Below are 57053 nucleotides of genomic sequence, written 5' to 3'. Positions count from 1 at the left end.
AAACCCTGATCGAACCAGCCGCGAAACCGGATCGGCTGGCCGATCTCGCCCGCATCGATGATCTGCTTTGCCAGCATGGCGGCGGGGGTCTTGATGTTGTTGAACGCCACCATCGTCTTGACGCCCTTGGCCTCTGCCGCGGCCGTCATCTCCTCGGCTTCGGCCAGCGTGACCGAAAGCGGCTTTTCGCAATAGACGTGCTTACCCGCTTCGATAGCGGCCATTGCCATCTCATGGTGCATCATGTTGGGCGAGGTGATGTCGACCACATCGATATTGGGATCATTGACCAGCTTGCGCCAATCGCCCGTCGCATGTTCGAACCCGAAGCGACGTGCGGCATCGGTGGCCAGTTCCTCGCTGGCATCGGCCAGCATATAGAGATGCGGCTGCGCGGGTAGGTCGCGATAGAGCAGCTTCACGCGGTTGAACGCATCGGCGTGGGCTTGCCCCATGAAGCCCGAGCCGATCAGGCCGATATTGAGGGTCTTGGTCATTGGTGGCTCCCGAAAAGCGATGTGATCATGTCAAAGGCGCGCTTGGTTGCGGCTTTGGGTTCGGCCTCTGGTCGGGCAGGGTCCTGTTCGGCCTCGACTACGAGCCAGCCCCGATAACCGCTGTCGCGCACCCAGTTCGCGAGGGGGGCAAAGTCGATATCACCATCGCCCGGCACGGTAAACATGCCGCTGCGCACCCCCTCGTTGAAGCTGATATCGTTGGCGCGCACTCGCGCCATTCGATCCGCGCGCATGTCCTTGAGGTGGATATGCGTCACCAGATCGCCGAAACGTTCGAAGAGCGTCATATAATCGAAGCCCCCCGCCGCCGCGTGACCGGTATCGACCAGCAGGCCACAGCGCGCACGCTCGATTAGGTGACTAACCTCGTCGAGCGTTTCCGCGACCATCATCAGGTGATGGTGATAGGCCAGGCTCAGCCCGTATTCCCCCCGAAGCGCGCGGTCGAATTCTGCCAGGCGATCGGCATAAGCAGCCATTTGCTCGGCATCAAGCGTGAGCCGCTTCGTCATAGGCACATCCAGCGGCGCGTCGGGATACATCGTGCCGCAGGGACCGTAGACCATCGTCTCGGCGCCCAGTGCAGACAGCAGCGCTGCGTGACCAGACACGGCGCTCAGCTCTTCGTCGACGGAGCGCTCGGTCAGAAATCCCGAGTGCCAGCCGGAGGCCAGGGCGAGACCGTAATCGTTAAGCAGCGGTCCGAGAACGTCCGGCTCGCGCGGGAATTTCCGGCCAAGCTCAATGCCTTGATAGCCATTTGCGACCGCCTCGGAGAGGCAGGTTTCCAGCGAGATATCCGCGCCGAGGTCTTCGAGCACGTCATTCGCCCAGCTCAGCGGAGAGACCGCCAGCTTCACGCCGTGCGGCAAATTCGTGATCGTCATCAAATTGCTCCCGGCTGCCAGTTCGGGGAAAGGTCGACGGGCTGACCAGTCTTGATCGAGACGATTGCCGCCTCGGCCAGTCGTTGCGCCTCGAGCCCGTCTCGGATCGTGGCCAGAGGTGCCTTACCATCGCGGATCATCGCCACGAAATCGACCATCTCGTCAGCGTAAGCGCGTGCGAAGCGTTCGATGAAATAATCCTGTGGCGGCGCTTTCATTTCGCCGGCGCTCGTCGCAATGCGGATATCGGTTTGCGGCCCATTGTCGATGAACAGGCTCTCATGGGCGCAATGCGCCTCGAGGCGCTGGTCGTAGCCCATTGGCCCGCGCCGTGAGTTCGACATCTGGATCATCCTGCCCGATTGCGTGATGAGGGTGATCGCGAGCGTGTCGATATCACCCGCCGCACCGATCTCGGGGTCGACCTTGCAGGCGCCGAGCGCGAAGACCCGCGCGATTTCCTCGCCGGTCATGTAGCGTGCCTGATCGAGGTCATGGATCGCGCTGTCGCGCACGAAGCCGCCCGACGTTTTTATATAGGATACAGGAGGCGGAGAGGGATCGCGGCTTTGCATCACAAGCTGCTCGAGCGAGCCCGAGGCCCCATCGGCGATCCGATTTCGCACTGCCCTAAAATTCGGATCATAGCGACGTTGGAAGCCCATCATCACATTCACTCCGGCAGCTTCGGCCTCTGCGGCGACCCTCTGAACGGTCGCGAAATCGAGGCTGATGGGCTTCTCGCAAAAGACCTCTTTCCCGGCTGCGACGGCAGCCAGCAGAAGATCTGCATGGCTGTCGGTCGAACTCGCGATGACGATGCCTGCCACTTGCGGGTCGGCGAAAACTTCCTCGGGGCTCGCGATCCGCGCGCCGGTCGTTTCAGCAAGCATGGCGCGGGCCGGGCTGTCGACCGGATCGACGAGATGGCTCAGCGCGACGCCGTCCATTCGGGCAAGGTTGCGAGCGTGGACTTGGCCAATGCGGCCGGTCCCGAAAACTGCGATCTGCATATGTGAACTCCTCCTGCCGGGGCTCCAACCCGGATTACGCAAGATTGCGCTGGCAAGGGGGCTCGGAAAACGACAAATTTGATGAAAATTCATCAAGCACGGAGAGATGCGCATGACACGCAAGGTGACTGCCGCGGAGGTCGCGCGTGCTGCGGGAGTGTCGCCTGCAACAGTGGACCGGGTTCTCAACTCACGCGGCGGGGTCTCTGCCGACAAGGAGCTCGCGGTGCTCACTGCTGCGCGGCGTCTTGGGATCGACCGCGCACTCAATAAGCGCGCTGCGCGGACTTTGCGCATCGCGGTATTGGTGCAGCCACGGACCAACCCTTTTCACGAGCTCGTTCAGAGGCAGTTCGAAGACGCGAGCCGAACTTATGCGCGTTTCAACATGCAATTTCGCATCCATCACGCAGATCCGGGCGATATGGCGCAGGTTGCAAAGAAAATCCGAAGTCTCGCGACGGATCACGATGCAATCGTCCTGCTCAGTCCCGAGGATCCGCGCTTGGGTGAGGCATTGGAGGCTTTCCACCGAACAGCAAAGCCGGTCATCGCGATGGCTACCGAGTTGAGTAGTATTGGACCACATCAGTATGTCGGGCCCGACAACCAGCAATCGGGCCGGGTCGCGGGGGACCTCATGGCTCGGCTGTTAGGGTCTGCGGGCGGCGACGTGCTAGTCGTCGCTGGTTTGTTGAGCATGACCGGGCAGCGCCAACGCGTCCATGGTTTCGCCGAGGTGCTGGCGGAACGATATCCGGAAGTTCGAATTGCAACGGTGCTTGAGAGCCGCGAGCAGGGCGAGAACGCTGGCGATCTTGTCTATGCTGCACTAAAGCGGAATCCGAGGCTGCGTGGAATCTACAACGCTTCGGCCGGGGCGCCAGCCGTAGTGAGGGCGCGCGCCGCTTTGAACCGGATGGATACGATCTTCATCACACACGAATTGACCGACACCTATCGCGATCTCCTACAAAAAGGTGCGATTGATGCAATTCTGGATCAAGATCCCAAACAGGAGGTGCGCATAGTCGTAGAATTGCTCGCAAGTCGGTTTGGACGGGCGGAGTTTCCACCGACGCTCGTCACTCCTGTGCGCATCCACATGATCGAGAACGGGTGAACCGCAGGTCAAGAAAGTTCCCGCTTCAGCAGAACCTGAAGGCGAGTCTTGACCTTATGAAATCCACCCTGACCTCGCGCCGCCCTAAACATTTAGCAGACAACCTTCGATACGCTTCGATGTTACCGATAAGTTATTATTAGCTTTGGAAATTTATTCCCTACTTTTATTCTCTACCATAGTAGGTATCCACTCAACTAAGGCTTGTGATATCGTGTGTGCGACAAATTACAACTTGTCGCACACGCCCCAATGTGCGACAAACTGAAACTTGTCGCACATGAGGTCGCAATGGACATCATCTCGCATAGCCAAACCGCGCAGACGGCCTATCAGGACCTGCTGCGCCTGCATCTCGACGAGCGCGCCGCCGAAGTGACCGGCGCGATCGAGGAGCGTCATCGCGGCGACCGGACCTATCTTTACGAGCGGCTGCGGATCGGAACCGAGACGCGCAGCCGCTATCTCGGCGAGGACAGTCCGGAGCTGCGTGACCGGCTGGCGCGGGCGGCAGCCCTGAAATCCGATGCGCAGGCGCGCCGGCAGCGGATGACGCGGCTGACCCGGATCCTGCGCGCCGAGGGCTACATCGCCACCGACCGCGAAACCGGCTCGCTGTTTCTCGCCTTCGCGCGGGCAGGGATGTTCCGGCTTGGCGGCACGCTGATCGGCACCGCGGCTTTCGCGCTCTATCAGGGCGAGCTGGGGGTGCGGATGGATACCGAGACGCTGGCCCAGACCGGCGATATCGACCTCGCAAGCTTCCAACGCCTTTCGGTCGCGCTGCAGGACAAGGTCGAAGAAGACCCGGGGGACATCCTCTCGGCGCTAAAATTCGACCCTGTTCCGGGGCTTCAGGACCGGCAGGTCTGGAAATGGCGGCAGAGCCGGTCGGAGGTCATGGTTGAGTTCCTGACGCCCGCCTTCGGCGACGAAACGGTGAAACCGCTGCCCGCGCTCGGCGTCTCGGCGCAGGCGCTGAACTATCTCAACTACCTGATCGCAGAGCCGATCCCGGCGGTGGCGCTCTACCGCTCGGGCGTGCTGGTGCAAATCCCGCGCCCCGAGCGCTTCGCGATCCACAAGCTGATCGTGGCCGACCGCCGCCGCGAGGGCCCGGACCGGGGCAAATCCGCGAAGGACCGCGCGCAGGCCGCCTTCCTGATCGAGGTGCTGGCCCAAGACCGTCCCGACGAGCTGGCCGAAGCCTGGGAGGACGCCCAATCCCGCGGCCCACGCTGGCGCACCCGGCTGGAGGCGACGCTTGCCCGCATGCCCGAGACAGCGGCGCGGCTCGCGGACCTTGGGTAGGGCAGGGGGGCGATCCCCCTAGCGCTACGTTGATCCAGCGGATCAATCGACTGGCGCTTAAACCGAGGAAACTCTCCGCAACGAGCGCGCCTCTCTCGCCTGCTTGCGAATGAAAGCTTCCGTCTTGATCGGGGCCACCTACATGGAAGCAGCGCGAGCGTTCACGCCAAGCGGATCGGCTCCGCCTGCGCAGTTTTCCCCGCAATGCCAGAGGTGCGGTCAACTCCACTCATTGCACCTCGGCAACAGTCCGGCCTCATTCGCACCCCGGCAACTTTGGCTATTCTCATGCACTAAGCTGTTGGTCTAAGAAAAACTTATCGCGCTCGTGGGGTAAAGGCGCGCAAAAAGGAACCGATTTAAGGTGGCGCTATTTTCGCGCGAAGTTGGGGTGAAGGACTTTGAGAAGTGGATTGATCGGGCTGGTAGCCCAAGCTGCAATCTTCGCAGCAAGCGCGGCGCCCGCTGCGCAGGTATATTCGGGCGATCTGGTTGTTTTGGGAAATGCTTGCGTCGGACTCGATTGTGCGCCGAGTGCTCCCTCTGAAGCGCTCGTTCTCAGTGAAAACAACACACGTATCGCGTTCGGCTCGACGGACGGCATGCGGATGACCGCGAACCAATCGTCAAACGGTAGCTTGTCTGGCTTCTTCTTCGATGCATCGCAGAGCGGGACTTATTCAGACGGTCCGGTGGAAGTCACGGGGTATGCGCTCAACGGGACTGTGGAAGCCGATGGGCGTCTCAAGATAGCTGCGGCAGATTTCGCGACGCTTGCACCGCGATCCGCGTATGCTCCCGCCGGCACGGATACCACCTTGACGTCGGATTCGAACCCGCTTGACGGAAACGCCTATATCTACCTGCCTGCCGGGAGCTATACTGGCAACGGCTCGACCGGCCCCTATTTCATCAATATGGGCCCGGTCGTCGCGCAGGACGAAAGCGGCAACCCGATCACCACCTCGGGCACGTACACCACTCACGCACCGTTCGTCGGGTTTCTGGCTGGCGACGGCGGTGTCACCTTGGGTGGAGCCAGCACCGCGACTGCAGGGCAGGTTTCTGTCGGATCGTCGGGCGCGACGCGGCGGATTTCCAACGTCGCCGACGGGATCGAAGCGAGCGACGCAATCACTGTCGGGCAGCTGTCGCGTCTCGGCGGTGATGCAACGGCGCAGTCGCAACGCATTGACCGACTTGAGAACGATCTCACGACGATGAGCGCGATGAGTGTTGCCGTTTCTGCATTGACGGCCAATCCGCGCGGCACGGGTGCGCCCGCACTCGCGATCGGTCTCGGACATTATGACGGTGTCAGTGCCGTCGCCGCCGGGGTGGTTTTTCAGGTGGCAAGCCACGTAACTTACAGGGTCGGGTTCGCTGACACGACCCATTCTGATGCGCAAATTACTGTCGGAGGCGCCTTTACATGGTAAAATATTCAATTCCCGCGGCCGTAATGGTGCTGCTTGCGACCGGGGCTGTGTCGCAAGCGGCCGAGGTCGTTTCGCAAGACCTCGTCGTGATGGGCAGTGCCTGTGTCGGCTCGGGCTGCACCACGTCGACCGACTTCGGTTACAACACCATCATCGTCAGCGGCGACAGCCCGACGATCCTGTTCAACGATACGAGTTCTTCGTCCGCTTTCCCGACGACGGACTGGTCCGTCGGAACCAACGCGGGCGTTTTCGCGATCACGAATGTCGACACGGGGCAAAACGTGATGCAGGTAAGCTCCACCGGGAACGGGGTTGCTCTGGGCGCGGGCTCGACGCTGGTCGAAGGCGCGATTTCGGTCGGATCCGAGACGAACAAGCGGCGGATCACGAACGTGGCCGACGGCGTCGCTGCGAGCGACGTGGCAACCTACGGCCAGCTGCTGGCGGCGATGGATGCAGCGGGCCCGGCAAACAATGCGCTGATCCAGAAAAACGACCAGCGCATCGACAAGTTGAGCGATGAGGTGTCCCAGGTCGGCGCGATGTCTTCGGCGTTTTCGGCGCTCAGCATGAACCCGCGCGGCGAGGGCGACAATTTTCTTTCGATCGGCCTCGGCAACTACGCCGGAACGTCGGCTCTGGCGGTAGGTTCCTACCACTTCCTCGATGGCAATCGCATCTTTTTGAACACAGGCGTTGCGCGCGCGCTGGACAACGGAGCCCACACCGCAGTGCGGCTGGGGGTCACCTTTGGCGGGTAAGGCGGTTCTGCTCAGTTCGCTTCTTCTCGCTGGCGCTGCATCGGCGGGAGAAAGCTTCGGCAGCTGGGACGTGACCTGTTCGGACGACAAGATTTGTCTGGCCGAACAGGTCAATCAGGACAAGACCGGCGAAACGGTGATGCGCACGGATATCGCGCCGGTCGAGGGCGGTCTCGTCTTGCAGGTGAAAGTGCCCGCCAAGGTTCGTCTGACGGAGGGCCCATGGCTCACGGTCGACGGCGTCTATATCTCGGACTTGAAATTCGAGAACTGCGCAAACGGATGCCTCGCACGCGTCGCTCTTCCGTCTGCGCGAGCCGCGGCACTCACCCAGGGAACGCAGGCGATGATTACCGTGACGGGCCTGGATGGCCGGCGCATCGGGATTCCGCTTTTGCCGACTGGCCTCTCAGACGCAATCACTTCGATCAAGAGCAAGAAGTAGCAAGTTGCGGCTGGTTGACCTCCAACGCTTTCGGCGTCAATGGCAAGTGCAAGTTCTTCGCGCTGCTCTCGCGTCCGCGGCGTTACTTTTACATAATATTTATTACAGGTTTTTACAGTGTGGCCGGGGCACATTCTAATCTGGGTTGCGACAAATCCCCTATCTTGCTGAAAAGCAAGGAGAAGGAAGATGGCCCACACAGAGCTGTATCTGCGCGAACGGCGCGCGATCGAAGACATGCTGAATGCGAAGATGCCGATTGCGGAGATCGCGGATCGTTTGAGTCGAGGCGCCTCGACGATCTAACGGGACATTAAACGGAGCCGGCACAGCGATAGCGAACTGCCGCAGCTGGACGGCTATCATGCCGTGGCTGCGCAGGACAAATACGAACGGCGTCGCGCCGTTCATCGCAAGCTCGTCATCCACCCCGAGTTGAAGGCCGCCGTCGAGGACGAAGCCTATCTGCACTGGAGAGTTGTAATCTCCGAGAAAGGCAATCAGACATCGATATCGTCCACGGTGTTCGTGATGGTCAGTCGCCGCCGGGGCCGCTTGCCGGGGGCGGCAATCAACACCTCGTGGCGGTGTTCGGAAATGTCGATGCCTACCAGAACACGGGCATCCGCAGTATGTTGCACCTTAGTCATAGCCGATCTCCTCAGTGGTGTGGTTTCCAAAACCACCATATAGACCCAAGCCCGGTTGTGGCCGCCCGCTGCGCGATGGAAGGGTTCCACACGCGGCCATAACCTTCAAAAACAGCCTGCTTCCTGACGCGCTATGGCAGCGAGTTCATCTCCCGCGACTTCGATCTCTGGTGCTATGCAAAGCAGGTTACCTTGGACTTTTTACGGCCCGGCAAGCCAACCGACAATGCATTCATCGAAGCGTTCAATGGCCGGTTCCGGACCGAGTGCTTGAACCAGCTTTGGTTCCTCACCCTTGTGGATGCGGCCGAAAAGTTGGAGGCTTCGCGTAGATACTACAATGAGGAACGGCCACACGGCGCGATCGGGAACAAGGCCCCGATCACGCTGACGAAATCGGGGACGTCACCAGCCCGTCACCCTGAGCAAAGCCGGGAAACTCTGCGTAAGGGCAGTAGAGTTCTGGGGTGCGGATCAACACCAACCGGGCTGCGGTCGCAGTTGGATGAAAGACCCGTGGCAGGTCATTAGCGGTGCATCAGGCCGATGAGTTCCGTCGTGACAACCACAGGCTGCTCGATCGGCGTGAGATGCCCGCTGCCCGGCAGCACGCGCAGCCACGAACGCGGGATCGCCGCGGCCATGTCCATATGCACCGCGGGCGGCGTCAGAACATCCTCGCGCCCGCACAGCACCAGCGTCGGACAGGCGATGTTTCCCAGATCCGCGCGGCCATCCGGTCGATCGATCAGGCTCTGACGGATGAGCACCTCGGGACCAAGCCGGGCGGTCATCCCGCGCACCCGCTCGACCATCGCCGCATTCGTCAGATTCTCCGCCGACAGATAGTTCTGCAACAGCTTCTCGCCAAAGCCGTGAAAGCTGCCCGGGCTGCGCGCAAGGGCGACGAGGCGCTGACGTTCGGCGGCGCGCGCCGCATCGTCGGGCAGCATCGTCGTATCGAGCAGCGCGAGACGCGTGACCCGATCCGGCGCGATCCGCATGATCTCCTGGGCGACGATGCCGCCAAGCGAGAACCCCGCGAGTGCGAAATGATCTTCGGCAATCGTCAGCACATCGCGCGCAAGCTCCGCCAGCGTCGTGCCGCGGGTGATATCTGCAACCACGGGCCGCGACACCTGCTCGAGCTCGGGCAGCTGATCGCGCCAGAGCTCCGCGTCGTTGAGCAGACCCGGGATCAGGATCAGTTGCTGTCGCGACATGATTACTCCGCGAAGGCGAGGATCGCCCGGGCCCGGATGCGAACCGGCTCGTCGACCATGGCGCCATCGACCGACACCGCGCCGTCGCCCGAGGCGAGCACCCGGCGCGCCCAGTCTCGCTCGGCCTCCGAGGGGGCAAAGGCGCGCTTCACCGCGTCGAGCTGCTTGGGGTGGATGCAGAGCTTGCCGGTCATGCCGAGCGCCCGGGCATGGGCCGCATCGTCGAAGCTGACCTGCGGATCATCGAGCTGCACCGTCACCCCGTCGATCGGCGCGGCGACCCCCGCAAGGCGCGCGGCAAGAACCAGCTCCGATCGCACCGGCAACAGCACGTCGCGCAGATGTGCGCAGCCCAGATCGGCACAATAGTCGATCGACCCGAAGGCGAGCCGTTCGACCCCCTCGGCCGCCGCAATCGCCCGCGCTTCGGCCAGGCCCCGCGCACTCTCGATCAGCGCGATCACCGGGTTGCCGGTGGTCCGCGCAACGGCGGTGCAACCGCTGGCGGTCTCGGCCTTGGGCAGGATCACACCGGCCACGGGCAACCCCGCGACCGCCGCCACATCCGCATCATGCCAAGGCGTTCCCGCCGCGTTGATGCGCACCAGCACCGGAAGATCGGTGAAGTCGGCCGCAAGCGCCGCCCGGGCTGCGTCCTTGGCGTCCGCGGCCACCGCATCCTCGAGATCGAGGATGACCGCATCGGTGCCCGCCGCGGCGGCCTTGGCGAACCGCTCGGGGCGGTTCGCCGGGACGAAGAGCGGGGCGCGAATGCTCGCGAGGCTCACCATGTCGCGCGAGCCTCCATCGCGACGGGCCCGTCGACATAAGAGGTCCAGAGCCGCAGACCCTCGCCATCCTCTTCGGCATTCAGCGTGAAGTCGGCGATATCGAACAGCGGCGACAGCGAGCGGAAATCGAAGCGCGCCGGCAGCCGTCCACCGATCGTCTCGGCGAACTGCACGAGCATGGTGGCCTGGATCGGGCCGTGAACGATCAGGCCCGGATAGCCCTCGACATTGGTCACATAGGGCGCGTCGTAGTGGATGCGGTGCCCGTTGAAGGTCAGAGCGGAATAGCGGAACAGCAACACGGCGGAGGGATCGATCTGCACGTGATGCGCGCCACGCGGTGCGGCCGGCGCCTTGGACGCAGGCGAGGCCCCGGCCTCGACCTGACGATAGACGATGTCCTGACGTTCGCCCAGAATTTCGCGCCCGTCACTCGAGATCGCATGATCGACGGTGACAAAGCACAACATGCCGCTGCGGCCTTCCTTGATGGTTACGTCGCGGATCGTAGAGCGGCGGGTGACCGTCTCACCGATCCGCATATCGTCGACGAAGCTCAGCGACCCGCCCGCCCACATGCGCCGCGGCAGCGGCACCGGCGGCAGGAACCCCCCGCGCGCTGGATGCCCGTCGGGACCGAGCGACGCGGTCGGCCACGCTGGCGGTGCGAGGCACCAATGCAGCATCGAGGGTGCGGCCGCGCCCTGCCCCGTGTCCCCGTCTTGATCGAAGGTCGCGTTGAAGCGCTGCACGAGTGCTGCGGTGACATACTCGCTCGCGACCTCTTCCCCGCCGATCCATTGACGCAGATGTTCGATGTCGAGGGTCATTTCTCATCCTTTCCGGGAAGGGCGGGAACCGCACCATACTGGCGCGTTTCATCAGCGAAGATCGGGGCCGGAGCGGGATAGGACACCGGACCGTTCGGCGTGTCGACCGTGATGCGGCGCAGATGCGGGTGATCCGAAAGGCCCTGCATGTCGTTGACCGAAGCAAAGGCCACATCTGCCGCCTCGATCGAGGCAATCGCCGCGTCACGCGCCTTGCTCCCGAAGGTTGCCGTGACGATCGCATCGAGCGCGTCGCGGTTCGCCACCCGCTGAACGTTGGTCGCAAAGCGCGGATCGGTGCCGAGCGTCTCGTCGCCCAGGAAGATCTTCGCCATGTTGCGCCATTCGCGGTCGCTCTGCACGGCGATCAGGATCTGCGCGCCATCCTGACAGGCGAAGACGCCGTAAGGCGCGATCGAGGGATGCGCCAGACCGATCCGCTTGGGCGACTTGCCGCCCTCGTGGTTGAGCAGAGGCACCGTCAGCCAGTCGGCCATCACGTCGAACATCGAGACCGAGATCGTGGCTCCCTTGCCGGTGATGCCGCGCCGGATCAGCGCCTCGAGGATCGCCGAATAGGCCGTGGCACCCGTCGCGATATCGACCATCGAGATCCCGACGCGAGCGGCGCTTTCCGGCCCGCCGGTGATCGACGACAGACCCGATTCCGCCTGAATCAGCAGATCATAGGCCTTGCGATTGGCCATCGGCCCGCCCTCGCCATAGCCGGTGATCGAGCAGGTGATCAGCCGCGGGAACTCGCGCTCGCGCCGCTCGCGATCGAAGCCGAGCCGCGCGAGGCCGCCGGGCTTGATGTTCTGCACGAGCACATCCGCATCCTTGAGCATCTCAGCGAAGCGCGCCTTGTCCTCGGGCTTGGTCAGATCGGCGACCACGGTTTCCTTGCCACGGTTGAGCCAGACGAAATAGCTCGACTGGCCCTTGATCACCGCATCATAGCCCCGCGCGAAATCGCCCTCGTCCCGTTCGATCTTGATCACCCGCGCGCCCGCATCGGCCAGACGCGACGTGGCGAACGGCGCGGCCACCGCCTGTTCGAGGGCGACGACGGTAAGTCCTTCGAGAGGCAACATCAGAAGCTCCGCGGCAGGCCGAGCACGTGCTCGGCGACATAGGACAGGATCAAGTTGGTCGAGATCGGAGCGACCTGATAGAGCCGCGTCTCGCGGAACTTGCGCTCGACGTCGTATTCGCAGGCGAAGCCGAAGCCGCCGTGGAATTGAAGGCAGGCGTTCGCCGCCTCCCACGAGGCCTTGGCGGCGAGGTATTTCGCCATGTTCGCCTGTGCGCCGCAATCCTTGTGTTCGTCATAAAGGCGGCAGGCCTCGAAGCGCATCAGGTTGGCGGCCTCGAGCTCGATGTAGGACTCGGCGATCGGGAACTGCACGCCCTGGTTCTGACCGATCGGACGGCCGAAGACCTTGCGCTCGGTCACATACTGGCTGACCTTCTCGGTGAACCAGTAGCCGTCACCGATGCATTCCGCCGCGATCAGCGTGCGTTCGGCATTCAGGCCGGTCAGGATGTATTTGAACCCCTTACCCTCTTCGCCGATCAGGTTTTCCTCGGGGATTTCCAGATCGTCGAAGAACAGCTCGTTGGTCTCGTGGTTGACCATGTTCAGGATCGGGCGGACGTCCATCCCCTTCTTCATCGCCTCGTTGATATCGACGAGGAAGATCGAGAGCCCTTCGGATTTCTTCTTCACCTCGCTGAGCGGCATGGTGCGCGCGAGCAGGATCATCAGGTCCGAATGCTGCACCCGGCTGATCCAGACCTTCTGGCCGTTGACGACATAGCGGCCGTCCTTCTTGATGGCCGTGGTCTTGAGCTGGGTGGTATCGGTGCCGGTCGTCGGCTCGGTCACGCCCATGGATTGCAGCCGCAGCTCGCCGCTCGCGATCTTGGGCAGGTATTTCTGCCGCTGCTCTTCCGACCCGTGCCGCACCAGCGTGTTCATGTTGTACATCTGGCCGTGGCAGGCGCCTGAGTTACCGCCCGAGCGGTTGATCTCTTCCATGATGATCGACGCCTCGGTAAGGCCGAGCCCCGAGCCGCCGTATTCCTCGGGGATTAGCGCCGCCATCCAGCCCGCCTTGGTCAGCGCATCGACGAATTCCTCGGGATAGCCCCGGGCCTCATCGACCTTGCGGTGATACTCGGAAGGAAATTCCGCGCAGAGCGCGCGCACCGCATCGCGGATTTCCGTAAAGGCGTAGGTGTCGGTGGTTGAAGACGCCATGTCAGATCCCGTTTCTTGAGCTGACTGGAAAGTCGGGCCTTGCGTTCCATAAGTCAAATATGTGTTTATTCTATCAAGTATACGAAAATCATATGGAAGATGATGGACCTGCGGCAGTTGCGCTATTTCCTTGAGATCGTCGAACAGGGCTCGATCTCGCGGGCGGCCGAGCGGTTGCGCGTCGCGCAACCCGCGCTGTCGATCCACTTGCGCAACCTGGAAACCGACCTCGACGCGACGCTCCTGCTGCGCGGGCGCTTCGGGGTTCAGCCGACCGAGGCGGGGCAGCTGCTCGTGCGCCACGCCCGCTTCATCCTCAACGAGGTGACGAAAGCCGAGGACGAGATCCGCTATCTCGGCAAGGAACCGACTGGCGAGGTGCGCGTGGGCTTCAGCGGAACGATCAGCAATATCCTCGCGGTGCCCCTGATCGAGGCGGCGCGTGATCGCTTTCCCGGCATCCGACTGACGATCTCGGAAGCGATGAGCGGCTTCGTCGCGGAATGGCTGGGGAACGGAGAAGTCGATCTGGCCATTCTCTATTCGCACGCCTCCGAAGGGGCGCTGGAGGCCGAGAAGCTGCTGGACGAAGAGCTGATGGCCTTCGCCGCGCCGCGACGTCTGAAGGGCGACTCGCTCTCGATCGGCGAACTCGCCAAGAGGCCGCTGATCCTACCGAGCCGGGCACATGGGCTGCGCCAGATGCTCGATGCGGCGGCGATGCAGGCGGGTCAGATCATCAAGCCGTCCGTCGAGGTGGATTCCTACACCAACATCAAGGCGCTGGTCATGCGCGGCCAAGGTCTTTCGATCCTGCCGCTGCACGCGATCGCAAGCGAGAAACGCACGGGACAGGTTTCCGTAGTGCGGATCGCGCCCGAGCTGATGCGATCTGCCTATCTGGTGCATCGCGCGAACGCGCCTCTCTCGCGGACGACGCAGCTCGTGCGCGACCTGCTGCGCGAGGTGACGGTCGACCTGGTGCAACAGGGCCGTTGGGTCGGAGCAAGGCTCGCGCCCGATATCATCGGAAAGGTCTGAAATCGACCGCCGGGTCCGGGGGGGCGGCAAGGACGTTATGCTAAATATGCACCGACACAGTTCATCGTATCGCCTTAGGTTTCATCGGTTCTGATGAGAGTTTCGGAGCGACGGGGATTTGGGGTGAATAGACCCGCGTTTCTTAGACGCCTTCGTGCCTCACTTTCTGCTGCCGCGACGCGTCTTCCGCGGACAGGATTTCGATCTGGGGTGTGTCTGTCCGCTCCACCGCGGAGAGCGGCGACGGAACCGCCCCTCTAACAGCTCGAGGGATATGTCGTCGCTCCGACACATCCGGTCGGGCATTCCGACATCACCCGGCCAACTGTTCTGGATTTACGGTCACGGGAGACGTAACCACTGAGTATGCGCTCTTGATGTCGCCTATAGTTAATGCGGGCAAGCTGTTCGAGGCTCGCGAAATCGGAGTCGCGCGCGGCGCCATCCGCGTCTTCCCGAGGTTTCAAACAAATCACTTCTGCACGACATCGACCGGTCCATGTCCGATCGATGCAAAGTCTCGTCACCCTTCCCGCCCCGTCCTCGATAGAAGATCTCTCTGCGGAAGCTTATGTTGATCTCCTCCACCCGCGTCACTGCCACGGCCGACCTTCGGTCCTCTGGTTCGACGGCGAAGAATCGCAGTGCCTGTGCCTCACTGCCAGCGACCTAAAGTTCGGCGTGTCCAGCCTTCTGGACGGTCGGGCATATCTCTCGATGAACCGATTTTGGAAACGGGGGAACCTCGACCAGCTCAAGACTCTGAACGCGCTCTACGTAGATCTCGACTGGCACAAGATGGCTGAATGGCGCGAGCAGAGCCCGGACGAAGTCGAAGCGGCGATCCTGCGCCACGTCTGCGCCTCCAACCTACCCGCGCCATCGGTTGTGCTGCAGAGTGGACGCGGCTCTGCCCTGATCTGGCTCATCGACGAAATGCCACCCCAAGCTTTGCCTCGCTGGCAATCGACGATGCGCGCACTCGGGGATGTGTTCGCAAGGTTCGGTGTCGATCGCTCGAGCCAAGAAGCGGCGCGCATCTTTCGGCTCCCGGGCAGTATCAATGAGAAGTCGGGACGGCGGGTGCGCGTCTCCGGCGGAAGCGCAGGAAGGCACGACTTCGATGCCCTCTCCGACGAGATCTTCCAAGCTGCAGGCCTGCTTACCCGCGTTGAGCTGCAAGTGCTTCTTGCAGAAAAACGCGCGAAGCGACGCTCGAACGTAAATCCACGCGAGATGCCTTTCGGCCTCCCCCCGGCGGCACGCTTTCGTCAGATCCGCGATGATCTTGAAGCTATCCGGATGTCGCACGGCGGGCGGCTCCCGGAAGGCCTGCGGAACACCTGGCTGCATCTCTACGCGACTTCGCTGACGCATGATCCACGAGAGACGCAGATCGCCCAGAAAATCGAAGCGATGGCTCAGCTCGCGACACCTGATCTGCCAGCGCAAGAAGTCGCGGCGATAATTCGCAGCGCGGAAAAGCAGGCCGCACGAGAGCGTGGAGCGACCCCACTCAAAGATGGCCGCTATCACTATTCTGGAGGGACAATCGCAGAACGTCTCGGAATTTCAGGGGAGGACGCACGCGCCCTCGCCCTGCGCCAGATCATGCCTGCTCAAGAACGAAAGCGCCGCAAGGCAGAGGCTGAACGGAAACGGCGGGCGCAGAATGGGGCGCAAACGCGAGCGGAATATCTCGCACAGAACAGCGCCTCACGCCGCGAGATCTGGAAAGAGTACGGCCTGAGCCGAACCACCTATTACAAGCGCAAGAAGGACGGGACGCTTCCACCTCTTCTCGTTTCGCAAGGTCCGGACAGGTCCGTGCCCGCGACAGGGGGAACCATAGGGCAGGACAACAGCTGGAATTCCGCAGCAGCTCATACCGACCCCAGCCCCGAACCCACACCCCCTACCCCGCCACTCCACGAAAATTCTGAACGCGAAAATTTGGATTTGAACGGCGATTTCCCTCTCTCCTTTCCAACGAAAGGAAAATGCCGATGCCGAAACGCTCCAAGACCTCTGACGTCGACCACGCCTCAACCCTCCTCAGTGCCGCCGACCTGCTTCGCCGCTGGCAAGCAGGGAGCGATGCGACGCTCTGGCGCGCCGAAAAAGACGGCCTTCTGATCCCGGTCCGCGAGGGCCGGCGCAGGGGCTATTCGTGGGAGACGATCTGGGCCTTCGAGGGCGGGCAGCCGCCAAGGGTAATGGAAGCAGCTTATCGAAAACGATTGCTGACTCCTGAACAGGCGGCAATGCGCGTGCCCTACCGACCGTCGACGCTCATCACCAAGGCGCGAGAGGGCACCCTGCCCTGCCGCAGGATCGGCACACGCGTCCGTTTCGTCGCCGATGAGATCGATCGCTGGCTGTGCTCATGGCTGTGATCGCCGCCACTGCGCCTGAACGGGAGAACCGCCATTTGAACGGGTTTTCTACCCCTTTGAACCAAACACCCCCCGAACTTCATGGGCCAAATCTGCGTGAGCGTCTCATTCATCTTGGTCCGAATGAACGCGCCACTCAGCAGACGAAATCTTACCAGCAAGGATGAAATAATGACTCTCAACGATATCTACCTCGCCCTGCCCAATCTCTATTCCGAGTCCTCCGCAAGGGCTTACGGCGCAGCGTTTCGCCGCGTCGAGAAGATGACCGGCCGGACCCTCAAACAGATCCCTGCGGATGACGTCGCCTGGACCGAGATTGCCCGCCATATCGTCTGGGCCGGGGAGTTTCGGGCCGCGACGCCGAAGGCGGCGGAGCGCGCGTTTCATACCTGGTCGGGAAAAATCAGCGCCGCGATCCGGAAAGCGCAGGAGGCGACTGCAGAGGCGTCTGTCGCTCCCGATGCGCGCCTCGCATGGGACCAGTTGATCAATTACGCCAAGCGAGTGCAGAACCGTCCGGGGCCCGATGGGAAAAAACTGCTGCCCGGAATGGCAGATGTATCGCTCGCAAATCTGCGGGCGCGCCTCGGGCATGTTTTTCCCGCAGAACTCGATAACGGTGCGGCCGCCGAAGCGCTCTCGTGTATTCCCGCAGACAAGACCGCGTCCTTCCGTCGCTCGATCAAGCTCCTCGACAAGATGATCTCCCAAAGGGACCGGCATTACGAGATCGCCGCCCTGCTCCCGACATCGCCGGTGGGGTCCCTTCCGGGACTGCGGGACGCTCCGCTCGACTGGACGGCACTCCCCGCATCTCTGGTCGCTTCCTGCGAAACGGCGATCGAGCGGGCTATCAATGGGGAGCGGCCGCAGCGCGATCGTTTCGGGGGCAAACTCGGCGAAGACCCGCTGCCGCGACGGAGCAAGAACAAGCGCAAGATCCGCAACCCTGAGCTTAGACGCAAAAACCACCGCCAGGCTCTGTCCTGGCTGATCCGGCACACATGGTCGGACCGCACCCCACCCCCTGACGTTACTCAGCTTGAAGACCTTCTGACCTCCAAGCATGTCAAAATGGCGACCGCAAAATACGCGGAGAGAACGAAGCAAAGCAAAACCCTCAAGACGGCCAAGGAGACGTCTTCGACGCACTCATGGCTCGCGACCCTCGATACGCTCGCGAAGCGTAATGACCTCGGTGACGACGTGCTCGATGCGATCGCTGATTTGCGGTTCTCCGACACCGTCCACAGTGACTACGCAAACGAGATGGCGGCAGAACGTGCGGCATTCCTAATGCTCTTGGATCACAACCCCGAAGTGGTTCGAGCCATTTTAACCGGTCCGCGCGTTCTGGCGCGCGAGGCACGGCGCGGGCTTGATGGGTGGGACAAACTGGGGGCACACGCCCAGACCGAGGCGCTTCATTTGGCGATGGCCTCGGCAGCGATGGCTCTTCAGCTCTCGCGCCCCCTGCGGACGCGCAACATCCACGAGCTGACAATAAGCGGGCAAGGAGCCGAGCTTTGCCTCCCGCGTCGCAAGGGGTCCTTGGCGATGATCGACATTGCCCGGACGCGTGTGAAAAACAATCGCGACATTTTCCACGAGGTGCCGGCGGTTCAGTGGAAGACGCTCGCGCTCTGGATCGAGGAAGGGCGCGAAAAGTGGTGCGCGGCTCATGGGATAGATCCCGAGCTCAATCCTTACCTCTTCCCGGGTATCAAGAGCGGTGAGGCGATCTCGCGGGGCACATTCAACAAGTTTTGGAATCGGGGCATGTCGCGCATTGGCGTGATCGGCCTCAATCCGCACCTGATGCGGCATGTCGGCGCGACGCTCTATATTGCACAGAACCCCGGCGCCTACGGCGTCGTCGCTGACCTGCTGGGCGACAAGCTCGACACGGTGCAGGCATTTTACGCGCGCGGAGCCGGACGCGAAGCGGCCCGTCTCTTTGCCGAAGTGATCCAGCGCCTCGACCCGACACTCAACCTTTCCTGAGGAGGCCTCATGGCTCATCAAACTTTCTCGCGCGCCGAGCGGGTCGCACGTCTGCTTGCGCGAATGCAGAACGTGCCCCAGCCTGTCGCCCGCGCGGTTGCGGAGGCAGTTGTTGAAGGCACGCTCAAGGGGCGCGGCGCACCCGCCGCGCTCGAGCGTTTCTATGGCGCCCTCGCGGCGGCGGGTCGAACCCCCGAAACAGCAAATCGCGAAGACTTCGAGGCTGCAGCAAGCAGCCGGACGAGCTACCGGACCCTGATCTCGGCCCTTACGCGGTTTGATCGCTCCGTGCCGCTTGCCCCGGCCCGAGACGTAACGAAAAACTGGGATCGCTGGTTGAACTCGACCTACGGCAGCAAACCGAAAAAGCCTCGAGTCTCTACCCGGATCGCGGCGCTGCCCGAGCAATGGCCTGCGCTTTGGCGCGAGGCCCTCCCTCTTCTCGACCGGGTCGTTCGCCGCGGTGAGACTGTCTACAAGCCGCTTCGGGAGAAGTCGCGCGCGTCCGTCGTCGCCGCCATCGGAACCTGCGAGACCGCCCGGACCTGGGCTGCCGCGCACGGCATCGCGCTCGGTGAGACCTTCTGTCCCAATCTCGCCGAGGTGTTCCTCCGTTATCTGCTCGTCGAACGCGGGGTCTCGGCACGCTCCGCCGCAGACTACTTCGAGCGTGTGGAAGGTTTCGCCTATCGCGGCCGGCTCTTCGACCGGGCCGCCGCAGAAGCGTTTGCGGATATCCGCGGCCAGTTGCGGGCAGAAGCGGAGGATCAGCCGGAAGGCAAACGCGCAAAGGTCCAACGTTTTCTGAAGGCGTTCGACCTCGCCGATATCCTGCATGCGGCCGCGCGACTTTCCGAGGCAGCAACGTCTTGTCGAGGGGACAGTGCTCAGGCCGAACGGCTCAGGCGCAAGTCCGTGGTCTTCGCGCTTCTGGTCAACGGGTCGGACCGACAGGGAGACCTGTCACGGTTTCGGATTGGTCGCGAGATCCAACGGCTGCCCGATGGCACCTGGGAAGTCGAGTTTCGCCAAGCGAAGACGCGGCGCCGGAAGGAACTGGGTGCTCTCTGGCCCTTCACGGGCCGCCTTCTCGATGCGCATGTGCTGGCCGATCGTCCGTCGTGGCAGCTCAAGGACCGCATGGCGGAATTGGATGGGATGAACCTGCTCAGTCTTGGGGAGGACGGGTATGGCACCTACCACCCGAGCGCTCTTCTCCAAGAGGAAATCGGAATTTCCGGGCACCTGATCCGGACGCTGGTTACGAACCTGATCCGCACGGAAGAACCGGATGCGGCATGGGCAGCGCAGGCGCTCCTCGGCCACTCAAACCGCTACTCGCAGCGCGCTTATCTCACGGATTTCCGCGTCACGGCATCCGTGCGCGAATGGCAGTCCGCGATGGCGGACCTTGAGAAGAAGGTCGCGTGCTCAACGATATGCGACGAAGCGCTTTAGAGCGCTTCGTCGGCAATTTCGGAAAAGCTAGCCGTCCTTCTCTGCACTTCGAAAACCGCGCGAAGGGAATGTCTTTGGCGCTCTGCGGCGCCTTGACGTCGGAGCGAGACGTCGGGTCGAGGCGTGCCCGACTTTTTCAGAAAAATCGGCTTTGGAATTTCCAGGCCGAGACGATGTCCCTGTCAGGCCGGGCAATGAGGCTTGCCGCACGCAGCTATTCGTTGAATGCCATTCATCAAATGAATCAACGAATGATTACATGAAGACCGAGGTTACATGACTGAAAAAAGCACTGCAGGGCGCAAACCGAACTACACCGATGACGACATCGCCGATGCGATCGCCGATCTGCGTTTCAATGGTCAGGACTTGAACGGGAAAAACGTTTGTGACTGGCTCAAGGTGGCGGGCATCGCGAAGGCCCCGAGCGCGGAAGCTGTCAAAAAGGTCATTCAGCGGGTTCTCGAACGCGAAAAGGAAGCAGAGAAAAGACGGCTGCTCGCCGCTTTGCCTTCCGGGATGGTCGAGGAACTCCAGCCCGGTATGGAGGAGTTGACTTCACATGTTCATATGCTCCTCGCCCGAGCACATCGGGACATGCAAAAGACCACCGAAAGCTCGCTCAATGCGGCGAACGCCTCCATGGAATATCGCGACAAGCGCATCGCCGCGTTGGAGGATGACCTCGAGGGATCGATCAAGAAGACGGAGCAGCTGACCGAGCAGCTCGCGAAAGCGCAGAAACGCATCGATAGCTTGGTCGCGGAGCGCGACAAGCTCAAGAACAAGGTGACGAAGCTTACAGCCGCGAAGGCAACGCTCGAAGATGTCGTGAAAACGTTCAAAGACCCCTAAAGTCCGGCGGGCTTCCCTGCGTAAACTTGCCCCACCGGCGGTCATTTTGCTGCAATCACCCGACTCCGGGGAGAGGGCTTCAGCCTTTGATTTCGTCGATCAATGCAACATTCTCCTTGAACAACGATCTCGAATATGAAACTGAATTCTATTCACCATTTGTTCTGGTTCTCACACAACCAACCAGCTGACATTGTGCGGAAATGACCAACGAACCTGACGCGCCCCTGAGCTATATCCCTCGTGACGCCAAGGCGAACGGTGCTTACTACACGCCGAACGCAGTGGTGCGTTCCTTGGTGTCTTGGGCGGTGCGAGATGAGACCGACGTGATGCTCGATCCATCCTGCGGAGACGGCCGGTTTCTCATGGGACACGTCAATTCTGTCGGCGTTGAACAAGACCCCCGGTCAGCAGCTGTAGCCAAGATGAAGGCACCCGGTGCGTTGATTCATGAGGGTGATTTTTTCCGATGGGCATCGCATACCGAAGCGCGCTTCGAGTGTGCAGCGGGAAATCCACCATTCATTCGTTATCAGCGGTTCAAAGGGGAGGTCCGCAAAGCTGCGATCGCGCTGTGCGCCCAACAGGGTGCCAGTTTTACTGGGCTCGCGTCTTCCTGGGCTCCGTTTCTGGTTGCCGCAGGCAGTTTGGTTAAGCAGGGCGGCAGAATGGCCTTTGTGGTGCCAGCCGAAATTGGGCACGCCCCCTATGCCGCTCCCCTAATTGAATGGCTATGCGCTCGCTTTCGGCATGTCCAAGTAATCGCGGTGCGCGAAAAACTGTTTCCAGACCTCTCGGAAGATTGCTGGCTGCTCTACGCCGAAGGAGCAGGGGAACAGACCACTCAGATAACGCTGACCGTCATGGAGCAGTTCAGCGCTTGCAATGCACCACCACCCGCGACCGTGCAGGTTCCCCTAGCGGAGTGGAGGACGACTTGGAATCGTCGTCTCCGTCCGTTCCTGATCTCTGCTGAAGCTCGCGCACTCTACAGTGACCTTACTGCGGCCCCAACGACACGCCGACTTGGCGACATGGGAACGGTGGGGATCGGATATGTAAGCGGCGCAAATGACTTTTTTCACCTGCGCCCTTCTGAGGCGAAATCCTGGGGAATTCCGAACTCGCTGCTCCAACCAGTCATTCGCAATGGCCGCATGCTTCCCGCCGACGTGTTAACGCGCGCATCGTTTCGCCAGCTTCTTGCCGAGGATGCGCCGGTTCAGTTGCTGCGTCTAAAACGGGGGCAGAATGTCCCGGCAGCTGTCAGGAGATATTTAGATAGTTCTGAAGGCGAGATAGCCAGGACCGCTTATAAATGTCGAGTGCGGGAGCCTTGGTATGCAGTTCCGGACGTGAAGATACCGAATTTCTTCCTCAGCTACATGTCAGGTCGCTCAGTAAATCTCGTGCGCAACGACGCGAAGGCGAGTTGTCCAAATACACTACATTGCTTGACGCTAAAGGATCAGAAAGACACCGCGACTGTCGAAGCGGTGCGGGCGACGCCGTTTTTCCAACTCTCATGCGAGCTTGAAGGCCATCCGCTTGGCGGCGGCATGCTGAAACTCGAGCCTCGCGAAGCTGCCCGCATTGCCATTCCGGATCCCAGGCGCCTTGCGGAAATCGGCGAAGCCGCCGCGCGAGACGTTATCGAAAACTTGCAGCGCTGGCGGCACTATTCACCCGAACCTCTTAACTAAAAGAACCTGTAATGGCAGCAAGTAAATCCCTGAAAGCGCAGGCGTGGCCGCTTTTCGATCACATCGTGGCTAAGGCTGTAACTAAGGACGATTACTATCGTCCTTGGGTGCGACTTCCAGACGGAAAACGCCGCTTCGCTCCAGACTACGAGGTGTTAAAAACCTTGCTCGGCGTGCCGCTATACTTAAATGCTCCAACTCAGTCCGGGATCCCGGCGCTCGCCTTGGATGTCTGGCTCAGCTACGAACTTCGCCGTGCAGGCTTTGCGTCCGACCATGTCTGGCCCCGACCGACGCACCCGCGCATCCTGCCACTTTCGGTCGCGAAACTGCTAGACACCCTTCCGACGCAGGAACGCTCTAAACTCGAAAGCCGTCTTGCAAAGAAAGGCGCCATACCCGGCGTTACCTCCGCTAGCGCCTCTATCCTTGGCAAGAATTACCTAAAACAAGTCGACGTTATCATGACGGATTGGGCCACTGGCCCGGAACTTCTGGTTTCCACAAAGCGGATGGATTCGTCATTCGGAAAGAATGCCCCAAACAGGATCGAGGAATCCTACGGTGACGCCAAAAACCTTCGGCTTCGGCACCCAATAGCCGCTCTCGGCTTTCTGTTCGGCTTGCGCTCTACGATCCTAACTCAGGAACCGGACACGGCCGCGTGGCTGTTCGACCAAATTTCCAAGCTCGGCAGGGAGGACGACGCCTACCATTCGACCTGCGTTATATTGATCGACTACGCCGACGATGTCGCCTCCAACGACAATCGTCCTGAGGCTGACGATCAGATCGAAATGCCCGGGCCATCCGAGAAAGATGACGTGCTCCCCGCACCCGAAGGCTCCATAGGGGCAGCAGAAGTTGCCCGTCTTCCACGTGTGGAAATTCTGTCGGACCAAGTTCCCGAAGGACTCGATGCCGCAAGCTTCCTCACAAAACTTGTGACGCATGTGCTGAGCAACACCCCCGTGAACATGCACACTGTAGCAAGACAAATTCTCGCAACCGTCTGAAGCACTCACTCCAGTGAATACTAATCTCTGATAGTGCAAAGTTTAGTGCACCAGCTCTGAACGCACAGTCTCGCGCTAAGGCGTTGGGCCCCTTCCGGGGACAGTGCCGGGCCCGAGCTTCGATGAGAATATCGACAGGTCTGCAGCCGCTTGCTGACCATACTTTTCCCAAAGGGCGGCAAGCGGCCTGACGGCGCCGCAGCATGGCAGCTGCGGCAAGACCAACATAGCGGCCGCTTAAACAAAATGCAGCTAATAGGCCTGTAGTGACCTGCCACGGGATTTTTCCTCCACCATCGATTAGAGTCCGACCCAACTTTGATCTGATCCCCGGAAACTGGACCGTTTGAAGCTGGAGTTTTCCGCTACGCTTCCTTGGCTGGAAGAGGAGTGGAGTCGCATGAAGGCGAGCAAATTTTCGGACGCGCAGAAAGCGTTCATTTTGAAGCAAGGCGAGGAAGGCACGCCGGTCGCGGAGATCTGTCGGAAGGCAGGGATCAGCCAGGCGACCTACTTCAGTTGGAAGAAGAAATACGCGGGCCTTCTGCCTGACGAGATGCGACGACTGAAGCAGCTCGAGGATGAGAACGCCAGGTTGAAGAAGATCGTCGCGGACCTGACGCTGGATCGGGAGATGTTGCAAGACGTCATCCGCCGAAAGCTCTGAAGCCTGATCGCAAGCGCGAACTGGTTCGCGGGATGTGTAGCGATTGGGCGGTCTCGATCCGAAAGGCCTGTGGGGCTATGGGGTTCGACCGTTCGACGTTCCACTACAAGTCTCGCCGCGCCGATCAGGCTGCTGTCGCCAAGCGGATCCGGGAGATCTGTGAAACGCGCGTGCGGTATGGCTACCGGCGCGTTCACGTCCTGCTCGAACGTGAGGGCTGGAACATCAACATCAAGAAAGTCTATCGGATTTACAGGGAGTTGGGATTGCAACTCAGGAACAAGACGCCGAAGCGCCGTGTGAAGGCCAAGCTGCGTGACGACCGCGCCGAGGCGGTCGGCCCGAACGACGTCTGGGCAATGGACTTTGTTCACGATCAGCTTGCGACAGGCAAGAAGCTGAGGGTTCTGACAGTCATCGACACCTTCTCACGCTACGTGCCAGTGCTCGATGTCCGGTTCAGCTACCGCGGCGAGGATGTGGTCGCAACGCTGGACCGGGTGTGCCGACAGACAGGCTATCCGAAGACTATCCGAGTCGATCAGGGCACCGAGTTCGTGTCTCGCGACATGGACCTCTGGGCCTATCAGCGTGGCGTGACCCTCGACTTCTCGCGCCCCGGCAAGCCGACCGACAATGCATTCATCGAAGCGTTCAACGGCCGGTTCCGGACCGAGTGCTTGAACCAGCATTGGTTCCTCACCCTTGCGGATGCGACCGAAAAGTTGGAGGCTTGGCGTAGATACTACAATGAGGAACGGCCACACGGCGCGATCGGGAACAAGGCTCCGATCACGCTGACGAAATCAGGGGGCGTCACCAGCCCGCCACCCTGAGCAAAGCCGGGAAACTCTGCCTAAGGGCGGTAGAGCTCTGGGGTGCGGATCAACACCAACCGGGCTCCGGTCGCGGCTGGATGAAAGTTCAGTGGCAGGTCAGTGATACTGCAGCATTGATTGCCTTTGGTTTTGTATCAGGAAGCCGAAGAAGCAGAGCGTTGTCTCGCGCCTCCGGTGTGGAGCCTTGCGAACCCGATGGACTCGCAAGGCTTCGTCATCAAGCGCGCGTCACGGCCGCAGCCCGCACGAGTTCGGCGATTTCCTCGCGGCGATTGGCGATAATACCCGCCAGCAAGTGCTCTCCCACGATAGGCAGGCCCATTTCGTCCTGGATGCGTTCGGCGTGCACAGAGACATTTTCGCCAGTGATGGTGATCTCCGCGACGACCTGCACGCGCGTAGCGGCAAGCTCAAACACGAGCTCCGCTTCGAGGAAGAGCAGATCCTCGGTATGAGCGTAGAGTTCGAAATTCCGCACCGAGAGAGTTGCAGTCTTCAGTTCAGAGACCTTGGTTTTGCTTTGCATGATATTTTGTCCTGTTTTGATAAAGTGAGAGGTGCGCACGGCCGGCGTCCTAGCGGGCCGCGCGAGGCGGGGCGAGGTTTCCGGAGTGGTTTGACTCGAATTTTGCGGGGGAACATCGGGCGACGCTTTCTCGCTGATGGACCGCAGCTTGGGCTCCGAGCGCTGCGCTTCGCACCGCGCTTGGCAACTTGCCTTATTCTCGACACCCTTCGGGCGATCCTCGCGAAACGCGTTCTTGGTGTCGCGGTCACTGCCATCGAGCAAACTGCTCGCAGTCTGCCCTTTCGCGGCGAGCAGCGCCTCATAGAGGGCGACAACATCACTCTTCGCGACCGAGTAATGCGCGACGGAATCTTCGCGCACCTCGCTGAAATCCAGCTGCGCGAAGCGGTCGCGCAGACGTTCCGCACTGACGCCCTCGGCTGCTTTCACAAAGAGATGCGAGTTCGGTGCGCGATGCGCGAGGTCATCAAAAATCCGGCCCGCGACGCCGCCCACGCGACGGATGGCGAACTCTGCCTCGGCGGCATCGCAGAAGACGAAATCCGGATGGTTGATACGAACCGGAGCCTCGACACGCGCATGGTCGCGGCGCTCCCAGATCTGAAACACCGTGCGAACGGAGGCGGGTTTGCCTTCGTAGAAGAAAGCCCCGCTCGGCAGCAGAACTTCATCCACGAGATGAAACATCGCGTCGAGCCTACGCCGAACCGAAGATTTCCGCACAGAGCGCGGCAGGATCATCGCGATAACCTGCGCGTGCTCCGCCGCCCGGTTGAAAAAAGCGATCGCTTTGTCCGCGTTGCACCCGAAGGGCGGATTGCCGACGACCACGTGACGCTGAAACCCGCTCGGCGGCGTCCAGTCGAGATAGTCTGCGTAGGTGATGCCATCCGCGGCGGGAACGAGGTCGAGCCCGATACTGGCCTTCGGCATCAGATCGAGAAACGCACCGGAGCCCGCAGACGGCTCGATCCAGAGATCGCCGGCTTGCACCGGATAGAGGTCCACGAGCCGGCCGTAACAGGCTTTGGCAATCTCGGGCCGCGTGAAGAACTGATCGAGCGCGGAAGAGACGCAGGTCGATTGAGCGGGGACGTGAATAGTCATGAGGACTTCTCCTGGTTGATGTGAAGGGGAAGTCGGGCGGTCCCGGGAAAACAAAAATCGAAAGATGAAAAAAATTCGAAAAAATTTTCATCGACGCCTTTCATCGATCAAATCGGCCCCCGGAACGAGGAACGTGGGGCGAAGACTGGCGATGAGAAACGGATGTGCAGAATGGCGGCGCATTGGCTTGAACGCGCCCTGCGCGGGGGCACCTAGCCAAGGTTCTGGCGGGCCAAAACCGGCCGTGCTGATCGGCCCGCCTCCGCGCCGTGCCGTATGGGACCATGACTGCGGCGACCCACGAACAGGCAGCAAAGTCAGAGAGTAATAGAGAGGCAGCCTGCGATTGGCTTTTCTGTCGCGCGCTCGATGTGACGCGCGACAGAAAAGCCAATCCCGGCCTCCGAATTTCGTGCGTCATTCCGACTCTAAGGACTGACACATGCTTGAGACCCCTTCGACACACCCCGCCAAACCGCCGCGCCCGAAACCTTGGTCCGACACGATTAAGGCCGGTGACATCATCTCCTATCGCTTCCCGCTACGAGAGGGGGTGACAGAGGAGCGCCCAAAGCCGCGCCCGTGCCTCGTGCTTGCGGTCTCCCATCACAACGGTCAGCGCTGGCTCTGCATCGCCTACGGAACGTCAAGCCGCAAAAAAGCGCGCAACCCGCTCGGGATCGAGCTGTCGCTCACCGCCGCGATGGCCTGCGGCCTCGACCGTGCGACCGGTTTTCTTGGCGCGCGCACGCGCGTGATCCGAACCAACGACCCCGCGCTCTGCGTTTGCCCGGACCTGCGCACCCCGGTGCTTGGCGCTTTGACTGGACGTCCGTTCGAGCGGATGCTCGTGGTGCAAAAACGTCTGCTCGCCCAGCATACGGCCGCTGAAAAATGCCCCGTTTGAGGAACAAACACCTCTAAGCCCCTGCCCCGTCGATGGCGCTCTCGAAGCGAAGCGCCATCACGGCTCCAGCGGCTCACTTCAGAAAATCAAAACAGACCTTGGGCCATCTCCGAGGTCTCGCGCTTCACCCCACCTCACCTCAATCGAAATGGCTCCTTGGAGAGCCGTTCTTGAAGCCCCCGGAAAATCCGTCGGGCACGACAGAAGGATCTGTCCCATGCACCATCACCACATTCCCGTTGCACGCATCTTGATGTCCGAGTTCCTCACCGAAAATCGTGAAGCGCTTCGCGACGCCGCCACGCGCCTCGGCGGTCCCCAGGCCGCGCATCGCGTGGCCGCTCTTACGCGCGATCTGGCGCAGCCTACCCCGATTTCCCGGACGCTGTGGCGGCAGCTCCAGTGGGTCTCGGACCTGCTTACGCTCGAGCTCGTGGACGATTTCGACAGCTTCGAGGCGGGATACTTCGCCGACCTCGACCCCGACGACCCCGTTGTCGAAGAAATCTGCCTCCTCACTGACCAATATACCGACCGCCTCGCGGATCTGCAGGCGGAAGAGCGCGCCGACACATCCCAACGTCAGCAAGCGGCCTGACCGCCCTTCGCGCCGCCCCCACCAGTTGGCGGCGCGACCTTGAACGATCTGCGCTCCAGCAGATCGAAACAGGAGTCTCTCATGACCATTACACAAATCCAGCCCAACATCGAAATCACCGCCCGTGCGGCGATCGAGGCGGCGCGCGCCCTCCAGACTGCTCTTGAAGAGAGTCCCCTCGACCTACAGCAGGACGCACCGCGCATCCGCGCCCTGCTTGAGGCGCTTCGCACAGGCGAGCTTTATCACGATGGCGATGAGGCCACTCTGGACCTGCTGCAAACCCGGGTGCTCGACACGCTTGCGAGCCGCGTTCCGGGCTACCGCGAGATCGCGCTGAACTCCGACACCGACGACTACGCCTTCCTCGACCCGGAGCTCGAGGCGATCCGGCGACTCTGGGAGCAGCTGCGCCGCGTCCGCAATCTTCGTCAAACGGCGCTCGATCAGCTGGCCGCAGAGCGTCAGGTGAATGCGCTTCGGCGTAGGTCGCTTGCCACCAATACCTAAAGGAAAGAGCGCCAGGCCGGGAGTTTCCGGCCTGGCGCTTCTTTGTCGTCCAGGAAATTTCAAATTTCTGCAGATTTTTCCTTCCGCATCCTCCGACCAGGCCCACCTCACATCCGGATGCGGCGAAAAGAGTTCGCTACGCGCGCCGCACCTTTCGTCCCACCCAAGGTGGCGTCACCTGCCGCCACCAAAAAAAAAGAGGTCAAACCATTCTCAAAATCTTCTCGAAAACGATTTTCGGCGATATCTCTTCCCTCAGCGCAGGGTATTTCCCGAGCGCCATCACCACCCGAACCACACCGCGCGGCGCGTTGTTTAACGCACCGAACCTACAGCGAGAAACTCATGAGCTAATAGCCCCCTGCCCGAGCGCCCAAGACCGCCTTCGTCGTAACTTCACGAATCGACCTTCGAACATCACAAACTCCTTCAGACAAAAGCTGGAGAGCGTGTTTCGCTTGACTTCCAAATCACTGATTTACCACGTCATCGTCCTGTTTTAGCCAGCCCCTGGCTGCAGATAATAGGGAGGTCAAACCAGATATTTTTTTGTGGCCAATCGAAAACGCAACCGGTAGCCAATGCAAATATCAACAGAACCGCAACCTCTTCGTCCCGACATTGATCCTCCCAAACTGAAAGGTAAACTAAAAATGAACTAGCCTCACAAACCGTCTTTGATCGCCGGAAAACCAGACTCGCGTTCGAAGAAACGACCGTTTTAGTCTTGTGCCGGTATGGTTTCAAATGAAAGATCTTCTCACTTCAACGTAATATCTTCGTTTTGGAGACAGAGCTTCTTATAGCCATATCCTAACGCACGGCGCCTCCCCCTTTCCCCTAGCCTTACAATATTGGCAGATATTCAAAAATCTGCCGCTGAGTTTCGCAATCTGCGCGGAGCCAGATCAATACAGCTTGTCCAAATCTACCCCCAGCGAGAAAATTCTCGAAATCAACACCCAATATTATCTGGAGAAACACCATGGGTCTTACCGTTCACGCTTTTAGCAACCTTCGCCGCGTCGACGCCTTCGCCTACGGCGATAAGGCGATCGAAATGGGCACCGGCAAATCAATCGATGCTTTTGTTCCCGCGATCGACCCTGATTTCGCACATTATGCTTTGGATCTCGAACACGACAAATTCTACAAATTCGAAAAACATTACCACTTCGAAGCCGGCTCCTATTGCTACAACAACGACTTTTTGAGGGAGCTTGCAAAGCTGGCGATCGCGAAGAAGGAATTCGAATACGGCATCAACGACGAGAAGTCGGATGCCAGCTCTCAATATTTTGAATCGTGCCACATTCGGCCTCTGTGGCCATTTTCTCAACTCATCGAGCTCGCGGCCTGCAGCGGCACGTTGGGGGTGAGCACGGCCAAGAAGCTCGCGAGGGATTTTGAAACGCACGCGAAGCTCGCGCAAGAGCATCCCAATGAGACTTTCCGTCGCGACTATTCAAACTGGCAAACCGCCCTTGAAGTCGCGTCGGACAGGGGCGGCATCGCATTCAGGTTGATCATCGCAAAACAGGTTCCGGGGAAACGCACTCCGTTTCCTCGGTAGCATCACTCTGACGTCATCCGAATTTACGAGAACCTAACGCGCTATCGCAAAGCCTGCTGAAAATTCAATCGGCAGGCAACACCTCCGCCCACGCCCCGCGAGGGTCGGACGCGTTCCCGCATGGGCGCTCGCAAGTCGCCCCAGTCTTCAACTCTGAGACCGACAGGTCCCGCGCAAGTCGGATCATCGGCGCTCCTTCCTCTTCCCCCTCCGCACCAACACTGAAAAGGAACTTACGCATGTCTTCATTTGAAGCTTTCGACGACACCGACCTTCTCGCGGTTTTTGATCTCTTGAAACTTTTCGACGCCCCGATTTTGCGGGTCCTGTCCCGGACATGCAGCGGGGGGATCACCTTCCGCTTTTCCGACCGCGCGGGCTCCTATCTCGACCTCAGGGTTCGCGCCCCTTCCAGGAAGGCCAAGCACCCGAAGCTCAGCCCACTGGTCATCAAGGCCTACTGTGCCAACGCCGACGTCTATCTGCAGCTGAGCTTCCGTGAAAAAGCGGATAGCGAGAAGGTCGCAGCTTTGATGGGCCTCGTCGATGAGCATCGCCCTGCCCTTGAGGAGGAGTTGCGGCTCTCGGCCCAATGCAAGGCTCCGATGCAGAGGTCTCGTCCGGCGCCTTCACCGGTCGCGAATAGCTACGCCTGATCGGCTCCCGCGCGGCTGCCTGAAACGCGTTTTGCGACGACGTTAGCGCGGGGCTCTCCATCGGCAATCGAAGCGTTCATGATGGCAGGGTCGCACTGAGGTCCTGTGGTTCACCCTATCGAGCCGGACCCCGGCCGCACCGGCGTGAAGACAAATTCGCGATACTGCAGGCGCGCAAGCACCGCGTCTGCTCCTCTCTCCAAAAGCCCCTCGTAAGAGAGGTCAAACCAAGTCCAAAGCGTGGCCAAAACGGGATCGTGCGGCTAGCCATCTCCGGAACACGTTTAGCGCGGCTGCCCCTCCCACACGCAACCGCCGCAAAAAAGGAAACTGATCATGAGTTCACATTACGGCAATAAATGCTTGCTCATCACCGAAGCCGACCTCGATCTGGGTGAGGCCGTCAGTGTGGCGGACCTTGAAATCCACCTTTACGACTATGTCGAGATGCAGTTCGGCGAGTCTGATCACCCAGCCCTGGAAATCATCGGTGCGTGTTCGCAGCGCGAGAACCAGACCTTGTGCGCGGATCACAGCGACGCCACGCCCAAGTGGCTCCACAAAGAGCTGAACTGGGACCAAACTCTGGTAAGGATTACCGCCGAACGTCTTTCGCTGGACGAAGCCACTGCCAGTAAAATCTGCAGCGATCCCGAATCCGCCGGACCGATCCTGAAAAAAATGATGTTCGACGACCTGCGCGACGAAAACTATGGCGCACTTAGCAGGCGCGCCGACGCCCTGTCGTCGCTGAATTCCGGGACGGCGCCAGGGTTTCTTGGGTGGAATAGCTTTGTCAAAGAAGAAGTCGATCAGGCAATCGACCTCCGCGAAACCCGCGACCCCGGCGACCACGGCCTGCTCGTCGAGATCGCCTACCACTGGCGCTAGGCCTAAGCTTAAACGCTGCAAGAGACGCGCCCACTAGCGCCGATTAGGTCTCCCCGTCCCCAATATTCGAACTTGAACCGAACCCCTTCTGACCTGCGGTCACGCCCACGAAACTGGCCGAAAAAAATCTTCTGTTTCGATTTCCGTCCGCTCCCGCGCGATCCCATATCCCTTCTGAGGCGCACGGAGACACTGTCGCCAATCGGACCAGCTCTTCAAAGGAACACCATGTGCTCCCCTTTGCCACGCCCGATCCGTCGATCCCGTCTCAAACACCTTGGGACTCCGATTAACCGCGCCTCGGCTTCCAGAAACTCGCTTCGATATCGAGCGCAATGCATTCCCCGGAAGTTCCACATCCGCGGAAACGCCACCACCCACATCAACCCTACCAAACGAATGGAAAAACTGCACATGACAAAGACCATCATCAACGGCAAAATCTTCGACACCGCGACCGCTACCGAGATCGGCTGTATCGGCTCGACCGGGGGACTATCGGTCTCCGATTTCTGGTTCTGGGAGGCAACGCTCTACCGCAGCCCGAAAGGGAACTACTTCATGGAGGGCGAAGGCGGAGCGCGATCGCCCTTTGCCCAGCCGTATAACACAAATGGTTGGATCGGTTCGGCTGGGATCGTCGCACTCTCGCCCGAAGACGCTCTGGCCTACGCGGAGAAGTCGCTTTCCAGCGACACCCTTCTCGAGCACTTCGCGGATCACCTGACCGAAGGCTGAAGCGACGCCCCAACGCGATCAACCGCTTCGCGACGGAGACCAAGCGCCAGCTCGACGCTCTCGGCCGTCGCCTTGCCGAAACGCGCTATCTGGGGGGCGACGACTACACCATCGCCGATACCGCGGTCTTCCGGTGGTATGGCGGGCTCGTGAAGGATGGCTCTATGACGCGGCCGAGTTCCTCTCGGTGCACGAATACAAGAACGTGCTGCGTTGGGCCGATACGGTTCTCGAACGGCCCGAAGAATTTAAGAGTCCGGGCCGCGGAAAATCCCGCTCAACCCGTCTCCGGTCAACGGAGGCCATCGCCAGCCTGAATGAGTTTCTCCTGCATGTGCAGGAATGACCCGAACTCAGCGACTATCCTCGTCGTAAGGCATGGCGCGTCCCCCGCATGTGCGGGGAAAAGGCACACCCGGACCGCAAGGTTCGGGTGTCCGTGCTTTGGCGCAACCAACCCGGCGTCTTCACAAAGTCCGGAAACTCCGACGTCGGCGGTCCAAAAACGTAGGCAGAGCAGGTCAGACCAATCCCGTGAATTGCGCTCTCAAGCTTAGGGCTCCCTTATCGAAACGTCGCGACACGAATGTTGTTGGTGCTGCCGACCTTGCCAAAAGGTGACCCCGACAGGACAACCATCGTATCTCCGGTCGCCGGGGACAAAAGGCGTGCGCATTCGTCCTTCGCGGTGGCGACCATCGAGTTGTAGTCGCTGATCGAAGGTTCCTGCATAGACCGCATGCCCCAAACCAGCGCCATCCGGCGCGATACGCGCTCATCGCGGGTCATGAGGATCAGCGGCAATTTGGGGCGCCGGGCGGCAATGCGGACGCCGGTTGCGCCGCTTACGGAATACGCCAAGATGCATTTTGACTGAAGCGAACAAGCTAGTGTTGCCTCTGTATCGGCGATCATGTCCGCGGGGGTGGGAGCTGGCTCGCGGCTGGCGGCAATAGATTTGGCGTAGAATGAGTGCGCCTCTGTGCTTCGGATGACGCGATCCATCACCTCAACAGCCTCGGCAGGAAACGCTGGCTCATTCCGGGTTCTGGGACACAACTGCAACGGCTGCCGAGAAATGTCTCGGTAGCCGTTTGATTTTATGAACATATTTTTACACGCCGTTTACACGAGCAGCGGGAGAATTGTCCCGACGCAACAGTAAGCAGAAAAATCGTTTTGGGATTTCGTTGGCAGGAAAAATGGCCAACATCTCGTTCGGTCCTGGAGGCCTTCTTGACAGATCAATACCGAAAGATCGGAGGCCGAATGGTCAAGAAGCTTCAACAGCTGAACCTACCGGAAGTCTATCCTGCCGTGTTGGCAGATTTCAACCTCAATACATGCGGCGACCCAGACTGCGGCAACTTCGGTGTTGCACCGGACTTCACGATCCCGGTGTTCAAAGGAAAAAACGCTGCACAGCGCCAGCAGGCGGCCGCGGCGAGCATTCCGGCCCTGACGACCGGGCTCGGCTCCTACACCATGTCGAGCGACGATCATCATCCCCGTATTTCGGAGGTCTTCGAATACGACGGTGATCCGGTCGGTTGGGACGACGGCCGATCCATGGAGTGCGGTCATCAGCGCGGAAACGGCGTCTGCGACATCAGCTTCACGATCCTGTCGAACGAGCACTTCCTGGAAGAGTATTATCGACTGCTCTTCGCAGGCGGCAGCCTCATGGGTCCGGTATGCGGCGCATGCGGCGCGCGGTATCTCGCGAACCCCGACGAGTTCATCTTCAACGGCACCCACGGGAAACTGGCGGCTGGTGGCAATCGCCGAAGAGCGAAGCCCTCAGGGTTCCGGATCATCCACCGCCCCTGCAAAGGTAAACGTGGCGCGCGGATCTCGGTATCGCTGGATCACCAAGCGCAGAAGCAACTGCGCGACAACGTCCGCATCCTGAGGTGCATCGTCAACGGGGACAGCATCACAACCATGCGCCGTGTGCTGGCCGACCCCGACACCGGAAAACAGATCGGCGTCAGCCGCCTCTACAGTCGAATCTTCTGGTTGGAGAAGACCCTGCTGGCTTTCGAGCAAGCGAAGCTGAGGGAGTGGAAGCAGAAAGAGGATGCGTCGGAACGTTTCAGCCACACGAGGATCGCCCACGATGACGTGACGATCTCTGTCAACTGGGAGAGCCGTCTCGATCGACGGCTCACACCGCTCCAGTTTTCTGTCTCCGCGGATATTCGAAGCGGATATGTTTTCCGGATCGACGCGAACTTCGATCCGAATGTCGATCCCGTCGAGTTCATTGAGGAGCACTACCTCGACGACGCAGGTCAGCCAACCAACCTTCGACAGACCTACACCCAGAAGTCGGGCATCAGCTTCACGGTTCCCAAGATGCACTTCCAGCGGCCCAGTGGGCGGCTGGACGAGGCCATGCTCTTTGCCAGCGCCGAGGGCCGTTGGCGGGTGTTTTCCGAGCGCGTGAACAATGCCTACGAAAAGAGAGTGGATGCCGGCATCGCACTTCCTCCGGAGGTTCAGGACAAACTCAACGAAGCCGAAGACAAACGCTTCCAGTTGGACCAGATCCGGCAGGGATATTTCGGGTTTCACGACACAGACCGGGACTTCCGAGGCAGCTTCAATGGAAGTGTGGTGAAGCCGACCTATACGAAGGCCGCGCACCTCGCGTGCCTGCGGGACATGCTGCCAAAGGGCAAGATCACCCTTGTCGGTGAGCAGGAAGCGACAATGGTCCGTGTCGTGCCGCACGTCTTCAGGGGCATGATCGATGACGACATGTTCGAATGGTTCGTCATCTCTTTCGACAAGGAGGTCTCTGCGCCGAAAAGCAAGGAGCGTATGGCGCGGTTCAGAGAGGCCCTCGAGGGTTACAAAGAGAAGGTCCGCGCGGTTCTCGGCGAGGAAATCTCGGACCGGTATCTCTTGGAACAGTTCTGTGCCGAACGGATGTCTACGGCGTTCACAGAAGCGCGAAACGGGGTGAAAATCCCGTATTCGATCGCGAACTTCCAGTCGCGCCAGTTCCCCCAGATTTGGATACGATCACCGGCCGAGTATTTCGGCGAAACGCGGAAGATCGTCGGATTCCCCCTTCTTCGGAAGAAATATCGCGACCCGCTCAAGAAGCTCGCATTCGATCAAGAGATCAGCGATCCCGACCTGAGGGCCGCGCTGGCGCGACGAGCGCTGAGAGCCACTGTGCAGCCCGTTTCCACCTTTATGGCCTCCTTGCGTCATCGAACGAGTCCAACGAAACGAGCTGGAGGCAAAGGGTCGCGAAACGGACCGGCCTACATCAACGGGGCTGTCTTCAATCCTGCTGTTCTGATGGCATTCCTCAACATCTACAGGGCCCACTACAACTGGTTCGAGCCGCGGCAATACAAGGGCCCCGGCGCGAGCGCCGGCAGCGAGGCACCGGTCGAAGAGGGAATGTCCGCAATTCGCGTTCCCGGGAGCGATGAGACGATCGAGGTGCCCAAGCGCGCTACAACATCGCCGGTGATGCTTACGCCTGCAATGCGGCTGGGCGCAGACTCGGTAAAGGCGAACGGTCGAACGCGGAAGGCGCCTGATCCGAGGCGCGTCCTTTACCGGCCCTGGCTGTATCACGGCACGCCGCTTTGGAAGAAATTCGAGACCCGATAGCTGCGGATTGCCCGATGCGGTGGGGACTCCAGCTCGTTTACGACGCCGTATGTCCTTGCTGAAGGATGTCGATCAGCGGACACTCAGGCGTATCGGAGCCGGTGCAGCACGCAATGGTCTCGTCGAGGACAGCCTCGATCGCCTGAAGATCGCGAATCTTGGCGCGAACCACATCAAGATGGTGGCGCCCCATCTGCTCGACCTCGGCGCAGGTTTGGCTTCCACAATCGACCAGGCCCAGCAGATCGCGGATTTCCCCCATGGTGAAGCCGAGATCCCGGGCCCGCATCACGAAGCTGAGCCGCTCCACATGGGCTGTGCCATAGCGGCGATGGCCCGAAGAGGTGCGCGGCGGATCGGGCATCAGGCCGACGCTCTCGTAGTAGCGGATCGTCTCGAGATTGCAGCCGGTCAGGCGGGCGAGATCGGAGCGCTTCAGCTCGCTCGCGTTGGCGTGATCGTCTGGCACTGGATTTCTCCTTGATCCTGTAGTTGCTACAGACCCTACGTTGTAGCTCGATGAAAGACAACGGGATGAGGCGATGACGTCGGAAGCGATCGAGACCGAGCGAAAGGCTGATGAAAGACCCGACAGGACGGGATGGGCCGCGACCGGCGCCGGGGTGCTCGGCGCGCTGGCAATGACCTCCTGCTGCATCCTGCCTCTTGTTCTGGTGAGCCTTGGCGTTACCGGGGTCTTCATCGGGCAGCTCACCGCGCTCTACGCCTACAAGTGGGTGACCTTTTCCTTCGCGGCAGCGGCGCTCAGCTATGGCTTCTGGAAGGCCTACCGCCCGGTGTCTACCGAGGATTGCGGAGACGGTGCCTGCGCCCGTCCCGTGGATCGCCGTCTGATGCGCGGGCTGCTCTGGGGAGCGCTGGCGGTCGTGCTCCTGGCTCTGGCCTTTCCCTACGCCGCTCCCCTCGTCCTGACATTCTGACACGGAGTTCTCATGAAACGCATCCTGCTTGCTGCGATCCTGCTTGTGGTGCCCGCGGTGGCCCTGGCTGAGGAAGCGCAGACTCGGCTTCACGTCACGGGGCTGACCTGCCCCTCGTGCAGCTACATAGTCGCGACCGCGCTCAAGCGGGTGGACACGGTCGAGATCGCCGAGTTCGTCGAAGGCGACGCCGAGGATGGTATCTATGTTCTGCACTACGACGATTCCGTCACCGACCCCGACGCTCTGATCGCGACCGTCTCCGGCGTCGGATACGGTGCGACTTTGGTCGACGGGAGCGGGTCGTGACCGAACTCGAAACCTCCTCCAAGAAAAATGACCGCCTCCTGAAATACGGGCTGATCGGCACCGTCCTCGTCGCGCTGTGCTGCTTCACCCCGATCCTGGTGATCCTGCTGGGCGCGGTCGGACTTTCGGCCCTGATGGGCTGGCTCGACATCGTGCTTCTGCCCGCGCTCGCGGTGTTCATCGGCATCACCCTCTACGCGCTCTGGCAGCGCCAACGCACCAGATGAAGAGAGACTGACATGAGAGATTGCTGCACTTCCAAGGGCGGCGCCTATGACCTTGCCGTGATCGGCGCGGGCTCCGCCGGATTCTCGGCCGCAATCACCGCTGCCGAGGCCGGGGCCCGGGTCGCCCTGATCGGTGACGGAACCCTTGGTGGCACATGCGTCAACGTGGGCTGCGTGCCCTCCAAAGCTCTGATCCGCGCGGTCGAAGGCCTGCACCACGCGCGCGCGGCCAACCGGTTCAACGGCATCGAGGGGGAGGCCCGCGTGACCGAGTGGGCCGCGACGGTGGCACAGAAGCAGGCGCTGGTGGATGAGCTGCGCGCGGCGAAATACGCCGACGTGCTGCCCCGGCACGAGAATGTAGAATACATTGAGGGCCGCGCCCGTTTCGACGACGACGGCCGACTGACCGTGAACAGCGCCGCCTTTCCGGCGACGAAGATCATCTTAGCGACTGGCTCCCGGCCGCATGTGCCGGCCATTCCAGGCATCGAGGAGGTCGACGCCCTCGACAGCACTTCGGCGCTGGAGATGACCGCGCTACCTTCCTCTCTGCTGGTCCTCGGCGCGGGCTACATCGGCGTGGAACTGGCGCAGCTTTTCGTCCGGGCCGGCGTCGCAGTAACGCTGGTCAGCCGCAGAGGCGTGCTTCCGGAGGCTGAGCCGGAGATCTCCGAGGCGCTGGAGATCTACCTTGCCAGGGAGGGCATCCGCCTCGCGCGCGTCTCCGGCTACGACAGTGTGGCGCGCCACGGCGGTGGCGTGCGTTTGACCGGGAACGAGGGTGAGACCTTCAGCGCCGAGCGCCTGCTGCTCGCCACCGGGAGAATGCCGAACAGCGACGGGCTGAACCTGGGTGCCGCCGGGATCGAAACCGATGCGCCGGGCGGGATCGTCGTCGACCCGCAGATGCGCACCGCCAACCCGAACGTCTGGGCCGCGGGCGATGCCACCGGGCGCGATCAATTCGTCTACATGGCGGCCTACGGCGCCAAGATCGCCGCCCGGAACGCCGTGGCGGACGAGGCGCGCACCTATGACAATGGCACGATGCCCTGGGTGGTCTTTTCCGACCCGCAGGTGGCGGGCGTGGGCCTGAGCGAGGCGCAGGCCTGCGCCGCCGGGCACGAGGTCGTCACCTCGGTTCTGCCGCTCGACGCCGTGCCGCGCGCACTGGCGGCCCGCGATACGCGTGGGCTGATCAAGCTGGTGGCGGAGGCGGGCAGCAAGCGGCTGCTGGGCGCGCAGATCCTCGCCCCTGAGGGCGCCGACAGCATCCAGACCGCCGCGATGGCCCTCAGGGCCGGGTTCACCTACGAGGAGCTTGGTGACACCATCATGCCCTATCTCACGACGGTCGAGGGGCTGAAGCTTGCCGCCCAGACTTTCGAGAAAGACGTCGGTGCACTCAGCTGCTGCGCGGGGTAGCGACCCTCGACCACGACAGGAGACCCAAAATCCCATGCCGACCCTTGCCGCCTATATCGGCGCCGCACTTGCCGAAATCGCCGGTTGCTTCGCCTTCTGGGTCTGGCTCCGGCTGGACAAGCCGATCTGGTGGGTCGGTCCGGGCATGGCTTCGCTCGCGCTGTTTGCCTACCTGCTGACGCTGGCTGACAGCGCCGCCGCCGGACGAGCCTACGCAGCCTATGGCGGCATCTATATCGCGGCCTCGCTGTTCCGGCTCTGGGCGGTCGAAGGCGTCCGGCCGGATCGGTGGGATCTGATCGGCGTCAGCATCTGCCTTCTGGGCGCCGGCATCATTATCGCAGGGCCCCGTGCGCCGGTCTGACCCCACGCAGCCACTACGAAAGAACAAGGAGCAAAGATGACCGACAAGCTCGACCTGATCGTCATCGGTGCCGGCATGGCCGGGATCACCGCCGCAAAGAAATGCAGCAACGCCGGCTGGTCCGTCGCCGTCGTCGACGAACTCCCCTACGGCGGCACCTGCGCGCTCAGGGGATGCGACCCTAAGAAGATGCTGCGCGCCGGAGCCGAGGCAATGGAGGCCGCGCAGCGACTGTCCGGCAAAGGCATCGCGGGCGAGACCCGGATAGATTGGCCGGCCCTGATGAAGCACAAGGAGAGCTTCACCGATCCGGTGCCCCAGAGCATGGAGAGTGGGCTGAAGGAGGCTGGGGTGCGGACGTTCCACGGTCGGACCCGCTTCACCGCCGAGGACAGGATCGAGATCGAGGATCAGGGCGAGATCGCCTTCCGCCACGCACTGATCGCCACGGGGGCCAAGCCACGGCCTCTGGAGTTCCCCGGCGCCGAGAAGCTGATCGACAGCACCGACTTCCTGAACCTCGCCGAATTGCCCCGTCGGATCGTCTTCGTCGGCGGCGGTTACATCTCTTTCGAGTTCGCGCATATCGCGGCACGCGCCGGAGCTCAGGTGACGATCCTCGACCGTGGCGCGCGGCAGCTGAAGATGTTCGATCCCGACTTGGTCGACATGCTGCTTGATCGCAGCCGCTCCGCGGGGATCGAGATCATCGACGAGGCCGCGATCGAGCGTGTCGAGAATGCGGACGGGGCGCACCGAGTGGTCTACCGGAAGGCGGATGGCACCGACACCATGGAGGCCGATCTTGTCGTGCATGGTGCCGGGCGGGTGCCCTCGGTCGACCATCTCGAGCTCGGCGCCGCAGGCATCGCGACCGAGCAAGGCGGCGTGAAAGTCACGCCATGGCTGCAATCGCCGTCGAACTCGCGCATCTTCGCGGCCGGCGACGCCGCCGCCTCGCCCGGCAAGCCGCTGACCCCGGTAGCGGTCTTCGAGGGCAAGATCGCGGCATCGAACATGCTCAAGGACAAGCGGACAGAGCCCGATTACACCGGTGTGCCGAGTGTGGTCTTCACCATCCCCGAACTGGCGCGGGTCGGCATGCTCGAGGAAGAAGCGCGCGCGAGGGGGGACGTCGAGGTGCGCCTCACCGACACTTCTGGCTGGTTCTCGCAGAAGCGTTTGGGTGAAAGCCATGCCGGCGCAAAGGTAATCACCGCTAAGGACGGCAAGATCCTCGGCGCGCACATGTTCGGGCCCGACTACGCCGAACTGATCAACGTCTTCTCACTGGCGATCAAGCTGGGACTGACGGCTGCGCAGGTTAAGGCCATGCCGGCTGCCTACCCGACGGGGGCATCCGACATCGGGTCGATGTTCTGAGCCCTGCGCGTCTTCGCCTGGAGGGTTCGGCGCAGAAAGGCGCGATAAGAATGTTCAGAGCCGGGAAACAGATCGTTTCCCGGCTCTGTGTCCCAAATCCCGGAACGAGCCAAGGAAACGCACCGGTGGCACTTTCTGCTGAGAGCATTACCGCATCTGCGCCGTCGTAGACCGCAGTGGCCACGTCGGATGCCTCTGCCCGCGTTGGTGCGGGTGAGGATGTCATCGATTCAAGCATCTGTGTTGCCACGATCACGGGGCGGCATTCGCGGCGACACAGCGCAATGATTTCTTTCTGTCGAGCAGGCACCTGTTCCGGCGGTATCTCCACCCCGAGGTCGCCGCGGGCGATCATGATCGCGTCCGACTTGCGGACGATGGCTTCGATTTCGTCCAACGCCGACGGTTTCTCGATCTTCGCCACGATCCCGACACTGTCACCGACGATGGCGCGCAGGGCATCGATGTCGCTGGCTTTCTGCACGAAGGAAAGGGCGACCCAGTCAACACCAAGCGATAAGCCGTATTCCAGGTCGCCGCGGTCTTTCTCGGTTAGCACGGGCAGATCCAGAACACAGTCGGGCAGGTTCACGCCCTTGCGGTCGCTGACCTTTCCGCCTTCCAAAACCTCGGCCTCGATCCGGCCCGGGGCCTTCGCAACAACCTTTAACTGGACCCGTCCGTCATCAATGAACAGCCGGTGTCCGGGCGCGATCGCATCGAAGATCTCAGTGTGCGGCAGGGGCATCGCTGTCAAATCGTCCGTGGCGTCCTTAGCCACCAGACCTATCTTTTCACTACGTTCCAGCATCCGCTCGCCACCAGCTATGCGGCCAAGCCGAATCTTGGGGCCCTGCAAGTCCTGGAGGATGCCGATCGGCACCCCAACCTCTCGTTCCAGCGCCCGGATCCCGTCGACCGCCGCGGCGTGGATCGCGTGCTCACCGTGACTGAAGTTCAGTCGAAACGTATCAACACCTTTCGTGAACAAGGTGCGCAGCATGAACGGAGAGCCACTCGCCGGCCCCACTGTGGCAACGATTTTGGCTCGTCTGTCGCGGATCATGATGGAGTCCTTCATCTCAATTTCAGAGCACGAGAACCGCTCTGAAATCATTAACGTTTGTCAGAGTTGGCCCGGTGCGGATCAATGCGTCCAGCCGATCGAAAATACTGTAGCTGTCATGAGCGCCGAGATAGGCCTTGGGATCGAGCCCCACCGCTTGGGTTCGGTCCAGAAAGTCAGGACCGATCAGAGCACCAGCAGCGTCTTCGGTGCCATCGATCCCGTCGGTGTCGGCGGCAAGCGCATGGATCTGCTCAGAACCGTTGAGGGCAAGAGCGAGCGACAGCAGAAATTCGGTGTTCCGGCCACCGCGCCCAGGTTTTGTGTCGCCAATCGATACGGTGGTTTCCCCTCCCGAAAGCAGAACGGCAGGTGCACGCAATGGCGTGCCATGGGTGCGCACCGCTTTGGCTATTCCCGCCATGATGATGCCGAGTTCGCGCGCTTCGCCTTCCAGAGCGTCGCCAAGCAGAATTGGCGAAACGCCCGCGTCGCGGGCAACCTGGGCCGCGGCTTCCAGCGACGTCTGAGGGGTCGCGATGATGCGGAAGTCGGGGACGAAACCGGTTGCTGGTTCAGGATCCGCGAGCAAGATGTCGCGCGCCGCCTGCGGCAGTGAGGGGCCGAGCCGGGTGACAAGATGCGACAGGTTCTCGGTGGCCGAGGGATCGGGAACCGTCGGGCCAGAGGCGATGGCGGCGGGGTCATCTCCTGGCACGTCCGAGATCGCTAGCGACACCAGCCGTGCGGGGGCTGCGGCCGTGGCCAGCCCACCTCCTTTGATCCGCGAAAGGCGGCGGCGGACACGGTTCATGTCCTCAATCGTCAGGCCGGATTTCAACAGCAGACGGTTAACCTCGATCTTCTCGTCCAGCGTAAGGGGGGAAACGGGCAGCGGCATCAGGGCTGAGCCGCCGCCAGAGATCAGTGCCAGCACAAGGTCATCAGGCCCCGCAGCTTGTGCGGCGGCGAGAATTTCTTTTGCGGCGCATTCTCCGGCGGCGTCAGGCACGGGATGGGAGGCTTCCCGGACCTGAATACGTTCGGTCGGCACTCTATGCCCGTACCGTGTGACGACAACTCCCGAAAGGTCGACGTCGGGCCATGCCTGCTCCAGCGCCTTCGCCATTGAGGCGGCGGATTTACCGGCCCCGACCACGATGCATCGCCCCGCGGGTTTCGGGGGCAGATGCCGAGCAAGAACAGTCGCAGGGTCGGCGGCGGCGATCGCCGCGTCCAGCATCTCAAGAAGCAGTTGTTCAGCCGATTGCATCGGCTACCGCCTTGCCACAAGTCACGGTGTCCGCGGACCCGCCAAGGTCAGGGGTGCGCAAGGCAGGCTCGGCCAAGACACGCTCGATGGCGGAAACCACATCCGCTGCGGCCTCGGCATGACCGAGGTGATCGAGCATCATCGCCCCCGCCCAGATCTGGCCGATCGGGTTGGCGATGCCTTGCCCGGCGATATCCGGTGCCGAGCCATGCACCGGTTCGAACAGCGAGGGGAAATCCCGCTCGGGGTTGATGTTGGCCGAAGGCGCAATGCCGATCGTGCCGGTGCAGGCCGGGCCGAGATCGGACAGGATGTCGCCGAACAGGTTCGACGCTACCACCACGTCGAACTTGTCGGGGTTGAGGACGAAATGCGCGGTCAGGATGTCGATGTGATACTTGTCGACGCTCACACCAGGATAGGCCTTGGCCATCTCGGCAACCCGTTCGTCCCAGTAGGGCATCGTGATCGAAATTCCGTTAGATTTCGTGGCGGAGGTCAACTTGGCGCGCGGGCGTTTTGCTGCCAGGTCGAAAGCGTATTTGAGAACCCGATCCACACCTATCCGGCTCATCACCGTTTCCTGCATCACAACCTCGCGCGGCGTGTCCGGGAACATCTTGCCGCCGATCGAGGAATATTCCCCCTCGGTATTCTCGCGCACGATCCACATGTCGATGTCGCCGGGCTTGCGCCCCGCCAATGGGCTGGGCACGCCCGGCATCAGCCGCGCGGGGCGCAGGCTGATATACTGGTCGAACTGGCGGCGGAATTGGATCAGCGAGCCCCAGAGCGAGATATGGTCCGGCACCGTATCTGGCCAGCCGACGGCGCCGAAAAACAGCGCATCATGGCCTCCAATCTGATCCTTCCAGTCGTCGGGCATCATCTGGCCGTGCTTGCGATAGTAGTCGCAGGACGAGAAATCGAAATCGTCAAACCGCATGTCGATGCTGTGCCGCTTGGCGACCGCCTCCATCACGCGCCGCCCCTCGGGGATCACTTCCTTGCCAATTCCGTCGCCGGGGATGACCGCGATGTTCAGATGGTTACTTTCCATGTCTCTGCCTCTCAATCGTTGCGGCCGCGCACGGCCTCAATGACGGCATCGGTGACCATGCGGGTGGTGGCCTTACCGCCCAAGTCGGGCGTGTGCAGGTCCGGGTTCGCGGTGACGGTCTCGACGGCGGACATCAACCTGTCGGCGGCGGGATTCTCACCCAGGTGTTCCAACATCATCGCGGCGGTCCAGAAGGTCGCCACCGGGTTGGCGGTGCCCTTGCCGGTGATGTCGAAAGCCGAGCCGTGGATCGGTTCGAACATGGAGGGCGTTTCGCGCTCGGGGTTGAGGTTCGCCGTGGGCGCGACGCCGATGGAGCCCGAGAGCGCCGCTGCGAGGTCCGAAAGGATGTCAGCGTGCAGGTTGGTGGCAACGATAGTGTCCAGCGACGCTGGGTCCATTGTCATGCGCACGGTCATTGCGTCGACCAGCATCTTATCCCAGGTGACATCGGGGAATTCTTTAGACACTTCGGCGGCGATCTGGTCCCAGAGCACCATGCCGTGCCGCTGGGCATTCGACTTGGTCACCACGGTCAAGAGCTTGCGTGGCCGCGACTGCGCCAACTTGAAGGCAAAGCGCATGATCCGCTCGATCCCCGCGCGGGTAAAGATCGAGACATCCGTCGCCACCTCCAGTGGCAGGCCGGGGTGCGAGCGCCCGCCCTGCCCCGCATATTCGCCTTCCGAGTTTTCGCGGACGATCACCCAGTCGAGCTCACCATCGTTGACGTTTCGCAGGGGGGACTGGATACCGGGCAGTACCCGGGTAGGCCTCACGTTGGCGTATTGGTCGAGCGGCTGGCAAATCGCGAGGCGCAACCCCCAGAGCGTCAAGTGGTCAGGCACATCTGGCGCGCCAACCGCACCGAACAGGATGGCATCGAAGGCGCGCAGTTGGTCGGCGCCATCCGCGGGCATGAATTGCCCGGTGCGCTTGTAGCGGTCGGTCGACCAGTCGAAGTTCTCGACGGCAAAGCTGAAGTCGCCGTCCTTCTCCGCCAGAGCGTGCAGGACCTCGAGACAGGCGTCGACAACTTCCACACCGATCCCGTCGCCGCCGATGGCGGCGATCTTGTGATTACGTTTACTCATAAGTTTCTCCAGTTTAGATCAAAAGCCCGGCGGGCATGCGGAGCAGCAAGACATTTGCCATGAGCCACCAGAAGCCGGTGCAAATCAGCAGGCCGGATAGAATCCAGATTGCCCATGTTTTCGCGGGGGGGCGGTCATAGTCCGCGACGATCATGATCGCGACAAAGGCAATCATGCTCGTGACGAGAAAGCCGATCACTGGCATCATAAAGACCCACGCCAGAAGGACGACACCGAGCGAAATCCGACGCATCGCCCCGGTATTCAGATTGGCCAGCTTGAACGATCCGCCAGCGGGGCGACGCAAATTCATCACTATCAGCAAGGCTGAAAAGGCGATCAATACGGCCGCGATCGTCTTCGGGAAAACCGACCCGAGCGCCGACATGCCGGATGCGCCAAGATAGATGGTAATTCCGAGAGCAATGAAGAGGATCGCGAACATTACTTCGGGCAAGTCTCGTTGCTTATGCTCGGGAGTGATTTCGGTTCCGTCATCGGCAATCGGCTCGGCAATTTGCCCGAGTTGCCGACGACGCTTTGCCTTCCAGTCCGCCCAGAAAGGGAAGCCGAGCGTCAATAGCGCCGCACAGATGATGCCGATGCTGATCGGCCGCATGAAGAACATTTCCGTCATGCGCCCTGAGGCATTACCGATCAGATAGGTCTGAACGAAACCCTGTTCGGCGATCGACCCGAGAACCAGCCCCAGCACGATGGGAGAGGGCTGGAATCCATATCGGTTCAAAATCCAGGAGAGGATTCCAAGACCAACCATCAGTTGGGCATCATCAACGTTCGAGTGGATCGCGAAGGAGCCGATTATGGTCAACAGCGCTACCGTCGGAGCGAGCACGGCCTTTGGCACCTTGACGATGGTCGAATATGCATAGCGACCGATCAGTAGACCGACTGGCAGCATCAGAAGGGTCGCGATCAGAAGGCCCCAGATGAACGTGTAGACGATATTGCCGTCCGTCGTGAACAGGGTCGGCCCAATCTTGATTCCTTGCACCAGCAGCGCGCCCAGAATGATCGCATCAGGGGGCGTGCCAGGAATGCCCAGAACGAGCGTCGGGATAAAGCCACCCCCGACAGTCGCATTGTTTGCGGATTCCGTGGCGATCACCCCGTCCGGGTTGCCCTTGCCAAAGCTCTCAGGATTTTCCGACGTGCGGCGTGCTTCCGAATAGGACACCAGCCCAGCAATCGACCCGCCGGCTCCCGGCAGAACACCAATCACGGTGCCGATGACGGAAGAGCGGATCACGTTGAACTTACGCTTTAGTGCAATGCGCGTGCCTTCGCGAAAGCGAAGCCCGCCCGTTTCAGAGGGCTTCAAATGGGGATCAGCATTGGCCACAACATCCAGGATCACGGGCACGCAATAGAGCCCGATGATCGCCGAGGTCAGGTCGATACCTGCCAGAAATCGTTGCATTCCCATCGTGTAGCGGACGTCGCCACCCACCACTGCCACCCCGATCATCGATAAAACGAGTCCGAGACACGCGCCGATGAGGCCCTTGACGGTATTGCCGACCGAAAGCGCCGCGATGAGAGTGAGGCCAAACATCGCGAGCCAGAAATATTCCGTTGGTCCAAATGCCAGCGCGACCTTGGCGAGAGGAGGCGCAAGCACGAGTAGCGCCAGCGCGCCGACCATTCCGCCCACAACAGAAGAGATAGTAGCCAGCGAGATCGCCAGACCGCCGTCGCCTCGTTTCGCCATCGGGAAGCCATCGAAAGTTGTCGCGATTGCAGAGGGCGTGCCCGGAGTATTCACGAGGATGGCGGCAAAGGCGCCGCCGTAAATCGCGCCTGTGTAGATCGCGCCGAGGGCAATAAGCCCGGCGGCGGGATCCATTGTGAAAGTGAAGGGGACAAGCACCGCGACCGCCATGGTGGCCGAGAGCCCAGGCAGGGCACCAATTATCGTCCCTAGCACCACGCCCGCAAGCGCGAGGACAAGATTGAGCGGTGTCAATGCGTCCACGAGATAGCCGATGATGTCCATCTTCGCGCGCCGTTACTTGATAATGCCGAGCGCTTTGGCGCCAGCGGTATATTCTTTGATCCGCGCAGCCACGAAGTCATCCATCTTGTCGTAACCGATATCGGTCAGCACAAAGCCGGCGCTTTCCATCTTCTCGACGAAATCGGGGCGGTGATTGATCTCGGTTACGATGTCGGAAATCTTTTGGCGGATGGGCTCAGGCGTCGACGCCGGAACGGCAACCCCGCGATAGGCGCCGCCCACAATGTCGTAACCTAGCTCCTTAAAGGTGGGCACATCGGGGAACGCCGGCAGGCGCTCGTCCGAAGCGACCGCAAGCATCCTCATTGCGTCGCCTTGGCTCACGCCCGAGGTTGCATAATTGAAGCCGGCCGTAGTCTGCCCACCCAGAATTGCCGTAATTGACGGACCGGTGCCCGAGAAGGGCACATAAGTCGTATTGATATCGGCAAGCTCGTTGAACTGCACCGCCGCGAGATTGTTGGCCGAGTTCGAACCCGATCCAGCAAAGGTCACCAACCCGGGGTTTGCTTTTGCATAGTCGACCAGGTCGGCCAGAGTCTTGAACTCACTATCTTTCGTCACGAAGATCGCGTTCGGTGTATAGTGGAAATAGTTGACCGGCGTCAGATCCTCGGTCTTGTAACCTGCCGACCCTGCAAGCGGCTGCAGAACCGTGTGCGGCATGTTGATACCCATGATCGTGTAGCCGTCGCCGGGCAATGAGTTCAGCTGCGACCAAGCCTGAGCGCCGCCCGCACCGGGCTGGTATTGAATCACGACCTGCTGTCCGGTGACAGCTTCCCACTCGGCCTGCTGGAAGCGCGCAGAGATGTCCGACTCGCCACCGGCGTTGAACGGAATAATGTAGGTCATTGGTTTGCTCGGGAAGTCGTCGACAGACTGAGCCGCGAGCGGCGTCGCCGAAAGTAGCCCGGCAAAAATGACTGCGAGTGTCTTTTTCATAATTTCCTCCTCAAGAAGCGCTGCGGGGGACCGCAACTGATATTTTGGGGAAACTTGCTGCGGACTTAGGGCCCGCAGTCGCTTCCCCTACACCTGATCACGTCCTCCAAGTCGCAAGCAGGATCCGCCAACTCCCACAGGCGGATAGGGAAACGCTAGACTAATTCTGCAAATTCGTTAATTTCATAATAGGAACATCATTAGTGCATACAGGTAATCAATGAGTGAGAGCGACCTCGGGTTCTTCGTCCTCTTGGCGCAACGGGAAAGCTTCGTCGAAACCGCACGTGAAATAGGCATCACAGCCTCGGCTGTGAGCCGCCGTCTGGCACGTTTGGAAGATCGACTTGGAGTCAGGCTGATGAACCGTACCACTCGCCGGGTCAGCCTCACCGGCGAAGGTGAAGCGTATTTGAGCAAAGCAATACGTCTTCTGGGAGAAATCGAAGAGCTCGAGAATAGTTTGCGCTCCGGGAGCGAGCAGCCGAGCGGCCTACTTCGGATCAACGCAACATTTGGTTTCAGCAGGGAGTATATTGCCCCAACAGTATCCGCGTTCTGTGACACCTACCCGGATGTTGAAGTGCAGTTGGTAGTCACCGACGCGCCAATGAATTTGATCGAGCAAGGCTTCGATCTGAGCATTCGTTTCGGAACCCCACCGACAAGCAATCTGGTCCAACGTTTGTTACAAAGAAATCGTCGGTTCATGTGCGCTTCCCCCGCATACATTGAAAAGTACGGGATGCCCGAAAGCTTGGAGGATCTGCGCCGACATAGCTGCATCGTGCTGCGCCAGGAACACGACATCTACGACATCTGGCGTTTCGACGAACGGGGCGGCAAGAACCCCTCAGCACGTGTGAGCGGCGGGCTAAGCACCAATGATGGAGACATAGCCCGTGAATGGATGCTGAACGGGCACGGGATCATGCTGCGTTCGGAATGGGACATCGCCGAGCTCGTGCGCAAGGGTCGCCTTTGCGTCGTGCTGCCTGAGTATTTCCAAACCGCGAACATCGCTGCCATCTATCCCGAGCGCCACCACCTAACCGCCAAAGTGCGCGCTTTCGTCGACCTGTTGGCAGAGCGCATCCGCATCGCCGACTCGCAAGCCCCCTTTCAGGTCGAAGAGTCGGAGCTGAGTAAAATTGCGTAACTTTCTCATGCCGAATATGCATGTATTAAGCATGGAGGCGCGAGAATGGATACGACGCTGTTCGATGATTTTCTGGAACTGGTGCGCGAATTGAATTTTTCCCGCGCTGCCGAGAACCGCAACATGACCCAGCCCGCGTTCAGTCGCCGCATCAAACAACTTGAGGCCGCGATTCAGACGCCACTCATCCAGCGCACGACGCGGCAGGTCACACTGACTGCGGCCGGAAGAGCGTTCCAGCCGCGCGCGGAGGCTATCGTCAGGATGCTCTCGGAGGCCCGTCTCGAGGCGCTGGAGGCCGCGGGGCTCGCGCAACGGACCCTGAACCTCGCTGCTACCCACGCCCTGTCCTACACCTTCGTTCCGAAATGGCTGATGCAGATCGGCGGGCCCTCCCATATCGGCGCCCTCAACATGGTCTCCGATACGCATCGCCAAGGCGTGCGACTTTTACAGAATGGCGAGGTGAGCTTCTTCATCTGTCATAAGAAACCCAACATTGCTGAAGATCTACCGGAAAAACAGTTCCGGTGTCATCCAATCGGCAGCGATCGACTTGTGCCGCTTTGCGCCCCCGACGAAAGCGGCCGCCCCCTGTGGCGGCTCGGGAGCGCAGCTTCGCAAGTGCCGTTCATAGCTTATTCCAGCGCATCTGGCCTACATGCAATCCTCGAGGCGCATGGCATAGGGGACGGGCGTCGCGGCATCGAAACCAAAATGAATTCTGTGCTTGCGTCGACCAATCTCGAGATGGCGAAAGAAGGCCAAGGCGTTGCCTTCCTCCCCCTCTCCCTCGCCGATCAGGAGATGACCCGCGGCACTCTGGTCCGTGCTGGTGACCCCTCGCTCGATGTTCCCGTGCAATTGGTCGTCTACCGCCCGCGCTCCCGGCTGTCGGCCCATTGCGAGGCATTCTGGCTGAAGGTGGTCAGTCAGGACACTTGATAATCCATGCAAAACGCGCATGAATTCGACGCCAATCGGCATTGGAACTGCCCCCTGCGCCTCCGCTACCCATGTGTGGGTAAAGTCTTCGGACCACTCGCTCACCGCACGGAAAAGGAGCACGGAAATGCGCATCGTGGACATTTGTGAGGTCACCAAGCCGATTTCCTCGCCTATCAGGAATGCATATATCGATTTCAGCAAGATGACCGCCAGCTTGGTGGCTGTGGTGACCGATGTGGTGAAGGACGGTCGCCGAGTGGTCGGCTACGGCTTCAACTCGAACGGGCGCTACGGGCAGGGAGGGCTGATCCGAGAACGATTCAGCGACCGCATCCTCGAAGCTGATCCCGCGTCGCTGTTGAATGACGCGGGCGACAACTTCGATGCTCACAGAATCTGGGCTGCGATGATGCAAAACGAAAAACCCGGCGGTCACGGAGAGCGATCGGTTGCCGTTGGGACCATCGATATGGCCGTATGGGACGCGATCTCGAAGATCGAAGAAAAGCCGCTCTTCCGTATGCTGGCTGAACGCAAGGGCGTCGAGGCTAATCCGCGTGTTTTTGTCTACGCCGCGGGTGGCTACTACTATCCCGGCAAAGACAATTCCGCTTTGCGCAATGAAATGCGCGGCTATCTGGATCGCGGTTACACCGTCGTGAAGATGAAGATTGGTGGCGCTTCGATCGACGAGGACCAGCGCCGGATCGAGGCTGTGTTAGCGGAAATCGGGGAAGAGGCGCAGCTTGCCGTCGATGCCAATGGCCGTTTCGATCTGGAAACCGCGATCGCCTATGCCAAGATGCTGCGGCAGTACCCCCTCTTCTGGTATGAAGAAATCGGAGATCCGCTGGACTACCAGCTACAAGCTGCGATGACCGAGTTCTACCCCGGTGCCATGGCGACGGGAGAGAACCTTTTCTCGCATCAAGACGCGCGCAACCTGATCCGCTATGGCGGGATGCGCCCCGACCGTGACTGGCTGCAATTCGACTGCGCCTTGTCTTACGGTCTGGTGGAATATCTGCGCACGCTCGACATGCTGGACCAGCTCGGCTGGTCGCCGTCGCGCTGCATTCCCCATGGCGGGCACCAGATGTCGCTAAACATCGCAGCCGGGCTCAGCCTTGGCGGCAATGAGAGCTACCCAGACTTATTCCAGCCCTATGGCGGGTTCCCCGACGGCGTGAAGGTCGAAGACGGCCACATCATCATGCCAGAGCTTCCGGGCATCGGGTTCGAAGGCAAATCCGACTTGATCGCAGTGATGCGCGACCTCGTGGAATAAATCGTTCTCGATCCCGCCGGACGTCCACGATGATCAATTCGCTTGAAAGATGGGTGGCAGGCTGGGCAAGCAGCCGCCAACCCACTCTTTTATTGAGAAGGCATCTCCCATATCCTTCGCTGCGAGGACGATAGTCGAGACGAAAACATTCGGCATGAATAGCCCTCAGCCTCTCAAACGCGAACCTTAGCGGGCACATTATTGATCAGCCCATCTTCGGTATAGATCAGTAGGCGACAGCTTCTTTTGGTAACGGATCTGTCAATCATAGCCTTGCTGATGCTGACGCAGTAGGGGTTTGGGCTTCCGTCCAATGCCACAATATCAAAGTGGCCGGGGATACAGATAGATCGCTCGATCAGTGCGCGTTTGACAGAGCGGAACTCCGAAACTGCCTCGGCGTTAATGCCCGGCAACAGCAGGCGCCAGCTCCCGGCGTTGCCGCTCAGATAACACATGCCTTGCTCAGCGAACGGCAGTCGCCAATAATTCGTCGTCGCAATTCGAGCGCCATCGTTCGCGATCGATAATGGATTTCCGACCTCGTTCGGGGCCATGAAGAATTGTCTGGTGTCGAGTGTCATTTTTTTCTCCGCTTTCAGATATTCAGGAGATGGATCTTCGGCTCGCTTGGCGGAAACGCTTCTGACGCAACGTCACCTCCGGACGCACCCGGGATACCATAACCCGCTGAGACGTTCAGAGATGAAGCCGACGTAGTGGAGTTGTCGCAGCCGGCCTTGAGCTCCCACTTCAGGCCCTGCACCGTGCTCGAGCGACTGGTTTCACTGGACGCGCCTAATCGATCAAGGCTGCCGCTGTCGGAAATCGCGGTATTCACATCCGGGCGTCGGCCCGAAAAACGCGACTGCCCTCGTAGCAGCTATCGACAGGGTTCTGTCGCAAAGCTTCCAGCCGCTCGCCCGCCACCGCAGTTATCCCCAAAATCTGGGGACGAGATTGTGGAGAGGATCCGTGACGCCCAATGTTGCTTCGCAAGGTTCTACTGTGCTCAAATATTGGGCACTCTTCGACTTGCCAGAGAACCAGCCATCCGACCGCTGAAGCAGCAACACGCTAGGGTGGTCCTCCATGATCGGCAATCAATATCGGCAAATCCTTGGACTTTATCTCCAATAGTCCCAATGTTATATAGGATTTAGCAGAAAGAGAATATCGGCAAAAATGTTGGAAACTCCCGGCAGAATCGAACCTTGCTTCTTCGAGGAAAACATCCCCGCAGAACTTGCCGATCTTTCGGTCGACATTCAGAGGGAAGCGGCCCACCTCGGACAAGGTTTACACCCGGACAGCGCGGCTGAGCTCGCGGACCTCGTTCGCGTGATGAACTGCTACTACTCGAACCTGATTGAAGGCCACAACACACGCCCAAGAGATATCGAGCGCGCGCTAGCTGGCGCGGAACTCGAGGAGGAGACCCGACCGCTTGCGCTGGAAGCGCGCGCGCATGTCATCGTTCAAAGGGCAATCGACGAGATGCATCAAAAGGGCACCCTGCCCCGCCCCACGTCCATTGAGTTCCTCACGTGGGTGCACAAGGCTTTCTACGACGAAATGCCTGATGAGTTTCGAGTCATAGAGCAGCCAGACGGAACACTCGAACCGATCATTCCCGGGCGCATGCGTCAGAACGGCGACAAGGAAGTAGCAGTCGGGCGTCACCTGCCTCCTTCTTCGCCGCGCGTTGCCGCTTTCATGGAACACTTTGACAAGCGCTTCCAGATCGCTGCGCGGTCCTCAAGCGGGCGGATCATCGCGATCGCGTCGGCGCATCATCGACTGAATTACATCCATCCATTCCCAGACGGAAACGGGCGCGTCAGCCGATTGATGTCACATGCCATGGCTCTGACAGCCGGCATTGGCGGCCAAGGCCTTTGGTCAGTTTCCCGCGGACTTGCTCGCGGACTGACTGATCGCGGTGAATACAAGCGCATGATGGACCTTGCAGACAGTCCAAGACGCGGAGACCGCGACGGGCGCGGCAACCTGTCGGAAGCAGCATTGAAGGCGTTCAGCGAATGGTTTCTGAAAGTTACGCTTGATCAGATCACGTTTTCCGCAAAACTGTTCGACCTCGGCGGCCTGGAAAATCGCTACCGACGCCTTGTCGAAGACACGATTGACGACAAGCGCGCCCCAGATCTGATCTCGGCCGTTCTCCGCTATGGCAAGCTTGAGCGTGGCGAGGCGCAGATTGTTCTCAAGACTTCCGAGCGCACGGCGCGCAATACGCTCAGTAAACTGACCGATGCCGGGTATCTGACGTCCGCTTCGCCAAAGACGCCGGTAAGACTGGCGTTCCCGATGGACTATCGGGAACGACTTTTCCCGAACCTTTTTGCCGATGGCGGTTTGCCAAGCTGAGGATGGTCAAAGTGGGACGACGGCGGAGCACCAGTACGTTTGCGCAATAAACCTTATCGGCGTGCTCTTTGCACGTGCAGCACCGCGACACGACGGGCGGACAGCGGCCATTCGCTGCGCCATCGATGAACGACTGCTCCGCAGAGAAGAGTGTATCTTGTTAAAGGATGCTTTTCGCGAAACGATCGAATTTGCTGTTTTCTCGATAAAGCGTCCGGACGACGATTGCCGCCACGATCCCGGTGGCGGCGCCTCCCAGAACGTCGGTGACGTAGTGGGTGCCGACGTAAATGCGCGACAGACAGATGAGGAAAGCCATCGCGAAGAATGCCAGTGCCCGCCGCGGAAGCCTTTGAAGAGCGAATGCCATAGCGACCGACATCGAGGCCGTGGCGTGGTCGGACGGAAACGACCAGTCGGCGCTCTTGGCGATAAGAAGGTTGGAGACACCGGCGTCATATGGGCGCACGCGGTGAATGAAGAGAAGGATGCCCTGATTGATCGCAAGGCCCAAAAGGAAAGCAAGCCCGGCGCAGATCGCTACGTGACGCAGGTGCTGTCGGTTTTCCCGGCTCCACCATTGCAGGACGACCACAAGCACGATGAACGGCACACCCGCTTGAGTGATTGCGATCATTGCCTGATCGATAAAGTAGTTGTGGCCCGCGAAGGAATTGATCCAGTGAGTAATCGCTGCGTCCATTGCGAGCCTTTCATCGAACAAGCTGAAGTGCGGCAGGCAACTCGATGGGCACCTGGTGCATCATCTATGCAGGCTTAGTGTCATCGCTCAGGGATTGCACGGGCTGAACGAAATAGCTGGCGAACTTGTGTTCCCCCGCGTCTCGGTCTCATCGTCCTTAGCCAAGCCCAAATCCTAACCCCAGGAAAGATACTGGGAAGTCCCTCTGGATTGCGTCGGGAAGCACCAATGAATGCGCCGCATATCATACAGCGCGGCCGAATTGTAGCTCTCCAAGCGATGCCTGTCCCTGCCGCTCACACATACCCCCAGCTAGGCGGAGCGCCACGCGATACGCATGACACCGACTACATATCAACGTATTACTGCGACATGGGATTTTCACTCGACCAGATCTTGCCGTCTCTCCAGAGCTTCGGGCTCTGGTCCTACTGGATCATAGGATTCGCCGCGCTCTTCGAAGCGGTTTTCGTAACCGGCATCTTCATTCCCGGAACCCTCGTTGTGGATGCGGGCGGCCTGCTCGTTCAGCAGGGCGCACTCGATTTTCTCGATCTGGTCTGGTTCGTCGCGATCGGTTCGGTTGTGGGCGGCGAAATCAGCTTCTGGCTCGGCCGCTGGCTGCGCCGTGGGATCGAGAAGCGCAGGAAACTGGAGGACTCAAAGAGTTATCGTAGAGCGGTCCGACTCTTTGAGCGCTATGGCGGATTCGCACTGGTGCTGGGCCGTTTCCTCGGACCTGTGTCCGGGCTCGTCCCGCTTGCTGCCTCGGCCGCTGGCATGCCGCGACGCCGCTTCCTTTTATGGAATGCCATCAGCGGCTTCCCCTACGCGCTCGCGCATGTCGGCTTCGGTTTTGTGATCGGGCATGTCGCATCGAACTTAGGTCCCTATGCCTCGCGGCTCGGTCTCTTCGCCGTGGTGGTCCTCGTCGCATTGCTGCTGCTCTGGTGGGTGATTTTGCGGATCTTGCGCCTGATGCCCTTCATGATCTCGCTCTTCACCTCAATCGGCCACGCCATCCGCGAGAATCCCGATGTGCAGAAGTGGTCGAAGCGGCACCCGAAGACTGCTGCTTTCCTCGCGCATCGGTTCGACCGAACGCAGTTTTCCGGCCTGACGGCTACGCTTCTGGGTTGCGCGACTTTTTATATTCTTTGGATTTGGCTCGGGTCGGTCTTCGACTTCCTGATGGCCGAACCTATCGTTCTTGTGGACACACGGCTCGCGAACCTTATCCACGCCTTCTGGTCGCCGGAGCTGCTGCGTCTCGCTGCGCATGTAACCGCGCTCGGCGATTGGCGCGTCATCGGGCTCCTTTGCGCGGCGGCTGGGGCGCTCCTGCTGGAGCGGCGGCGTCCGGACCTGCTTGTGGGTCTATGCGTCGCTCTTGGTGGTGATCTCGCATCGGTGAATCTACTCAAGCGTATCTTCCACCGCCCGCGCTCCGACCTCGGCTATTTCACTGAGGTCTCGGGAAGTTTTCCCTCGGGCCATGCCGGGCTGTCGGTCGCCTTCTACGGATTTCTGTTCTTTATCCTTTGGCGTGTAAAATTGCTCCGGGCGCCAGCGGCCCTGGTGGGCGCTGTCACCTTGGCGTTCTTCGTTGGGCTTAGCCGGATTTATCTCATAGAACACTATCTGTCTGACGTGCTGAATGGCTGGCTCGTCGGGGCTATCTGGCTGCTGGCGGGCGTCGCGGTAGCAGAATGGTGGCGCGACAGCAGGCCGTTGCAGCCCTCCCCGGACAGAGGTGGACCCAAGCAAATTGCGGCCTTCGGGCTCGCTGCGGTCTGCGTGGCCACAGCTGCGTGGCCGATCGTGAACTATGACAAAGCGCGCAACGTTTCGATCCCGGTCCAGGCAGACATAAAATTCGACACGGTGGACGCGCTCGTCGCCTCGGGCCGTCTGCGCGGAAGCACCGAATCCGTCGCTGGAACGGCGCTTGAACCGGTCAACGTAATGCTTCTGGCGCGCGATGAGGCGGAGGTAGAGAGGGCGCTCGACAAGGCTGGCTGGGTGCGGGCAGCAGATCCTGGATTTGCGACA

54 protein-coding genes and 2 pseudogenes (2 of these 56 only partly in view) are annotated in these 57053 nt (G+C 60.7%); 36 read left to right on the top strand and 20 right to left on the bottom strand.

Annotated elements, in window-relative coordinates; translation table 11 throughout:
* The 3 genes in view from BMI85_RS20425 to iolG are tightly spaced (each overlapping or abutting the next) and all read right to left on the bottom strand, a layout consistent with a single transcriptional unit that may run on beyond the window.
* Positions 1 to 497: the 5' end (the start) of a Gfo/Idh/MocA family oxidoreductase gene (locus BMI85_RS20425; RefSeq protein ID WP_078602613.1), read on the bottom strand. It extends 673 nt beyond the left edge of the window; only the first 497 of its 1170 coding nucleotides appear in the window; the start codon lies at positions 495 to 497; the stop codon falls past the left edge of the window.
* Complete coding sequence (gene iolE, locus BMI85_RS20420) at positions 494 to 1405, bottom strand: myo-inosose-2 dehydratase (RefSeq protein ID WP_078602612.1); 912 nt, start codon at positions 1403 to 1405, stop codon at positions 494 to 496. Before iolE ends, BMI85_RS20425 begins: the two co-directional genes overlap by 4 nt.
* The gene (iolG, locus tag BMI85_RS20415) at positions 1405 to 2418 is read right to left on the bottom strand and encodes an inositol 2-dehydrogenase (RefSeq protein ID WP_168174835.1); all 1014 of its coding nucleotides are present in this window, start codon (positions 2416 to 2418) and stop codon (positions 1405 to 1407) included. Before iolG ends, iolE begins: the two co-directional genes overlap by 1 nt.
* Positions 2419 to 2530: 112 nt before the next feature.
* Between iolG and BMI85_RS20410 the strand changes: the two genes are divergently transcribed.
* The 6 genes from BMI85_RS20410 (at position 2531) to BMI85_RS20385 (ending at position 7806) form a co-directional block, all read left to right on the top strand.
* Positions 2531 to 3541, top strand: a complete 1011-nt coding sequence (locus BMI85_RS20410) for a LacI family DNA-binding transcriptional regulator (RefSeq protein WP_168174834.1) — start codon at positions 2531 to 2533, stop codon at positions 3539 to 3541.
* 291 nt (positions 3542 to 3832) lie between these two features.
* On the top strand, positions 3833 to 4852 hold the full coding sequence (locus BMI85_RS20405) for a GSU2403 family nucleotidyltransferase fold protein (RefSeq protein ID WP_078602609.1): 1020 nt from the start codon (positions 3833 to 3835) through the stop codon (positions 4850 to 4852).
* A 413-nt stretch (positions 4853 to 5265) separates the two neighbouring features.
* Positions 5266 to 6291, top strand: a complete 1026-nt coding sequence (locus tag BMI85_RS21795; RefSeq protein ID WP_078602608.1) for a YadA-like family protein — start codon at positions 5266 to 5268, stop codon at positions 6289 to 6291.
* Entirely contained in the window at positions 6285 to 7055 is a 771-nt protein-coding gene (locus BMI85_RS20395) for a YadA-like family protein (RefSeq protein WP_078602607.1), read from the top strand. The genes BMI85_RS21795 and BMI85_RS20395 overlap by 7 nt, the downstream gene beginning before the upstream one ends.
* The gene (locus tag BMI85_RS20390; RefSeq protein WP_168174833.1) at positions 7045 to 7500 is read left to right on the top strand and encodes an invasion associated locus B family protein; all 456 of its coding nucleotides are present in this window, start codon (positions 7045 to 7047) and stop codon (positions 7498 to 7500) included. The genes BMI85_RS20395 and BMI85_RS20390 overlap by 11 nt, the downstream gene beginning before the upstream one ends.
* Before the next feature lie 189 nt (positions 7501 to 7689).
* Positions 7690 to 7806, top strand: a complete 117-nt coding sequence (locus BMI85_RS20385) for a helix-turn-helix domain-containing protein (protein ID WP_078602605.1) — start codon at positions 7690 to 7692, stop codon at positions 7804 to 7806.
* Positions 7807 to 8000: 194 nt separating this feature from the next.
* On the opposite strand, the gene BMI85_RS20380 is transcribed toward BMI85_RS20385, so the two are convergent.
* Complete coding sequence (locus BMI85_RS20380; RefSeq protein ID WP_348638984.1) at positions 8001 to 8150, bottom strand: hypothetical protein; 150 nt, start codon at positions 8148 to 8150, stop codon at positions 8001 to 8003.
* Positions 8151 to 8285: 135 nt separating this feature from the next.
* Here BMI85_RS20380 and BMI85_RS21265 point away from each other — a divergent pair.
* A pseudogene (locus tag BMI85_RS21265) lies at positions 8286 to 8540 on the top strand (integrase core domain-containing protein); the annotation flags it as partial.
* Between the two features lie 137 nt (positions 8541 to 8677).
* On the opposite strand, the gene BMI85_RS20370 reads toward BMI85_RS21265, so the two are convergent.
* The 5 genes from BMI85_RS20370 to BMI85_RS20350 are packed head-to-tail and all read right to left on the bottom strand — an operon-like array spanning position 8678 to position 13257.
* The gene (locus tag BMI85_RS20370) at positions 8678 to 9373 is read right to left on the bottom strand and encodes an alpha/beta fold hydrolase (protein WP_078602603.1); all 696 of its coding nucleotides are present in this window, start codon (positions 9371 to 9373) and stop codon (positions 8678 to 8680) included.
* Between the two features lie 2 nt (positions 9374 to 9375).
* Positions 9376 to 10164, bottom strand: coding sequence for a CoA ester lyase (locus tag BMI85_RS20365; protein ID WP_078602602.1), 789 nt, complete (start codon positions 10162 to 10164; stop codon positions 9376 to 9378).
* Entirely contained in the window at positions 10158 to 10994 is an 837-nt protein-coding gene (locus BMI85_RS20360) for a MaoC family dehydratase N-terminal domain-containing protein (protein WP_078602601.1), read from the bottom strand. The genes BMI85_RS20365 and BMI85_RS20360 overlap by 7 nt, the downstream gene beginning before the upstream one ends.
* A complete protein-coding gene (locus tag BMI85_RS20355) occupies positions 10991 to 12088 on the bottom strand; it encodes a CaiB/BaiF CoA-transferase family protein (RefSeq protein ID WP_078602600.1) in 1098 nt (365 codons plus the stop codon). The genes BMI85_RS20360 and BMI85_RS20355 overlap by 4 nt, the downstream gene beginning before the upstream one ends.
* On the bottom strand, positions 12088 to 13257 hold the full coding sequence (locus BMI85_RS20350; RefSeq protein WP_078602599.1) for an acyl-CoA dehydrogenase family protein: 1170 nt from the start codon (positions 13255 to 13257) through the stop codon (positions 12088 to 12090). Before BMI85_RS20350 ends, BMI85_RS20355 begins: the two co-directional genes overlap by 1 nt.
* A gap of 99 nt (positions 13258 to 13356) precedes the next feature.
* Between BMI85_RS20350 and BMI85_RS20345 the strand changes: the two genes are divergently transcribed.
* The 9 genes from BMI85_RS20345 to BMI85_RS20300 all read left to right on the top strand — a co-directional run bounded on the left by BMI85_RS20345 (position 13357) and on the right by BMI85_RS20300 (position 25239).
* Positions 13357 to 14298, top strand: a complete 942-nt coding sequence (locus BMI85_RS20345) for a LysR family transcriptional regulator (protein ID WP_078602598.1) — start codon at positions 13357 to 13359, stop codon at positions 14296 to 14298.
* A 510-nt stretch (positions 14299 to 14808) separates the two neighbouring features.
* Positions 14809 to 16434: a hypothetical protein gene (locus BMI85_RS21260; RefSeq protein ID WP_143595221.1), complete on the top strand. Its 1626-nt coding sequence runs from the start codon at positions 14809 to 14811 to the stop codon at positions 16432 to 16434.
* A gap of 80 nt (positions 16435 to 16514) precedes the next feature.
* Positions 16515 to 16694 carry a helix-turn-helix domain-containing protein gene (locus BMI85_RS21255; RefSeq protein ID WP_143595227.1) on the top strand — a complete coding sequence of 60 codons (180 nt, stop codon included), beginning with the start codon at positions 16515 to 16517 and terminating at the stop codon, positions 16692 to 16694.
* A gap of 171 nt (positions 16695 to 16865) precedes the next feature.
* On the top strand, positions 16866 to 18701 hold the full coding sequence (locus BMI85_RS20325) for a site-specific integrase (RefSeq protein WP_078602594.1): 1836 nt from the start codon (positions 16866 to 16868) through the stop codon (positions 18699 to 18701).
* Between the two features lie 9 nt (positions 18702 to 18710).
* Positions 18711 to 20159 (top strand): hypothetical protein, encoded by a 1449-nt coding sequence (locus BMI85_RS20320; RefSeq protein ID WP_078602593.1) that lies wholly within the window; start codon positions 18711 to 18713, stop codon positions 20157 to 20159.
* 276 nt (positions 20160 to 20435) lie between these two features.
* On the top strand, positions 20436 to 21014 hold the full coding sequence (locus BMI85_RS20315; RefSeq protein WP_078602592.1) for a hypothetical protein: 579 nt from the start codon (positions 20436 to 20438) through the stop codon (positions 21012 to 21014).
* A 203-nt stretch (positions 21015 to 21217) separates the two neighbouring features.
* Positions 21218 to 22720: an N-6 DNA methylase gene (locus BMI85_RS20310; RefSeq protein WP_078602591.1), complete on the top strand. Its 1503-nt coding sequence runs from the start codon at positions 21218 to 21220 to the stop codon at positions 22718 to 22720.
* A gap of 11 nt (positions 22721 to 22731) precedes the next feature.
* Positions 22732 to 23736: a hypothetical protein gene (locus BMI85_RS20305; protein WP_078602590.1), complete on the top strand. Its 1005-nt coding sequence runs from the start codon at positions 22732 to 22734 to the stop codon at positions 23734 to 23736.
* A 400-nt stretch (positions 23737 to 24136) separates the two neighbouring features.
* Positions 24137 to 25239, top strand: a protein-coding gene (locus BMI85_RS20300) for an IS3 family transposase (RefSeq protein WP_143595217.1) whose coding sequence is annotated in 2 segments (ribosomal slippage) — positions 24137 to 24398 and positions 24398 to 25239 — 1104 coding nt in all. Because the reading frame shifts where the segments join, the coding sequence is not laid out codon by codon here.
* Between the two features lie 220 nt (positions 25240 to 25459).
* Here BMI85_RS20300 and BMI85_RS20295 read toward each other — a convergent pair.
* Positions 25460 to 26878: a hypothetical protein gene (locus BMI85_RS20295; RefSeq protein ID WP_078602589.1), complete on the bottom strand. Its 1419-nt coding sequence runs from the start codon at positions 26876 to 26878 to the stop codon at positions 25460 to 25462.
* Positions 26879 to 27320: 442 nt separating this feature from the next.
* Between BMI85_RS20295 and BMI85_RS20290 the strand changes: the two genes are divergently transcribed.
* The 8 genes and pseudogenes from BMI85_RS20290 to BMI85_RS21720 form a co-directional block, all read left to right on the top strand.
* Positions 27321 to 27785 carry a type II toxin-antitoxin system PemK/MazF family toxin gene (locus BMI85_RS20290; protein WP_143595215.1) on the top strand — a complete coding sequence of 155 codons (465 nt, stop codon included), beginning with the start codon at positions 27321 to 27323 and terminating at the stop codon, positions 27783 to 27785.
* Between the two features lie 217 nt (positions 27786 to 28002).
* Positions 28003 to 28383, top strand: coding sequence for a hypothetical protein (locus tag BMI85_RS20285; RefSeq protein WP_078602587.1), 381 nt, complete (start codon positions 28003 to 28005; stop codon positions 28381 to 28383).
* Positions 28384 to 28464: 81 nt separating this feature from the next.
* The gene (locus tag BMI85_RS20280) at positions 28465 to 28893 is read left to right on the top strand and encodes a hypothetical protein (protein WP_078602586.1); all 429 of its coding nucleotides are present in this window, start codon (positions 28465 to 28467) and stop codon (positions 28891 to 28893) included.
* Between the two features lie 985 nt (positions 28894 to 29878).
* Complete coding sequence (locus tag BMI85_RS20275; RefSeq protein ID WP_078602585.1) at positions 29879 to 30466, top strand: hypothetical protein; 588 nt, start codon at positions 29879 to 29881, stop codon at positions 30464 to 30466.
* A 239-nt stretch (positions 30467 to 30705) separates the two neighbouring features.
* Entirely contained in the window at positions 30706 to 31122 is a 417-nt protein-coding gene (locus BMI85_RS20270) for a hypothetical protein (RefSeq protein ID WP_078602584.1), read from the top strand.
* 336 nt (positions 31123 to 31458) lie between these two features.
* Positions 31459 to 32013: a hypothetical protein gene (locus BMI85_RS20265; RefSeq protein ID WP_078602583.1), complete on the top strand. Its 555-nt coding sequence runs from the start codon at positions 31459 to 31461 to the stop codon at positions 32011 to 32013.
* 414 nt (positions 32014 to 32427) lie between these two features.
* A complete protein-coding gene (locus tag BMI85_RS21725; RefSeq protein ID WP_168174832.1) occupies positions 32428 to 32751 on the top strand; it encodes a hypothetical protein in 324 nt (107 codons plus the stop codon).
* Between the two features lie 17 nt (positions 32752 to 32768).
* Positions 32769 to 32992, top strand: a pseudogene (locus tag BMI85_RS21720) (glutathione S-transferase C-terminal domain-containing protein); the annotation flags it as partial.
* Positions 32993 to 33315: 323 nt separating this feature from the next.
* On the opposite strand, the gene BMI85_RS20255 reads toward BMI85_RS21720, so the two are convergent.
* Positions 33316 to 33756: a pyruvate kinase alpha/beta domain-containing protein gene (locus BMI85_RS20255; RefSeq protein ID WP_168174831.1), complete on the bottom strand. Its 441-nt coding sequence runs from the start codon at positions 33754 to 33756 to the stop codon at positions 33316 to 33318.
* A 264-nt stretch (positions 33757 to 34020) separates the two neighbouring features.
* Between BMI85_RS20255 and BMI85_RS20250 the strand changes: the two genes are divergently transcribed.
* Positions 34021 to 36387 carry a hypothetical protein gene (locus BMI85_RS20250; RefSeq protein ID WP_078602581.1) on the top strand — a complete coding sequence of 789 codons (2367 nt, stop codon included), beginning with the start codon at positions 34021 to 34023 and terminating at the stop codon, positions 36385 to 36387.
* 37 nt (positions 36388 to 36424) lie between these two features.
* Here the strand turns inward: BMI85_RS20250 and BMI85_RS20245 are convergent, their stop codons facing one another.
* Positions 36425 to 36856 carry a helix-turn-helix domain-containing protein gene (locus BMI85_RS20245; RefSeq protein WP_078602580.1) on the bottom strand — a complete coding sequence of 144 codons (432 nt, stop codon included), beginning with the start codon at positions 36854 to 36856 and terminating at the stop codon, positions 36425 to 36427.
* 73 nt (positions 36857 to 36929) lie between these two features.
* Here BMI85_RS20245 and BMI85_RS20240 point away from each other — a divergent pair, with 73 nt between their 5' ends.
* From BMI85_RS20240 to BMI85_RS20215, 6 genes are read left to right on the top strand one after another with little or no spacing between them, the layout of a single operon-like run.
* Entirely contained in the window at positions 36930 to 37328 is a 399-nt protein-coding gene (locus BMI85_RS20240) for a mercuric transporter MerT family protein (protein ID WP_078520057.1), read from the top strand.
* Between the two features lie 12 nt (positions 37329 to 37340).
* Positions 37341 to 37637, top strand: coding sequence for a cation transporter (locus BMI85_RS20235; protein WP_078520058.1), 297 nt, complete (start codon positions 37341 to 37343; stop codon positions 37635 to 37637).
* Complete coding sequence (gene merF, locus BMI85_RS20230; RefSeq protein ID WP_078520059.1) at positions 37634 to 37864, top strand: mercury resistance system transport protein MerF; 231 nt, start codon at positions 37634 to 37636, stop codon at positions 37862 to 37864. The genes BMI85_RS20235 and merF overlap by 4 nt, the downstream gene beginning before the upstream one ends.
* Before the next feature lie 12 nt (positions 37865 to 37876).
* Positions 37877 to 39292, top strand: a complete 1416-nt coding sequence (gene merA / locus BMI85_RS20225; RefSeq protein WP_078602579.1) for a mercury(II) reductase — start codon at positions 37877 to 37879, stop codon at positions 39290 to 39292.
* Between the two features lie 34 nt (positions 39293 to 39326).
* Positions 39327 to 39656, top strand: coding sequence for a YnfA family protein (locus BMI85_RS20220; protein WP_078602578.1), 330 nt, complete (start codon positions 39327 to 39329; stop codon positions 39654 to 39656).
* A gap of 36 nt (positions 39657 to 39692) precedes the next feature.
* On the top strand, positions 39693 to 41039 hold the full coding sequence (locus BMI85_RS20215; protein ID WP_078602577.1) for an NAD(P)/FAD-dependent oxidoreductase: 1347 nt from the start codon (positions 39693 to 39695) through the stop codon (positions 41037 to 41039).
* Here BMI85_RS20215 and pyk read toward each other — a convergent pair.
* From pyk to BMI85_RS20185, 6 genes are read right to left on the bottom strand one after another with little or no spacing between them, the layout of a single operon-like run.
* A complete protein-coding gene (gene pyk, locus BMI85_RS20210) occupies positions 40981 to 42120 on the bottom strand; it encodes a pyruvate kinase (protein ID WP_210402387.1) in 1140 nt (379 codons plus the stop codon). The genes BMI85_RS20215 and pyk overlap by 59 nt on opposite strands.
* A gap of 7 nt (positions 42121 to 42127) precedes the next feature.
* The gene (locus tag BMI85_RS20205) at positions 42128 to 43378 is read right to left on the bottom strand and encodes a glycerate kinase (RefSeq protein WP_078602576.1); all 1251 of its coding nucleotides are present in this window, start codon (positions 43376 to 43378) and stop codon (positions 42128 to 42130) included.
* A complete protein-coding gene (locus tag BMI85_RS20200; protein WP_078602575.1) occupies positions 43365 to 44438 on the bottom strand; it encodes a tartrate dehydrogenase in 1074 nt (357 codons plus the stop codon). Before BMI85_RS20200 ends, BMI85_RS20205 begins: the two co-directional genes overlap by 14 nt.
* A gap of 11 nt (positions 44439 to 44449) precedes the next feature.
* Entirely contained in the window at positions 44450 to 45532 is a 1083-nt protein-coding gene (locus BMI85_RS20195) for a tartrate dehydrogenase (protein ID WP_078602574.1), read from the bottom strand.
* A 13-nt stretch (positions 45533 to 45545) separates the two neighbouring features.
* Positions 45546 to 47549, bottom strand: a complete 2004-nt coding sequence (locus BMI85_RS20190; protein WP_078602573.1) for a tripartite tricarboxylate transporter permease — start codon at positions 47547 to 47549, stop codon at positions 45546 to 45548.
* A gap of 12 nt (positions 47550 to 47561) precedes the next feature.
* Positions 47562 to 48515 carry a tripartite tricarboxylate transporter substrate binding protein gene (locus tag BMI85_RS20185; protein ID WP_078602572.1) on the bottom strand — a complete coding sequence of 318 codons (954 nt, stop codon included), beginning with the start codon at positions 48513 to 48515 and terminating at the stop codon, positions 47562 to 47564.
* 220 nt (positions 48516 to 48735) lie between these two features.
* Between BMI85_RS20185 and BMI85_RS20180 the strand changes: the two genes are divergently transcribed.
* From BMI85_RS20180 to BMI85_RS20170, 3 genes are all read left to right on the top strand, one after another.
* The gene (locus BMI85_RS20180; protein ID WP_078602571.1) at positions 48736 to 49674 is read left to right on the top strand and encodes a LysR family transcriptional regulator; all 939 of its coding nucleotides are present in this window, start codon (positions 48736 to 48738) and stop codon (positions 49672 to 49674) included.
* Between the two features lie 45 nt (positions 49675 to 49719).
* Positions 49720 to 50619, top strand: coding sequence for a LysR substrate-binding domain-containing protein (locus BMI85_RS20175; RefSeq protein WP_078602570.1), 900 nt, complete (start codon positions 49720 to 49722; stop codon positions 50617 to 50619).
* A gap of 127 nt (positions 50620 to 50746) precedes the next feature.
* Complete coding sequence (locus tag BMI85_RS20170) at positions 50747 to 51910, top strand: mandelate racemase/muconate lactonizing enzyme family protein (protein ID WP_078602569.1); 1164 nt, start codon at positions 50747 to 50749, stop codon at positions 51908 to 51910.
* 173 nt (positions 51911 to 52083) lie between these two features.
* Here BMI85_RS20170 and BMI85_RS20165 read toward each other — a convergent pair whose 3' ends face one another.
* Entirely contained in the window at positions 52084 to 52494 is a 411-nt protein-coding gene (locus tag BMI85_RS20165; RefSeq protein ID WP_078602568.1) for a hypothetical protein, read from the bottom strand.
* A 601-nt stretch (positions 52495 to 53095) separates the two neighbouring features.
* Between BMI85_RS20165 and BMI85_RS20160 the strand changes: the two genes are divergently transcribed.
* Positions 53096 to 54298 carry a Fic family protein gene (locus BMI85_RS20160; protein WP_078602567.1) on the top strand — a complete coding sequence of 401 codons (1203 nt, stop codon included), beginning with the start codon at positions 53096 to 53098 and terminating at the stop codon, positions 54296 to 54298.
* Positions 54299 to 54458: 160 nt separating this feature from the next.
* On the opposite strand, the gene BMI85_RS20155 is transcribed toward BMI85_RS20160, so the two are convergent.
* Positions 54459 to 55001 carry a phosphatase PAP2 family protein gene (locus tag BMI85_RS20155; RefSeq protein WP_078602566.1) on the bottom strand — a complete coding sequence of 181 codons (543 nt, stop codon included), beginning with the start codon at positions 54999 to 55001 and terminating at the stop codon, positions 54459 to 54461.
* A 372-nt stretch (positions 55002 to 55373) separates the two neighbouring features.
* Here BMI85_RS20155 and BMI85_RS20150 point away from each other — a divergent pair, with 372 nt between their 5' ends.
* Positions 55374 to 57053: the 5' portion of an LssY C-terminal domain-containing protein gene (locus BMI85_RS20150; protein ID WP_168174830.1), read on the top strand. It continues 435 nt past the right edge of the window; 1680 of the gene's 2115 nt are visible here — the first part of the coding sequence; its start codon is at positions 55374 to 55376; its stop codon lies beyond the right edge, outside the window.

It is taken from the genome of Thioclava sp. DLFJ4-1 (genome assembly GCF_002020145.1).
GTDB classification, from domain to species: Bacteria; Pseudomonadota; Alphaproteobacteria; order Rhodobacterales; family Rhodobacteraceae; genus Thioclava; species Thioclava sediminum.
Note: the sequence above shows the minus strand (reverse complement) of the source record. Positions and strands in the feature narration are given on the sequence as shown.

Coding starts and splice junctions, on each gene's coding strand:
- BMI85_RS20395 (WP_078602607.1), top strand. CDS start 6,285: ATGGTAAAATATTCAATTCCCGCGGCCGTAATGGTGCTGCTTGCGACC.
- BMI85_RS20220 (WP_078602578.1), top strand. CDS start 39,327: ATGCCGACCCTTGCCGCCTATATCGGCGCCGCACTTGCCGAAATCGCC.
- BMI85_RS20360 (WP_078602601.1), bottom strand. CDS start 10,994: ATGACCCTCGACATCGAACATCTGCGTCAATGGATCGGCGGGGAAGAG.
- BMI85_RS20295 (WP_078602589.1), bottom strand. CDS start 26,878: ATGACTATTCACGTCCCCGCTCAATCGACCTGCGTCTCTTCCGCGCTC.
- BMI85_RS21260 (WP_143595221.1), top strand. CDS start 14,809: ATGCAAAGTCTCGTCACCCTTCCCGCCCCGTCCTCGATAGAAGATCTC.
- BMI85_RS20190 (WP_078602573.1), bottom strand. CDS start 47,549: ATGGACATCATCGGCTATCTCGTGGACGCATTGACACCGCTCAATCTT.
- BMI85_RS20180 (WP_078602571.1), top strand. CDS start 48,736: ATGAGTGAGAGCGACCTCGGGTTCTTCGTCCTCTTGGCGCAACGGGAA.
- BMI85_RS20175 (WP_078602570.1), top strand. CDS start 49,720: ATGGATACGACGCTGTTCGATGATTTTCTGGAACTGGTGCGCGAATTG.
- BMI85_RS20250 (WP_078602581.1), top strand. CDS start 34,021: ATGGTCAAGAAGCTTCAACAGCTGAACCTACCGGAAGTCTATCCTGCC.
- iolE (WP_078602612.1), bottom strand. CDS start 1,405: ATGACGATCACGAATTTGCCGCACGGCGTGAAGCTGGCGGTCTCTCCG.
- BMI85_RS20315 (WP_078602592.1), top strand. CDS start 20,436: ATGACTGAAAAAAGCACTGCAGGGCGCAAACCGAACTACACCGATGAC.
- BMI85_RS20200 (WP_078602575.1), bottom strand. CDS start 44,438: ATGGAAAGTAACCATCTGAACATCGCGGTCATCCCCGGCGACGGAATT.
- BMI85_RS20305 (WP_078602590.1), top strand. CDS start 22,732: ATGGCAGCAAGTAAATCCCTGAAAGCGCAGGCGTGGCCGCTTTTCGAT.
- BMI85_RS20365 (WP_078602602.1), bottom strand. CDS start 10,164: ATGGTGAGCCTCGCGAGCATTCGCGCCCCGCTCTTCGTCCCGGCGAAC.
- BMI85_RS20170 (WP_078602569.1), top strand. CDS start 50,747: ATGCGCATCGTGGACATTTGTGAGGTCACCAAGCCGATTTCCTCGCCT.
- BMI85_RS20370 (WP_078602603.1), bottom strand. CDS start 9,373: ATGTCGCGACAGCAACTGATCCTGATCCCGGGTCTGCTCAACGACGCG.
- BMI85_RS20165 (WP_078602568.1), bottom strand. CDS start 52,494: ATGACACTCGACACCAGACAATTCTTCATGGCCCCGAACGAGGTCGGA.
- BMI85_RS20155 (WP_078602566.1), bottom strand. CDS start 55,001: ATGGACGCAGCGATTACTCACTGGATCAATTCCTTCGCGGGCCACAAC.
- BMI85_RS20275 (WP_078602585.1), top strand. CDS start 29,879: ATGGGTCTTACCGTTCACGCTTTTAGCAACCTTCGCCGCGTCGACGCC.
- BMI85_RS20310 (WP_078602591.1), top strand. CDS start 21,218: ATGACCAACGAACCTGACGCGCCCCTGAGCTATATCCCTCGTGACGCC.
- BMI85_RS20355 (WP_078602600.1), bottom strand. CDS start 12,088: ATGTTGCCTCTCGAAGGACTTACCGTCGTCGCCCTCGAACAGGCGGTG.
- BMI85_RS20280 (WP_078602586.1), top strand. CDS start 28,465: ATGACCATTACACAAATCCAGCCCAACATCGAAATCACCGCCCGTGCG.
- BMI85_RS20215 (WP_078602577.1), top strand. CDS start 39,693: ATGACCGACAAGCTCGACCTGATCGTCATCGGTGCCGGCATGGCCGGG.
- BMI85_RS20290 (WP_143595215.1), top strand. CDS start 27,321: ATGCTTGAGACCCCTTCGACACACCCCGCCAAACCGCCGCGCCCGAAA.
- BMI85_RS20345 (WP_078602598.1), top strand. CDS start 13,357: ATGATGGACCTGCGGCAGTTGCGCTATTTCCTTGAGATCGTCGAACAG.
- BMI85_RS20285 (WP_078602587.1), top strand. CDS start 28,003: ATGCACCATCACCACATTCCCGTTGCACGCATCTTGATGTCCGAGTTC.
- BMI85_RS20240 (WP_078520057.1), top strand. CDS start 36,930: ATGACGTCGGAAGCGATCGAGACCGAGCGAAAGGCTGATGAAAGACCC.
- BMI85_RS20185 (WP_078602572.1), bottom strand. CDS start 48,515: ATGAAAAAGACACTCGCAGTCATTTTTGCCGGGCTACTTTCGGCGACG.
- pyk (WP_210402387.1), bottom strand. CDS start 42,120: ATGAAGGACTCCATCATGATCCGCGACAGACGAGCCAAAATCGTTGCC.
- BMI85_RS20160 (WP_078602567.1), top strand. CDS start 53,096: ATGTTGGAAACTCCCGGCAGAATCGAACCTTGCTTCTTCGAGGAAAAC.
- BMI85_RS20265 (WP_078602583.1), top strand. CDS start 31,459: ATGAGTTCACATTACGGCAATAAATGCTTGCTCATCACCGAAGCCGAC.
- BMI85_RS20255 (WP_168174831.1), bottom strand. CDS start 33,756: ATGGATCGCGTCATCCGAAGCACAGAGGCGCACTCATTCTACGCCAAA.
- BMI85_RS20410 (WP_168174834.1), top strand. CDS start 2,531: ATGACACGCAAGGTGACTGCCGCGGAGGTCGCGCGTGCTGCGGGAGTG.
- BMI85_RS20325 (WP_078602594.1), top strand. CDS start 16,866: ATGACTCTCAACGATATCTACCTCGCCCTGCCCAATCTCTATTCCGAG.
- BMI85_RS20235 (WP_078520058.1), top strand. CDS start 37,341: ATGAAACGCATCCTGCTTGCTGCGATCCTGCTTGTGGTGCCCGCGGTG.
- BMI85_RS20205 (WP_078602576.1), bottom strand. CDS start 43,378: ATGCAATCGGCTGAACAACTGCTTCTTGAGATGCTGGACGCGGCGATC.
- BMI85_RS20385 (WP_078602605.1), top strand. CDS start 7,690: ATGGCCCACACAGAGCTGTATCTGCGCGAACGGCGCGCGATCGAAGAC.
- BMI85_RS21255 (WP_143595227.1), top strand. CDS start 16,515: ATGGAAGCAGCTTATCGAAAACGATTGCTGACTCCTGAACAGGCGGCA.
- BMI85_RS20405 (WP_078602609.1), top strand. CDS start 3,833: ATGGACATCATCTCGCATAGCCAAACCGCGCAGACGGCCTATCAGGAC.
- BMI85_RS21725 (WP_168174832.1), top strand. CDS start 32,428: ATGACAAAGACCATCATCAACGGCAAAATCTTCGACACCGCGACCGCT.
- BMI85_RS20350 (WP_078602599.1), bottom strand. CDS start 13,257: ATGGCGTCTTCAACCACCGACACCTACGCCTTTACGGAAATCCGCGAT.
- BMI85_RS20380 (WP_348638984.1), bottom strand. CDS start 8,150: ATGACTAAGGTGCAACATACTGCGGATGCCCGTGTTCTGGTAGGCATC.
- merA (WP_078602579.1), top strand. CDS start 37,877: ATGAGAGATTGCTGCACTTCCAAGGGCGGCGCCTATGACCTTGCCGTG.
- BMI85_RS20270 (WP_078602584.1), top strand. CDS start 30,706: ATGTCTTCATTTGAAGCTTTCGACGACACCGACCTTCTCGCGGTTTTT.
- BMI85_RS20195 (WP_078602574.1), bottom strand. CDS start 45,532: ATGAGTAAACGTAATCACAAGATCGCCGCCATCGGCGGCGACGGGATC.
- iolG (WP_168174835.1), bottom strand. CDS start 2,418: ATGCAGATCGCAGTTTTCGGGACCGGCCGCATTGGCCAAGTCCACGCT.
- BMI85_RS20320 (WP_078602593.1), top strand. CDS start 18,711: ATGGCTCATCAAACTTTCTCGCGCGCCGAGCGGGTCGCACGTCTGCTT.